This is a genomic window from Burkholderia sp. E168m15, assembly GCF_016586105.1.
In the GTDB taxonomy this organism is placed as follows: Bacteria; Pseudomonadota; Gammaproteobacteria; order Burkholderiales; family Burkholderiaceae; genus Burkholderia; species Burkholderia orbicola.
In genome coordinates this window covers 55950-112172 of record NZ_BCPO01000079.1, presented here as the reverse complement: position 1 = coordinate 112172, position 56223 = coordinate 55950, and the positions used below count along the sequence as shown (strand labels likewise).

Here is a 56223-nt window from a genome sequence, read left to right as displayed (position 1 = left end):
TCGCCTCCCCGGTTTGCGAAGAGCCGCAGTCGCGGCTCGACGGCGCGGCCGCCGCGCGCGAGGTGCCGTGCAGGCGCGGTTGACAAGGGGCGATTCGCCAAACGATAGATGCCGCCCAAACCGCTATTCCCGAATGTTTTCCCCGGTGACGGGGCGCCGCGCAAACGGCGGCTCGCGCTCGCGCTCCTGGCCGTGCCCGGCCTCGTGCCGGCCGTGTCGTATGCGCAGCTGTCGGGCGCGGCTGCGCAGCCGCAGCCGCTCGACTCGCCGTGGGATCTGCGTCTCGCGCCCCAGCTCGAGGATCATCCGCTGAAGGACGGCGCGAAGCCGGCCGCCTTCGTGATCGCCGACCATACGAGCGGCACCGCCGAGCAGGATCTCGCCGCGAAGGGCTCGGCCGAGCTGCGGCGCGGCGACGCCGTCGTGAAGGCCGACGCGATCCACTACGATCAGGATACCGACATGGCCGATGCGTACGGCCAGGTCAAGGTGATCAATGGCGGCACGTCGTTCGCCGGCCCCGAGGCGCACCTGAAGATCGAGGCGAACCAGGGCTTCATGACCGCGCCGAAGTATCACTTCAACGTGACGGGCGGCTCGGGCAGCGCGGAGCGTGTCGACATGGTCGACAACGAGCGCTCGGTGTTCGTCAACGGCACGTACACGGCGTGCCAGTGCTCGACGAACCCCGCTTGGTACATCAAGGGCAGCCGCTTCGATTTCGATACGGGCGCCGACGAAGGCACCGCGCGCAACGGCGTGCTGTTCTTCCAGGGCGTGCCGATCTTCGCGAGCCCGTGGATGACGTTCCCGCTGTCGGGCGAGCGGCGCAGCGGCCTGCTGCCGCCGACGTTCTCGATGAACTCGAGCAACGGCTTCGAGCTGTCGCTGCCGTACTACTTCAACATCGCGCCGAACCGCGACCTGACGCTCACGCCGCGCATCATCTCGCGGCGCGGCGTGATGACCGAAGCGACGTTCCGCTATCTGTCGCCGTCGTATTCGGGCACGTTTACGGCCAATTACCTGCCGGATGACCGGCTCGCGCACCGCAACCGCTACGCGATCTACTGGCAGCACCAGCAGAACTTCGGCGGCGGCTTCGGCGGCTACGTCTATTACAACAAGGTCTCGGACAACACGTATCCCGAAGACCTCGGCTCGGCGAACCAGTTCATCAACGGGACGCAGACGCTGTACCAGCAGGAAGCGGGCCTCACGTACAACAACGGCCCGTGGTCGGTGCTCGCGCGCTACCAGCACTGGCAGACGCTGCCGCCGTCGATCGCGCCGTACAGCCGCGAGCCGCAGTTGAACGTGAAGTACACGAAGTACAACGTCGGCGGGTTCGACTTCGGCGCGGAAGCCGACTATTCGCGGTTCCGCATCACGACCGCCGATGCGACCGAAGGCGACCGGATCGTCTTCAACCCGTACATCTCGTACGGCGTGTACGGCCCCGGCTACTTCGTCGTGCCGAAGGTCCAGTACCACTTCGCGTCGTACGACCTGAACTACCTGTCGTCGACCACGCCGAACAGCCCGAAGCGCTTCACCGAGTCGATCCCGACCGTGACCTTCGACACGGGCCTGATCTTCGATCGCTCGGTGCGCCTGTTCGGCCAGGACTTCATCCAGACCCTCGAGCCGCGCCTGTACTACGTGTACACGCCGTATCGCGACCAGTCGAACGCGCCGCTGTTCGACACCGCGGAATCGGACTTCGGCCTCGCGGAAATCTACCAGCCGAACACGTTCGTCGGGAACGACCGGATCGCCGATGCGAACCGGATCACGGCCGGCCTGACGTCGCGCTTCATCGATCCGCGCACCGGCGACGAGCGCGCGCGCTTCGTGATCGCGCAGCAGTACTACTTCGCCGATCAGCGCGTCACGCTGAACCCCGGGCAGGCCGCCGTGCTGGCGCGCCACTCCGACCTGATCGTCGGCGCCGCGCTGAAGCTCGGCTCGGGCTTCATGTCCGAGACGGCATTCCAGTACAACCAGAACAACAACCAGCTCGTGAAGTCGAGCGTCGGTTTCGGCTACAGCCCGGGCGAGCGCCGCGTGATCAACGTCGGCTACCGCTATACGCGTGCGAACACCACCCTCGACAACCAGCCGATCAACCAGTTCCTGGTGTCCGCGCAATGGCCGCTCACGCGCCGCCTGTATGCGATCGGCCGTTTCAACTACGACCTCGCCGGAGATCGCGTGGTCGACGGTCTGGTCGGCTTACAATACGACGCGGATTGCTGGGCGCTCGGGGTCGGGGTGCAGCGGGCCGCGAACGGCATCAATTCGTCGGGACAGCAGAACTCGTCGACGCGATTCATGATGCAGCTGACGCTCAAGGGCCTGTCGACCGTCGACAACGGCCTCGTGTCCGCATTCCGCGCCGGGGTGCCGGGCTACACGCCGTTGCCGCCGCCGCCGCCGCCGATGTCCCGCTTCAGCAACTACGAGTAACGCCGGCATGTCTGCACCGGTCAGCACGATTTCAATGGAGTTCCAGTGGCAATGAAGAAAACCCTTCGTTTCGCGGCAGTCGTGTCCAGCCTCGCCGCGTCCGCCGCGCTGCTCGTCGCCGCGCCGGCCGCGGCGCAGGCGCTCGGTTCGCAAGGTGCGCAGCTCGCCGACGAAGTCGTCGCGGTCGTCAACAACGACGTGATCACGGGCCGCGAACTCGACCAGCGCGTCGGCCTGATCGCGCGCCGGCTGCAGCAGCAGAACGCGCCGGTGCCGCCGGCCGACCAGCTGCGCGCGCAGGTGCTGAACCAGATGGTGCTCGAGCGTATCCAGGTGCAGAAGGCCAAGGACGACGGAATCCGTATCGACGACGCGACCGTGCAGGCCACGCTGCAGCGTCTCGCGCAGGCGAACGGGATGACGCTCGACCAGTACCGCGGGCGCCTCGAGGCGCAAGGCGTGCCCTGGAGCATCTTCACGAACGACGCGCGCACCGAGCTGATGCTGTCGAAGCTGCGCGAGCGCGAGGTCGACGGCAAGATCACGGTGTCGGACGCCGAGGTCGCGAACTACATCGCGAGCCAGCGCGGGCCGAACGCGTCGCAGCAGCAGGACCTGCGCTTCCAGCACATCTTCATCAAGGCGCCCACCAACGCGCCGCAGGCCGACATCGAGGCCGCGCAGAAGAAGGCCGACGCGCTGCTGCAGCAGGCGAAGTCGGGCGCCGATTTCGAGCGCCTCGCGAAGAACAACTCCGAAGCGAACGACGCGAAGAAGGGCGGCGATCTCGGCTTCAAGTCGCCGAGCGCGCTGCCGGCCGACGTCGTCGACGCCGCGTCGAAGCTGCGCCCGGGCCAGGTCAACCCGACGCTGATCCGCGTGCCGGACGGCTTCGAGATCGTGCGCCTCGTCGATCGCCGCCAGAGCCAGGGCGCGAGCGCCGCGGCGCCGAAGATCGTCCAGACGCACGTGCGCCATATCCTGCTGCGCGTCGGCGAAGGCAAGTCCGAAGGCCAGGCGCGCCAGCAACTGGTCGACATCCGCAACCAGGTCGAGGCCGGCGGCGATTTCGCGAAGTTCGCGCGCACCTATTCGCAGGACGGTTCCGCGTCGCAGGGCGGCGATCTCGGCTGGATCAGCCCGGGCGAGACCGTGCCGGAATTCGAGCGCGCGATGAACAACCTGCAGGACGGCCAGATCAGTCAGCCGATTCGTACCGAATACGGCTACCACCTGATCCAGGTGCTGAACCGCCGCGAGGCGGAAGGGTCGGTGCAGCAGCAGATGGACATCGCCCGTCAGGCGATCGGCCAGCGCAAGGCCGAGCAGGCGTATGCCGACTGGCTGCGCGAGCTGCGCGACTCGTCGTACGTGCAGTACAAGATCGGCGGCGTCGGCCCGGCGAACTGAGCGAGCATCAATGACCACGCCCGCGCTGCAGATCGCGATCACGACCGGCGAACCCGCGGGAGTCGGCCCGGAGCTGACCGTGCAGGCGCTGCGTGACGCCGCGCAGCGCTGGCCCGATGCGCATTTCACCGTGCTCGGCGATGCGGCGCTGCTCGACGCGCGGGCCGCGGCGGTCGGCGCCGACCCGGCCACGCTGGCCGGCAGCGCGCAGGTGTCGGTCGCGCATCACGCGCTGGCCGTGCCCGCGCAGGCGGGCAAGCTGGACGCGGCGAACGGCCGGTACGTGCTCGGCCTGCTCGACGCGGCGATCGACGGCGCGCTGGCGGGCCGGTACGACGCGATCGTCACCGCACCGCTGCAGAAAAGCACGATCAACGATGCGGGCGTGCCGTTCACCGGCCATACCGAATACCTGGCCGAGCGCACGCATACGCCGCGCGTCGTGATGATGCTGGCCGGCACCGGCCACCGGCCGCTGCGTGTCGCCCTCGCGACCACGCACCTGCCGCTGAAGGACGTATCGGCCGCGCTGACGATCGACGGGCTCGTCGAGACGCTCGCGATCATCGATCGTGACCTGCGGCGCGACTTCGGTCTCGCCGCACCGCGCATCCTCGTGACGGGCCTGAACCCGCACGCGGGCGAGAACGGTTATCTCGGCCGCGAGGAGATCGACGTGATCTCGCCGGCACTGGCCCGCGCGAACGCGCAACACATCGACGCGCGCGGCCCGTATCCGGCCGACACGCTGTTCCAGCCGCGCCATCTGGCCGATGCCGATTGCGTACTCGCGATGTTCCATGACCAGGGTCTGCCCGTGCTGAAGTACGCGACGTTCGGCGAGGGCATCAACGTGACGCTCGGGCTGCCGATCATCCGCACGTCGGTCGATCACGGCACCGCACTCGATCTGGCCGGCACGGGCCGCGCGGATCCGGGCAGCATGATCGCCGCGCTCGATACGGCCGTCACGATGGCGCGCCATCGCCGCGCAGCCTGACGCTGCCGGTTTACCCCATTCGTCGTATTTTTCGTTTCATTCAGTCGATGTCGAACAGCAGACAGCACCAAGGCCATTTCGCGCGCAAGCGCTTCGGGCAGAACTTCCTCGTCGATCACGGCGTGATCGACTCGATCGTCGCGACGATCGGCCCCGCGCGCGGCCAGCGGATGGTCGAGATCGGCCCGGGGCTCGGCGCGCTGACCGGGCCGCTGATCGAGCGTCTCGCGACGCCCGAGTCGCCGCTGCACGCGGTCGAACTCGACCGCGACCTGATCGGGCGCCTGCAGCAACGCTTCGGCGCGCTGCTGGAGCTGCACGCGGGCGACGCGCTCGCGTTCGACTTCCGGTCGCTCGCGGCGCCCGGCGACAAGCCGTCGCTGCGGATCGTCGGCAATCTGCCGTACAACATTTCCAGCCCGCTGCTGTTTCACCTGATGACGTTCGCCGATGCGGTCATCGACCAGCATTTCATGCTGCAGAACGAAGTCGTCGAGCGGATGGTCGCGGAGCCGGGCACGAAGGCGTTTTCGCGGCTGTCCGTGATGCTGCAGTACCGCTACGTGATGGAAAAGATGCTCGACGTGCCGCCGGAATCGTTCCAGCCGCCGCCGAAGGTCGATTCGGCGATCGTCCGGATGATTCCGTACGAGCCGCACGAACTGCCGGACGTCGATCCGGTACTGCTCGGCGAAATCGTCACGGCCGCGTTCTCGCAGCGTCGCAAGATGCTGCGCAATACGCTCGGCGACTACCGCGAGACGATCGATTTCGATGCGCTCGGCTTCGATCTCGCGCGCCGGGCGGAGGACGTGAGCGTGGCCGAATACGTCGGCGTCGCGCAGGCGCTGGCGGCGCTGCGCAAGGCCGGATGACGGACGCGCGTGGCGCGAGCCCACCCCCGGCCGTATCGAAGAGGGCTGCCCGACCGGCAGCCTTTTTTATTGCCCGCGCGTGTTGCGCCGGCCGTCACGCCCGCCGGCGCGGCGGCGCGTTGACGAGCGCGATGCCGGTCAGCACGAGCGCGGCCGCCGACATGAAGCGCCAGCCGACCGATTCGCCGAGCAGCAGCACGCCGAACGCGACGCCGAACAGCGGCGACAGGAACGTGAAGACGGACAGCCGGGACGCGCTGTAGCGCGTCAGCAGCCAGAACCACGACAGGTAGCTGACGAACGCGACGATCACCGACTGGTACGCGAGGCTCGCGAGCGCGACCGGCGTGACCTGCGCGAACGACATCTGGCCGCACAGCGCGGCGAGCGCGACCAGAACGAGCGCCGATACCGCGAGCTGGTAGAACAGCGTCTTGCTCGCGCTGGCCCGCGCGAGCGCCGTCGAGCGCACGACGACCGTCGTCGCGGCCCACATCGCGCCGCCGAGGATGCCGAGCGCGTCGCCGGCGAGCCCGGCCAGCACGGACGCGCCGGGCATGCGCGGCTTCAGGAAGCCGTCCGCGAACGCGAGCGCGATGCCGGCGAATGCAAGGCCGACGCCGGCCCATTGCGCGCGCTGCAGCCGCTCGCCCGGTGCGAACAGGTGCAGGCCGAGCGCGGTGAAGCACGGCGCCGTGTACAGGAAGATCGCCATGTGCGACGCGCTCGTCAGCGTCAGCCCGAAGAACACGCAGATGAATTCGCCGGCGAACAGCGCACCGGCCGCGAGCCCCGCACCGAACGTGCCGTCCGCCTGAAACAGCGGCGTGCCGCGCGAGCGCGCCCAGCCCCATAGCAGCAGCGCGGCGATCGCCGAGCGCAGCCCGGCCTGGAACATCGGCGCGATCGCGGCGTTCGTGCTTTTGATCGCGACCTGCTGGAAGCCCCAGATCGCGCACAGCAGCAACATCAGGCCGACGGCACGTGTATCGAGGGTGCGGCGCACGGGGGCGGCGGCAAGCGCGGTCATCGGCGCGCCTCGTGGGGCGGGCATGGCGGCAACGAGGTTAGGCGGGCGGCGCGTCCGGCGCGCTCGAATCGGCGGTTTCGCACGGCAGTGTGGCGGCAACGAAAGAGGGTGGTCGCGGTCGGGCGGCGGCTCGCATGCCCGCTTTTGGTGCGAAGTGGAAGGATGTTACCCGATCGGCGCGGTGACCGGGCGAGCTGGATCGTGCCGTTTCCGCCGCTGCACTCTTGCTCGCGCCGGTGCAGCCGACACGCTGCATCGGCTGCGCCCCCGGGCTAGGCGCCCCCGGCGAGATTCACCCGACTCCGGTAGAATTTCCGGTTCTGGAAAGTCCCCACAGGAGTACAACACATGCGTTTGCTGCATACGATGCTGCGAGTCGGCGATCTCGACCGCTCGATCAAGTTCTACACCGAATTGCTCGGCATGAAGCTGCTGCGTCGCGAGGATTATCCGGAAGGCAAGTTCACGCTCGCGTTCGTCGGCTACGAAGACGAGAGCACGGGCACCGTGATCGAGCTGACCCACAACTGGGAGACGCCGTCCTACGATCTCGGCAACGGTTTCGGCCATCTGGCGGTGGCGGTCGACGATGCGTACGCGGCCTGCGAGAAGATCAAGGCGCAAGGCGGCAAGGTCACGCGCGAGGCGGGCCCGATGAAGCACGGCACGACCGTGATCGCGTTCGTCGAGGATCCGGACGGCTACAAGATCGAGTTCATCCAGAAGAAGTAAGCGCCGGACGAACCGGGCCGCGGCATGCGCCGCGGCAGCGAAAAAGGGCGATGCGGGATAATCCGCATCGCCCTTTTCGTTGGCGCCGAAGCCGTGCGCGTCAAAGCGACGGCAGCAGCTCGGGCGGGTGATGCTTGAGCGTGTGCCGTGCTTCGCGGAACTCGGGGAAGATCGATTCGACGGTCTGCCAGAAGGCCGGGCTGTGGTTCATCTCGCGCAGGTGCGACAGCTCGTGCGCGACGACGTAGTCGATGATCGACATCGGGAAATGAATCAGCCGCCAGTTCAGGCGGATCTTGCCGTCGCTCGAGCAACTGCCCCAGCGCGTCGCGGCCGACGACAGCGCATACATCGAATACGTGACGCCGAGCTTTTCCGCGTAGACCACGAGGCGTTCGCCGAAGATGCGTTTCGCTTCGCCCTGCAGCCAGCCTTGCACGCGATCCTTGATCTGCTGCATGTCGGCCTGCACGGGCAGCGGCAGCGACAGCCGCAGCGCATCGGCGTCGAACGCGACGGCGCCCGCGCCGAGCGCGATCGTCACCGTCTTGCCGAGATACGGCAGCTGCGCGCCGTCGCGCCAGTCGATTTGCGGCAGCGCGCGCTGCTCGGTGCGCGTCTTCCACTCCGCGAGCTTCGCGAAGATCCAGCGTTGTTTCTCGGCGATCGCCGCTTCGATATCGGCGAGCGTGACCCAGCGCGGCGCGGTGATCGACAACCCGCTGCCGTCGATCGTGAAGCCGATCGTGCGGCGCGCGGAGCGCCTCAGCCGGTATTCGAGCACGCGACTGTCGAGCGCGAACGTGCGCACGCGCGAGCGATCGGGCGCCCGGCCCGGATCGAGCGGCGCGGCGGGGGCGGCTTCGGGCGGTGCCGGCGGGGCGGCAGGCGCCGACGGCGCAGCGGCCGGCCCGTCGAAGAGTGGCAGATCCATCTGGCGATGATCGAGGGCCACGACGGCAGGCCGTGGCCGCGGACGCTGTTTCATCAGTTCGCTTCTTTTTGTCGTACGCAACGGCTGCAATCCGGGGCGTCAGGCGCGCGCGGCATCGCGGGTGCCGGCGTTGCCCGCCTGACGATACGCCTCGGGATCGATGCGGCGCATTTCCGCTTCGATCCACGCTTCGACCTGCGAGTTCAATGCGTCGGGCGTCAGCCCTTCGCTCGCGATCGGCTTGCCGATCGACACCGTGACGACGCCCGGGAATTTCGTGAACGAGTTGCGCGGCCACACACGACCTGCATTGTGCGCGATCGGCACGACCGGCGTGCCGGTTTCGATCGCGAAGCGCGCGCCGCCCGTCTTGTATTTGCCCTGCTTGCCGACCGGCGTGCGCGTGCCTTCGGGGAACATGATCATCCATGCGCCTTCCGACAGGCGCTTCTTGCCCTGGCGGATCACCGACGCGAACGCGTTCTTGCCTTCCTTGCGATTGATGTTGACCATGTGCAGCAGCCCGAGCGCCCAGCCGAAGAACGGCACGTACAGCAGCTCGCGCTTGAACACATAGCACAGCGGCTTGGGCATCAGCGCCGGAAACGCGAGCGTCTCCCACGCGGACTGGTGCTTCGACAGCAGCACGGCCGGGCCGTCGGGCAGGTTCTCGAACCCTTCGATCCGGTAGCGGATGCCGTTCAGCCAGCGCACGACCCACAGCGTCGACTTGCACCAGCCGGCCGCCATCCAGTAGCGCGCGTCGGGGCGCATGAACGGGAACGCGATGAAACACGCGGTGGCGTACGGCACCGTGTACAGGATGAAGTAGATCAGCAGCAGCAGGGAGCGGACGAAGCGCATCGGCGTGAGTCTGGCGTTGGGGAGGATGCGCGCGGCAGCCGCATCACTCGTGTTCGTGTGAAAGAAAATCGAGCGCAAACGCGCGCAGATCGTCGTGGACCTTCGTGCCGTCCGGCAGATTGCCTGCGGCGAGCGTCTTCTTGCCCTTGCCGGTCAGCACGAGGTGCGGCTGGAAGCCGACCGCGACGCCGGCTTGCAGGTCGCGCAGCGAATCGCCGACGACCGGCGTGTGAGCGGGATCGATCTCGAAGCGCTCGGCGATCATCTGCATCATGCCCGGTTTCGGCTTGCGGCAGTCGCAGTGATCCTCGGCCGTGTGCGGGCAGAAGAACACCGCGTCGATGCGTGCGCCGACCGCGGCCGCCGCGCGATGCATTTTCAGGTGCATCTCGTTGAGCGCGGCCATGTCGAACAGCCCGCGACCGATGCCGGACTGGTTGGTCGCCACGACCACGCGGTAGCCCGCGTGGTTGAGCCGGGCGATCGCCTCGAAGCTGCCGGGCAGCGCGATCCATTCGTCGGGCGTCTTGATGAACGCATCCGAATCGACGTTGATCACGCCGTCCCGGTCGAGGACGACGAGCTTTCGGTTGGGGCTGGTCGGCATCGTGCGGCCCTTATGCGGCGAGCTTCGAGATGTCGGCGACGCAGTTCATCTGCTGGTGCAGCGCGGACAGCAGCGCGAGACGGTTCGCGCGCAGGGCCGGATCTTCCGCGTTGACCATCACGTCGTTGAAGAACGTGTCGACCGGCACGCGCAGCGCGGCGAGCGCCGACAGCGCGCCCGTGTACGCACGCGCCTCGAGCTGCGACTGCACGTGCGGCGTGACGGCCGCGAGCTGTTCGTGCAGCGCCTTCTCGGCGGCCTCGACGAGCAGCGTCGGCTGCACCGCGCCGTTCGCGCCGCCTTCCGACTTCTTCAGGATGTTCGAGATCCGCTTGTTCGCGGCCGCGAGTGCTTCGGCTTCCGCGAGGCGCGTGAATTCGCGTACCGCGTCGAGGCGCGCGACGAGATCGTCGATGCGCGTCGGGTTCAGGCTCAGCACCGCGTCGATTTCACCGGCCGAATAGCCGCGCTCGCGCAGCAGGCCGCGCAGGCGATCCATGAAGAACGCGAAGATGGCGTCCGTCGACTCGGCGACGCCCGGCACGCCGGCAAAGCGTGCGTGGGCCGTGTGCAACAGCGACACGAGATCGAGCGGCAACTGCTTTTCGAGCAGCAGGCGCAGCACGCCGAGCGCGTGACGGCGCAGCGCGAACGGGTCCTTCTCGCCGGTCGGCGCGAGGCCGATGCCCCAGATGCCGACGATCGTTTCGAGCTTGTCCGCGAGCGCGACGGCGGTCGACACCGGCGTGGTCGGCAGTGCGTCGCCGGAGAAGCGCGGCTGGTAGTGCTCGGCGCATGCGAGCGCGACGTCGTCGGCTTCGCCGTCGTGGCGCGCGTAGTACGTGCCCATCGTGCCCTGCAGTTCCGGGAATTCGCCGACCATGTCGGTCAGCAGATCGGCCTTCGCGAGGCGCGCGGCGCGCTTCGCGTGCGCGGTGTCGGCGCCGATCGCCGGGGCGATCTCGCCGGCCAGCGCCTCGAGGCGCTCGACGCGGGCGAGCGCCGAACCCAGCTTGTTGTGATAGACGACGTTCGCGAGCTGCGGCACGCGGTCGGCGAGCGGCTTCTTCTTGTCCTGCTCGAAGAAGAACTTTGCATCGGCGAGGCGCGGGCGCACGACGCGCTCGTTGCCTTCGATGATCTCGCCCGGCGTTTTCGTCTCGATGTTCGACACGATCAGGAAGCGCGAGCGCAGCTTGCCGGCGACGTCGGTCAGCGCGAAATACTTCTGGTTCGTCTGCATCGTGAGGATCAGGCATTCCTGCGGCACCTGCAGGAATTCGTCCTCGAAGCGGCACGGGTAGACGACCGGCCATTCGACCAGCGACGTGACTTCGTCGAGCAGCGACTCGGGCATCACGACCGTGTCGCCGTTCGCATGTTCGTTCAGCTGCGTGCGGATCGTTTCGCGGCGATCGGCGAAGTGCGCGATCACGCGGCCCTTGTCGCGCAGCGTGTCGGCATACGCGCGGGCATGCTGGATCGCGACCAGGCCGTCGGACAGGAAGCGGTGGCCGAGCGTCGTGTCGCCGGCATCGACGCCGAACGCGGTGACGGGCACGACGCGGTCGTCGTGCAGCACCGTCAGGCGATGCACCGGGCGCACGAACTTCACGTCCGAGCCGTCCGGGCGCTGGTACGTCATGAATTTCGGGATCGGCAGCTTCGCGAGCGCTTCGTCGAGCGCGGCCTGCAGGCCGTCGGCGAGCGTGGCGCCGGCCGCCGAGTAGTTGATGAAGAACGCTTCGGCCTTGCCGTCCTGCGCGCGTTCGAGATCGGCGATCGACGCATTCGGGTGGCCGAGCGCCGCGAGCTTCTTCGCGAGCGGGGCCGTCGGCTTGCCTTCGGCGTCGAGCGCGACCGACACGGGCAGGACCTTTTCGCGGACCTGTTTGTCAGGCGCGACGGCGCGCACGTTCTGCACGACGACCGCGAGGCGGCGCGGCGTGGCGTAGCGCTCGAACACGAGTTCGCCTTCGATGAGGTCGCGCGCCGCGAGGCGTTGCGCGATGCCTTCGGCGAATGCGTCGCCGAGGCGCGCGAGGGCCTTCGGCGGCAGCTCTTCGGTCAGCAGTTCGACGAGCAGGGGGGCGGGATGATTGTGCGTCATGGTTGGATTGAATCTCGTCTCGTCAGTCCTGATCGATCTTGCGTTCGACCTTGAGCGGCGGCGCCCATGCCGGCTGCGCGGCGTCCTGGGCGTCGGTGGTGAGGCCCGGCACGCCCGGCGGGTTGCCGAGCATCGGGAAGCCGAGCTTCTCGCGCGAGTCGTAGTAAGCCTGCGCGACGAGACGCGACAGTGCGCGGATGCGGCCGATGTACGCCGCCCGCTCGGTGACCGAGATCGCGCCGCGCGCGTCGAGCAGGTTGAACGTGTGGCCGGCCTTCAGCACGAGCTCGTACGCGGGCAGCGCGAGCTGCGCGTCGATCATCTTCTTCGCTTCCGCTTCGTAGCTGTTGAAGAACGTGAACAGCAGGTCGACGTTCGCGTGCTCGAAGTTGTAGGTCGACTGCTCGACCTCGTTCTGGTGGTACACGTCGCCATACGACAGGCGGCGCAGCTCGGGGCCGTTCGGGCCTTGCTCTTCCCACTCGGTCCACACGAGGTCGTACACGTTCTCGACCTTCTGCAGGTACATCGCGAGGCGCTCGAGGCCGTACGTGATCTCGCCGAGCACCGGCTTGCATTCGAGGCCGCCGACTTCCTGGAAATACGTGAACTGCGTGACTTCCATCCCGTTCAGCCACACTTCCCAGCCGAGGCCCCACGCGCCGAGCGTCGGGTTTTCCCAGTCGTCCTCGACGAAGCGCACGTCGTTCTGCTTCAAATCGAAGCCGAGCGCCTCGAGCGAGCCGAGGTACAGGTCGAGGATGTTTTCCGGCGCCGGCTTGAGCACGACCTGGTACTGGTAGTAGTGCTGCAGGCGGTTCGGGTTTTCGCCGTAGCGGCCGTCCTTCGGGCGGCGCGACGGCTGCACGTACGCGGCGCGCCACGGCTCGGGGCCGACCGCGCGCAGGAACGTGTGGACGTGCGACGTGCCCGCGCCGACTTCCATGTCGATGGGCTGGAGCAGGGCGCAACCCTGCTTGTCCCAGTAGGACTGCAGCGTCAGGATGATTTGCTGAAACGTAAGCATGAAGAGCCTTCGTGGCGCTGGCGCTCCGTTGCGGACGGCGCTCCGGGCGGGCCCGGAGGGTCGGCTCGCGCGGCGGCGCGGCTTGTTAGTGTGCTGAAACGCGTAATTTTACCGGATCGGCGACCGGATGCGGCCGGAAGGCAGATGCGGGCACCGCCGCACCGGTCCGGCGGCCTGCGCACACGTGCGCGGCGCCCATGCCGCGGCGCGTCGCGCGGGCGGTAAGATGCGCGTATTGCGGTGCGCCACGCGTGCCGCGTCACCGCTTGCCGACGCCGACTGCATGGACGACCCGAACGACATCCTGATTCCGCTGCTTCCGCCGTTTCTCGCGCTGCTCGGGCAGGCCGCCGACGCGCAGGCGCGCGGCGAGCGCGCCGCGCACGATCTGTGGCTGGCCGCTGCGGCCCATCTGCATGCGGTCGATGCCGATGCGCTGGTGCGGCTCACGACGACGCTCGTCGCGCGGCAGCGCCCGGCCGACGCGCTCGCGCTCGCCGAATGCGCGGTGCGCGTGCAGCCGGGCGCGGCCACGCACTTCAACCACGGCTACGCGCTGCAGATGGCCGGCCGTCACGCGGATGCGGTCGCGCCGTACCGCGCGGCGCTCGCGATCGATGCCGGCTGGCCGTCGCTGCGCAACAACCTCGCGATCGCGCTGCGCTTGTCGGGCGCGGATCGCGCGGAAGAAATCGCGCTGCTCGACGCGGCCGTGAAGCACGATCCGCGGGACGTGCAGGCATGGATCAACCTCGTCGTCGCGCGGATCGCGACGCACGACCTGGACGCTGCGCTCGCGTGCGCAGCGCGGCTCGCCGACCTCGCGCCCGACAACGCGCTCGCGATGAACAACGTCGCGATGGCGATGAAGGAGGCGCAGCGCTGGGACGAGGCCGAGCGCCATGCGGCGCGCGCATGCGAGCTGGCGCCCGACGATGCGTCGTTCCGTTTCAATCTCGCGATCATCCAGCTCGTGCGCGGCAACCACGCGGCCGGCTGGCGCGGCCACGAGGCGCGCTGGGACGGCGCGGGCGAGTTGCGCGGCCGCCGGCCGGCGCTGCCGGGCCCGCGCTGGCAGGGCGAGCCGCTCGCCGGCAAGACGCTGCTGGTGTGGGGCGAGCAGGGGCTCGGCGACGTGCTGCAGTTCTGCCGCTTCGTCGTGCCGCTCGCCGAGCGCGTGCATCGCGAGGGCGGCCGGCTCGCGTGGAATACGTTTCCGGCGCTCGGCACGCTGATGCAGCGCAGCCTCGGTGCGCACGCGGACGTGTTCGGCGCGGGCGGCGGCATCGATGCGTTGCCGGCATTCGATTACGAAGTGCCGCTGATCGGCCTGCCGCTGATGCTCGGCATGGAGGCGTCGACGCTCGCCGCCTCGGTGCCGTACCTGCGGGCCGAGCCGGGTGCTCGCGACGCGTGGCGCGCGCGGCTCGCCCGCGACGGCCGGCTGAAGGTCGGGCTCGTGTGGACGGGCAGTGCGGGCCACCAGCGCAATCCGTTCCGGCGCGTCGGGCTCGAGCGCTACGCCGACGCGTTTCGCGGCATCGACGGCGTCACGTTCTATTCGCTCCAGCCGGGTGCGGACACGGACGTCGCCGCCGCGCGCGCGGCCGGTTTCGCGATCGAGGACTACACGGCCGAATTGACGAGTTTCGACGATACGGCCGCGTTCATCGGCGCGCTGGATCTCGTGATCACCGTGTGCACGTCGGTCGCGCATCTGGCCGGCGCGCTCGGCGCGCGCACCTGGGTGCTGCTCGACGTGAATCCGCACTGGCCGTGGCTGCTCGAGCGCCGGGACAGCCCGTGGTATCCGACCGCGACGTTGTACCGGCAGCCGACGTTCGGCGCGTGGGCGCCGGTGATGGAGGAAGTCAGCCGCGATCTGCGGCGCATCGCCGCGCAGCCGGAGCAACTGGGCCAACTGGACTAACTGGACCAATCGGACCGGCAGGCCTGAGCGGCCGGCCGGTTCGCGGTCACGGGCCGCCGCGCGCGGCGGCGGCCCGCTGCGTCATTTCGCTGCGTCGCCGCCGTGCTGCTTCCGGCCATTGCGCCGGCGCAGCCCAGGCCCGAACGTGAAGCCGAACGCGAGCAGCACCAGCGACACCGCGAGCACGATGTTGTTGCCGCTCGTCACGTACGGCGTGAAGCCGCTCGTGCCTTCGATCCGCACGTCGAGCGAGCCGATCGTGAACGGCTTCAACTGGCCGAGCACGCGCCCGTGCGCGTCGATCGCGGCTGTCATCCCGGTGTTGGTCGAGCGCAGCATCGGCCGGCCCGTTTCGAGCGAGCGCATCCGCGCGATCTGCAGGTGCTGGTCGAGCGCGATCGTGTCGCCGAACCACGCGAGGTTCGTCACGTTGACGAGCACGCCCGGCGGCTGCGGGTTGTCGCGGATCGTCGCGGCGATTTCCTCGCCGAACAAGTCCTCGTAGCAGATATCGGCCATCACCGGCTGGTTGTGCACGAGGAACGGCTTCTGCACCGGCGCGCCGCGCGCGAAGTCGCCGAGCGGCATCTTCATCAGGTTGACGAACCACCGGAAGCCCCACGGGATGAATTCGCCGAAGGGCACGAGGTGATGCTTGTCGTAGTGATAGATGTCGCGCGAATTCGGCGTCACGCCGTACAGGCTGTTCGTGTAGTCGACGTAGTGGCCGTCCTCGGTCACCGACGCGCCGACCGCGCCGAACAGCACGGCCGAACCGGTCGTGTCGCTGAACTTGCGGATCGCGACGGCGAACGGCTCGGGCAGCTCCTGGATCATCACCGCGATCGCGGTCTCGGGCGTGACGATCAGGTCGGCCGGCTTCTCGACGATCATCTGCTGGTACATCTTGATCGCCGCGTCGATGCCTTCCTGCTCGAACTTGATGTCCTGCTTCACGTTGCCCTGCAGCAGCCGCACGGTGAGCGGGGCGTTGGCAGGCACGGTCCACGTGACCTGCGACAGCCCGACGCCGGCCGCGACCAGCGCGACGGCGATGGCGGCCGGCGCGGCGATGCGCACGCGGGCGTTGCCGCTCGGTGCGGCGGCGCCGCCGTCACGCCCCGGCGACGGGCGCGCGGCGGCGAGCGCCTGCACGACCAGCGCGGCGAACAGCGCGAGCACCCACGCGATCCCGTACACGCCGACGACCGGCGCAAAGCCCGCGAACGGGCCGTCGACCTGCGGGTAGCCGCTGCCGAGCCACGGAAAGCCGGTGAACACGGTGCCGCGCAGCCATTCGCCGAGCGCCCACGCGCTCGCGAATGCAAACGCGCCGTGCCAGGTCGGCGAGAACGGCCGCGGGTCGGGCTCGCGGCGGTGCCACGCATGGCCCGCGCAGAACGACCACAGCCCGGCCGAGAACGCCGGGTACAGCGACAGGTACAGCGAGAACAGCACGAGCGCGCCGCCCGCGAGCGGCGCGGCCATCTCGCCGTACACGTGCATGCTGATGTAGAGCCACCAGACGCCGGTGATGAAGTTGCCTAAGCCGAACGCGCCGCCGGTGAGCGCGGCGCCGCGCCAGCTCGACGTGCGCGTCAGCTGTGCGAAAAACCAGACGAATACGACGAGTTGCAGCCAACCGCCATGCGGCGTGGGCGCGAAGCTGAGCGTATTGGCCGCGCCGGCGAGCAGCGCGGCCGGATAGTGCCAGCGCGGCAGCGCGCGGCCGGGCGCCGGCGCGAGAAGGCCGCCAGCCGGGCGGGACGGGATCGGATCGTCCATGTGAAGCGGAAGAGGGCGAGCGGTTGAAGGAGGCGCGGCTGGCGCGGAGCGGTCAGTCTTCGTGCGAGGTTTCGGCGCGACGGCTGGCGAGCGGGTTGCGGCGCACCAGCAGCACATGAACCTGGCGCGCATCGCCGCGCTGGATTTCGAACACGAGGTTGCCGAGCTGCAGCTTCTCGCCGCGGTGCGGCACGCGTCCGAAATGATGGGTGATCAGCCCGCCGATCGTGTCGACTTCGTCGTCGGGGAAATCGGTGCCAAACACCTCGTTGAACTGCTCGATCTCGGTGAGCGCGCGCACGCGGTAGCGGCCGTCCGGCCCCGAGATGATGTTGCCGGCTTCCTCGTCGAAGTCGTATTCGTCCTCGATGTCGCCGACGATCTGTTCGAGCACGTCCTCGATCGTGATCAGGCCCGCGACGCCGCCGTATTCGTCGACGACGATCGCCAGGTGGTTGCGGTTCACGCGGAAGTCGTGCAGCAGCACGTTCAGGCGCTTCGATTCCGGAATGAACACGGCCGGGCGCAGCATCCCGCGCACGTCGAACTCTTCCTCGGCGTAGAAGCGCAGCAGATCCTTCGCGAGCAGCACGCCGATCACGTTGTCGCGGTTCTCCTCGAACACGGGATAGCGCGAGTGCGCCTTTTCGAGGACGAACGGGATGAAATCCTCGGGCTTGTCGGCGATGTTGATCGCGTCCATCTGCGCGCGCGGCACCATGATGTCGCGGGCGCACAGATCGGAGACCTGGAACACGCCTTCGATCATCGACAGCGAATCGGCGTCGATCAGGTTGCGTTCGTGGGCGTCCTGGAGGATTTCCAGCAGCTCGCCGCGGGATTCGGGCTCGGGCGAGATGAAGTCGGTCAGGCGCTCGAGCAGCGAGCGCTTTTCTTGCGGTTTGTCGGTTGGCTTACGACTGGGATACGAATCGTTCATGGTGGTGCGCCCGGGTCATGCCGGAGCGCGCGGTCACGGAGTAGGCAAGGATACACCAAGGGCACGACGCGACCGTGTCACCCCGGCCGCACGGCCAGGATGGGCGGCTCGCGCGGGCCCCGCTCGCGGACGGCCGCGCCGGGCGCGGCGTCGTCTTCGGGTCCATCCTATCGCAGAAAGGGTCGGCGGGGCGTGGCGGCCAAAAAACGCTGGCGGGAAGCGCGGCGCGGCCCGACGCGGGAAATCGGCCGTGACGGCGGCATTCTGCCGCAGGCGGGCGCCCGCCTCACGCGCCGCTCAGAATCGCATGCCGGCCGAGCAGCCGCCGGCGGCCGCGCCGTTGGTGGCTGCGCCGCCGCAGCCGAGTATGCCGCAGCCGGACAGTGCGACGCTCGCGGCGACGAGCAGCGCGGCGATCCTGCAACGCGACCGGCGTGACGGTTTCATCGGGTGTGTCCTCGTGCGGATGCGCGGGATGCGCTGGCTGAGCGGTGTCGCATGGTGGCGGGCCGCGCGTCGTGCGGGATCTGCGGGATCACCGGCATCGCGCCAGCAACCCTTCCAGCGCGCGGTCGGGGATGCCGCTCGCGCGCAGCGCGTCGACCGTGCGGCTCACGTAGTCGAGCGTCGTGCCGTAGCGGCCGGCCGCGCAGCCGAACACTTCCTTCACGACGGGGTCGGGCAGCTTGCCCGTATAGGTCGGTGCGTCGCGGCGCATCACGAACGCGAGCGCGTTCACGCGTTCGCCGGTCTCGAGCGAGCACGGCAGCCACGCAGGCCGGTACGAGCCCATCGGCATCTCGCGTTTCCACAATGTCTCGAGATGCGGCTGCGCGGTCGGGCCGGAGAGCCGGAATGCGATGCCCGAGCACGAGCCGCCGCGATCGAGCGCGAGCACGAGGCCCGGCCGTTCGGGGGTGCCGCGGTTCACGCGCGACCACAGGTAGAGCCCGCGGTGATAGCCGTGCACCTTGCCGCGCACGGCGGCGACGGTCGGCAGGCCGGGGTTCCAGATCAGCGAGCCATAGCCGAACAGCCAGAGATCTTGCTGGCCGTCCCAGTCGCGCATCGTATGCGCGAGCGACGCCGCGAGCTCGTCTTCCGTCAGCAGACGGCCTTCGCCGATCGACGGCGGGTAGGCGGGCGGCAGCATCGCGGCGTTACGCATCGGGCGGACGGCTTACTGGTACGGGTTCGGGAAACCCAGTTTCGCGAGGATGTCGACTTCGAGCGCTTCCATTTCGGCGGCGTCCTCGTCGCTCGTCTCGTGGTCGTAGCCCTGCGCGTGCAGCGCGCCGTGCACCAGCAGGTGCGCGTAATGGGCCGCGAGCGGCTTGCCCTGGTCGTGCGCTTCCTTCTCGACCACCGGGCAGCACAGCACGAGGTCGCCGATCACGGTGCCGTCGGGTGCCGCGTCGTACGCGAAGGTCAGCACGTTGGTCGGATAGTCCTTGTGGCGGTAGCCGGCATTCAGCGTCCGGCCTTCGTTTTCGCCGACGAAGCGCACGGTGAGCTGCGCGCTCGCGAACAGCGCCGGCTCGATCCACTCGGCGATCAGCTTGCGCTTCGGCAGCGTCTTGCGCACGTCGCTCGTGATCTCGTCGCCGTACTGCACGGACAGGTCGAGCTCCAGCGCGCGCGGCTCGTCTTCGGGGTCGTCCTCGCGCGGCGCGAATTCGGCGCCGACGTGCAGCGTCACGCTGTCGTAGTGCTCGGGCTGCAGCGCGAGCTTCGCGCGCATCGCCGGATCGTTGTGCTGCGCGACGATCGCGACGGCCGCGTCGCCCGAGCTGCCCGACAGGTCGAACATCAGGCTGCGGCCGTCCGGGAAGTCGATCCGCAGCCCTTGCGCGTTGACGGTGCGGGCTTTGCCCTTCGCGTCGAACAGCGAAAGGCGGGGGGATTCGGGCGCGGCGGACGGGGCGCGGCCGGACTTGCGGGAACGGGAGGATTTCATGACGCGTACGGCGATTGGGACGCGTTGAGGATACACCAAACGGCCGATCGCGCCCGAATTCGGACCGGCTGCGTGCGGGCGAAAAAAAAGCCCGGCGCGCCGTCTGGCGGGCCGGGCCGGGGCAGCGCGCAGGCGCCGCCGCTCAGCCGTCCTGGTGCTGCGCGTGGAATTCGTCGTACGCCTCGACGATGCGCGCGACGAGCGGATGGCGCACCACGTCCGCGCTCGTGAAGCGCGTGAGCGCGATGCCGCGCACGCCGCCGAGCACCTGCTGCGCCTCGACGAGGCCGCTCTTGTGGCCGCGCGGCAGGTCGACCTGGCTCGTGTCGCCGGTCACGACCGCCTTCGAGCCGAAGCCGATCCGCGTGAGGAACATCTTCATCTGCTCGGGCGTCGTGTTCTGCGCCTCGTCGAGGATGATGAACGCGTGGTTCAGCGTGCGGCCGCGCATGTACGCGAGCGGCGCGATCTCGATCATCTGGCGCTCGAACATCTTGGCCGTCTTGTCGAAGCCGAGCAGGTCGTACAGCGCGTCGTACAGCGGCCGCAGGTACGGGTCGACCTTCTGCGCGAGATCGCCCGGCAGGAAGCCGAGCCGCTCGCCGGCCTCGACGGCCGGGCGCGTCAGCACGATCCGCTTGACCTGGTCGCGCTCGAGCGCATCGACCGCGCACGCGACCGCGAGGTAGGTCTTGCCGGTGCCGGCCGGCCCGATGCCGAACGTCACGTCGTGCTGCAGGATCTGCTTCAGGTATTCGCGCTGGGCGGGCGTGCGGCCGCGCAGGTCGGCGCGCCGCGTATAGAGCTTCGGCCCCGGCTCTTCCTCCGGCTCGCTGGCGTCGAGCTGCGCGACGGGTTCGTCGAACGGATGATCGGGATCGCCGCGAAAGCGCACGTCGACCGTGTCCTGGCGGCCGTTGCCGGCCGTATGGCGCACTTCGACCAGCGCGAGCTGGATGTCGTCGACCGACAGCGGATCGCGCGCGCGGTTGTAGAAGTTTTCGAGCGCGGCGAGCGCGAGCTTGGCGCCGCGCCCGCGGATCGTGATCCGATGGCCGCGCCGCGCGAGCGTGACGTCGAGCGCCTGTTCGATCTGCCGCAGGTTCTCGTCGAGCGGGCCGCAGAGGTTGGCGAGGCGCGCGTTGTCATCGCGCGGGGCGGTGAATTCCAGTGCTTGGACGGTCTTCAAAGTAGCGTCGGGCTCCTGTCGGGCGTCAGTCGGTCAGTGGGTGGCCGTGCTCGCGTCGTCGCTGACGAGCACGAGCTCGCCGCGCAGCGAGTGCGGGTACGCATGGTTGATCTTCACGTCGATCATCTGGCCGATCAGGCGCGGGTGCGACGCGAGCGGCGCCGGGAAATTCACCACGCGGTTGTTCTCGGTGCGGCCCGCGAGCTCGTTCGGGTCCTTGCGCGACGGGCCCTCGACGAGGATTCGCTCGACCTTCCCCACCATCGACTGGCTGATGCGCGCGACGTTCTCCTCGATCGTCGCCTGCAGATGTTGCAGGCGTTTGAGCTTCACTTCGCGCGGCGTGTCGTCGGCGAGGTTTGCGGCCGGCGTGCCGGGGCGCGGGCTGTAGATGAACGAGAAGCTGGTGTCGTAGCCCATCTCGTGCACGAGCGCCATCATCTTGTCGAAATCGTCCTCGGTCTCGCCGGGGAAGCCGACGATCATGTCGGTCGACAGCGACAGGTCGGGGCGGATCGCGCGCAGCTTGCGGATCACCGACTTGTATTCGAGCACCGTGTAGCCGCGCTTCATCGCCATCAGGATGCGGTCGGAGCCGTGCTGGACCGGCAGGTGCAGGTGGCTCACGAGCTTCGGCACCTTCGCGTACGTGTCGATCAGGCGCTGCGTGAATTCCTTCGGGTGCGACGTCGTGTAGCGGATCCGCTCGATGCCGGGGATGTCGGCGACGTATTCGATCAGCGTCGCGAAATCGGCGATGTCGGTCGACCCGGCCGTCAGCGCGCCGCGGTAGGCGTTCACGTTCTGGCCGAGCAGCGTGACTTCGCGCACGCCCTGGTCGGCGAGGCCGGCCACTTCGGTCAGCACGTCGTCGAGCGGGCGCGACACTTCATCGCCGCGCGTGTACGGCACCACGCAGTAGCTGCAGTACTTCGAGCAGCCTTCCATGATCGACACGAACGCGCTCGGCCCCTCGACGCGCGCGGGCGGCAGATGGTCGAACTTCTCGATTTCGGGGAACGTGATGTCGACCTGCGCGCGGCCGCTCGCGCGGCGCGCGTCGATCATCTGCGGCAGGCGGTGCAGCGTTTGCGGGCCGAACACGAGGTCGACGTACGGCGCGCGCGACACGATCGACGCACCTTCCTGGCTCGCGACGCAGCCGCCGACGCCGATCAGCAGGCCCGGCTTCGCTTCCTTCAGCTCGCGCACGCGGCCGAGATCGGAGAACACCTTCTCCTGCGCCTTCTCGCGCACCGAGCACGTGTTGAACAGGATGATGTCCGCGTCTTCCGGCGTGTCGGTCTTTTCGAGGCCTTCGGCCGCATTGAGCACGTCCACCATCTTGTCCGAGTCGTACTCGTTCATCTGGCAGCCGAAGGTCTTTACGTAAACTTTCTTGGTCATGGGGATTCGCCGTTCGCAGTGGTTGACCTGGGGGCGTCGTCAAGAGTGAATCGGGACGGCCGGGTGCGGCACGCGAATCGCGCGCATCGGGCAGGAAAGGCCGTCGGGAAAGCCTTCCATTATAGCTTTTCGTGCCACGACGGGCGGCCGGCCGGTTGCGGGCGCGCGACGCCGGCTCCGGGGTTCCGACCCCCCCTAAGGAGCGGCCATCAATGGCACGCATTCAGCAGGTCGTCGAGCGCGGCTTCCTCGCGCGCGAAGCGCTCGGCGAGAAAGTCGAGCAGCACGCGCACGCGCGGCGCCATGTAGCGCTTGCTGTGATAGATCGCGTGCAGCGGCGCGTCCTGGTGGCGCCAGTCGGGCAGCAGCACGCGCAGCCGGCCCGCGCGGACGTCGTCGGCGATGTCCCACAGCGACTTCAGTGCAATGCCGTGGCCGCGCAGCGTCCATTCGCGCGTGAGGCCGCCGTCGTTGGTCTCGAACGCGGTCGACACCGGCACCGTGTGGATCTGCACTTCGTCGCCGCGCGTGAAATGCCAGGTGTTCATCGGACCGGATGCGATCGTGATCACGTTGCACGGAAAGCGGGCCAGATCGTGCGGATCGGCCGGCAGGCCATGGCGTTCGACGAACGACGGCGCCGCGCACAGCACGCGCCGGTTGGTCGCGAGCCGGCGGGCGATCAGCGCGCCGTCGGGCGGCGCGGCGAAGCGGATCGCGAGGTCGATCTCGTCCTGCCACAGGTTCGACGACGAATCGGACGCCGTCAGCGAGAACGTGACGCCCGGATGCAGCGTCGTGAATTCGTGGAGCCAGTCGAGCAGCTGGTGGCGGCCGAAATCGGACGTCGACGACAGCCGCACCTTGCCGCTCACGACGTTGCGGCCTTCCTGCAGCATCGCATCCGCGTCGTCGAGCGCCTGCAGCGCCTGGCGGCAGCAGTTCAGATACAGCTTGCCTTCGTCGGTGAGCCGCAATTGCCGCGTCGAGCGCTCGAACAGCCGCGTCGCGATCTTCGCCTCGAGTTTTGCAAGCCGCGCGCTCGCGGCGGCCGGCGTGAGGTTCAGCTTGCGCCCGGCGGCGGACAGGCTGCCCAGTTCCGCCGCCTCGACGAACAGCCGGATATCCCCCAGTCGGTCCATGCGATTTTCCAGAAATTTTTGAAAATGGTTCAAATGCCACGCCAATTATCAAATATAGGCGTCTTCGGGACAATGCGCGCACATCCCGCTTTCTTGTGCGGTGCGGCACCGAACCGGCGCCGCGGCCGCCGCCTTCCGGAGAACGTCATGCCCATTCCGCTCCTGGCGCTCGCGATCAGCGCCTTCGCCATCGGCACCACCGAATTCATCATCATGGGTCTGCTGCCCGAAGTCGCGCACGACCTCGTCGTGTCGCTGCCGTCGGCCGGCCTGCTCGTCACCGGCTACGCGCTCGGCGTCGCGGTCGGCGCGCCGCTGCTCGCGGTGCTGACGAGCCGCATGCCGCACAAGGCCGCGCTGCAGTTACTGATGGGGATCTTCATCGTCGGCAACGTGCTGTGCGCGACCGCGTCCGGCTACGCGATGCTGATGGTCGCGCGCGTCGTCACGTCGTTCGCGCACGGCTCGTTCTTCGGCATCGGCGCGGTGGTCGCCGCGTCGCTCGTGCCGGCCGACAAGCGCGCGAGCGCGATCGCGCTGATGTTCACCGGGCTCACGTTGTCGAACGTGCTCGGCGTGCCGTTCGGCACGTTCGTCGGCCAGTTGCTCGGCTGGCGCGCGTCGTTCTGGATCGTCGCCGCGCTCGGCGTGCTGGCGCTCGGCGGCGTGGCCGCGCTGGTGCCGAACCGCCACGACAGCGGGCCGGTCGGCCTCGGCCACGAAGTGCGCGTGCTGAAGGAGCCGCAGGTGTGGCTCGCGCTGCTGATGACGGTGCTCGGCTTCGGCGGCGTGTTCGTCGTATTCACCTACATCGCGCCGATCCTCGAGACCGTGTCGGGCTACTCGCCGCGCGCGGTCGCGCTGATCCTCGTGTTGTTCGGCGCGGGGCTGACGATCGGCAACACGATCGGCGGCAAGCTCGCCGACCGCGCGCTGATGCCGTCGCTGATCGCGATCCTCGTTGCGCTGATGGCCGTGATGGCCGTGTTCGCGAAGACGAGCCACCTGCCGGTCGCGGCCGCCGTGACCGTATTCGTCTGGGGGATCGCCGCGTTCGCGACGGTGCCGCCGCTGCAGGCGCGCGTGGTCGAGAAGGCCGCGAGCGCGCCGCATCTGGCGTCGACGCTGAACATCGGCGCGTTCAACGTCGGCAATGCGGGCGGCGCGTGGCTTGGCGGCCTCGCGCTGGAACATGGCTTCGCGCTCGATGCGCTGCCGTGGGTCGCGGTCGCGGTGACGTTCGCGGCGCTGGTCGTCACGTGGCTCGCGATGCGGCTCGACGCGCGCGGCCCGGCGCGCGGGGCCGCGCCGGCGGCGCAGTAAGCGGTCGCCACGACGCCTTGCGCGGCGACGCCATAGCGGCAGGAAAAGGTTCGCGAGAAACGTATTCCTCCGCGATGCTGATAACGGTGTGAAGATAACTTCGTTTGCCCGTGCCAGGCCGGGTGATAGCGTCTCGATACGCGCCAATGACCGGCGCAACCCGATTCCGGTTCCGGCTTACCCCTACGCAGGGCCGCGCAGCGGCCCGGAGGCAATGCTATGTCTTCATCCCTGGCGCTCGTGCGCGACGTGTCTTCCTTCGAGTCCGGCAATGCCGCCGACGGGCGCGGCTCCGCGTCGCTCGACGTCCTCGAGCAGGTCGTCGGCGTGAATCTCGCGCGCTTGCGCGCCGAGCGGCAACTGTCGCTCGATGCGCTCGCGCGGCTGTCCGGCGTGTCGCGCGCGATGCTCGCGCAGATCGAATCGGCGCGCAGCGTGCCGTCGATCAAGGTGCTCTGCAAGATCGCGGCGGCACTGAAGGTGTCGGTCGCCGCGTTCCTGCGGCGCCATGCGGTGAACGGCTTCGAGCATCTGGCGGCCGAGCGCGCGTCGCGCGTGGTCAGCTCGAACGGCCGTTTCTCGGCACGTGCGCTGTACCCGGAAGGCGAGCCGGCCGCGGCCGAATTCCACGAGCTGCGGATCGCACCGCTGCATACGGAGCCCGGCGCGCGCCGCGCGCCCGGCACGACGGTCAACCTGGTCGTCAGCGAAGGCACGCTCGAAGTCAGCGTGCACGACCGCCGCCAGTTGCTCGCGACCGGCGACGCGATCGTGTTCGACGCCGACCAGCCGTACAGCCTGCGCAATCCGGGCGACAGCGAAGCGCGCGCGTTCCGCGTGACAGTGAGCCCCGAGGTGCCGCCGCGCTGGCTCGTGCCCGACGCGGCGCACGCCGCCGTCAACTGATCGCGCGGGCCGCGCGGCGCGACTGCGTTCCCGGATGGTCGCGGGATCGCGGGATCGCCCGCCGGCCGTTCGGGCGATCCGGTTAGACAGGGTCGTCAGTAAGGTTTTACCGGTAGTTGGCTGCGCGTCGCGCGCGGCTGTTGTATGCTTGGCCCGCCGGTGACGGGGCGTTCCCGTCCGGCAATCAGTGCGTCTTCAGGGCGGGGCGAAATTCCCCACCGGCGGTAGGCTGGCGTAAGCCGGCGAGCCCGCGAGCGCCCGCGCATCCGCGCGGGGTCAGCAGATCTGGTCGAATGCCAGAGCCGACGGTCACAGTCCGGATGAGAGAAGATGTGCAGATAGTCATGTCCGTCAGGGCCGCTTCGCGCTGCATGCGAAGCGGGTTGTCGTTCTGTCTGTTTGCAATGCCCTGAAACGTTTTTCGCCCTAATCGTATTTGCGAGGAGCGTTTCACATGTCCTTGATGTCCGTTTCGTCGGCGCCTGCCGACGCCTTTGCCGATCTCCCCCTGCTGGATGCCGAACCGGTGCCGCCGCGCATCGCCGCCGCGCTCGACGCGATGCGTGCCGGCCGCGCGGTCGTGCTGCAGGACGACCACGACCGCGAGAACGAAGCCGATCTGATCGTCGCCGCCGAGCGCATCACGCCCGAGACGATGGCGCTGCTGATCCGCGAGTGCAGCGGCATCGTCTGCCTGTGCCTGACCGACGACACGGTGCGCGCGCTCGAACTGCCGCCGATGGTGCAGACCAACGAAAGCCGCAATGGCACCGCGTTCACCGTGTCGATCGAGGCGCGCGAAGGCGTGCATACCGGGGTGTCGGCCGCCGATCGCGTGACGACGATCCGCGCGGCGATCGCCGACGGCGCGAAGCCGCACGACATCGTGCGCCCCGGCCACGTGTTTCCGTTGCGTGCGCAACCGGGCGGCGTGCTGGCGCGCCGCGGTCATACCGAAGGCACGGTCGACCTGTCGATTCTCGCGGGCCTGAAGCCGGCCGGCGTACTGTGCGAGCTGATGAATCCGGACGGCACGATGACGCGTGGCGACGATGTCGAGCGCTTCGCGCAACGGCACGGGCTGCCGATGCTGACGATTGCGGAACTCGTCGAGTTCCGCGAGGCATTGGCGGCCGCGCGCGAACGCTGCTGCGAGCCGGCCTGAGCGAAGGAAAGGCGGGCGCGTTCGCGCGCCCGTGGCGCGGCCGGATCGATCGATCCGGCCCGAATGACGATCAGGACTGCACGTCGCCGAATTCGCCGCGCATGCCGGCTTCGACGAGCGCCGGCAGTTCGTCCATCTTGCGCATGATCCGCGTGATGCCCATCGCGCGCAGCGCGTCCGCGTAGTTGTCGGGGATGTGGCTCGCGCCGACGAACGCGATCGTCTTCATCCCGGCCGCCCGCGCGGCATTCAGCCCCGAAATGCTGTCCTCGACGACGACGCAGCGCGCCGGCTCGACGCCGAGCGTGTGTGCCGCATGCAGGTAGACGTCGGGGTAGGGCTTCGGCCGCGCGACCTGTTCGGAGCTGAACACCCGCTCGCCGAAGATCTCGGTGAGCGACGCGCGCTTCAGCGAATTGCGCACGCGCACGAGCCGGCTGTTCGACACGACGGCGGCCGGCAGCGTGACCTTCAGCAGCGCGTCGCGCACACCGCTGATCGGCGTGAGCGATTGCGCGAGCGCGATCTCGATGTTGTGCTCGATGGTCTCGATGAAGTTGGCAGGCATTTCGATGCCGAAGCGGGATTCGATGCCGGTGAGGAAGCGCGACGTCTGCTGGCCGAATGCCGACTTCGCGGCGGCTTCGAAATCGAGATTCGGGAACGTGGCGGACAGCGTGTCGAGCAGCACGCGGTCGGCGATGACTTCGCTGTCGACGAGCACGCCGTCGCAGTCGCAGATGAGGTGATCGAGCATGGTGATGAAAACGCGGGATATCGGCGACGCCGATCGATTCGCCATCATACGTGCTTTCACGCGCATGCCGTGTGACGTGGCGGCAAATTTGCCCGATGCCGCCGTGGGGTTGCGGCAGGTCGTGCCGGGGCGCCGCCGCTCGCGCAGCGGCGGCTCGCTTGCCCGGATCGCGGCCGCCGTTTGCTGCGTCACAGCTCGATCACGCGCCCCGTTTTCCACGACGTCATCGCGGCTTCGGCCAGTTCGAGCGCGGCGAGCCCGTCGTCGATCGTCGTCCTGACCGGCGTGCCGTCGCGCAGCGCGTCGACGAAGTGCGCGATCTCGGCCGCATACGCATGCCGGTAGCGTTCGAGGAAGAACGGCTCCGGCACGTCGGTCGCGATGCCGCCCGCGAGCCAGGCACTCACCTCGGTCGGCCGCACGTTGCCGGCCTGCAGCATCCCTTGGCTGCCGAGCAGTTCGAAGCGCTGGTCGTAGCCGTAGGCCGCGCGCCGCGACGTGTTGATCTGGCACAGCAATCCGCGCCGCGTGCGGATCGTCACGGCGGTCGAATCGATGTCGCCCGCGTCGCGCACGGCCGGATCGGTCAGGCAACTGCCCGTCGCGTGCAGCGTCTGCGCTTCGTCGCCGAGGATCCAGCGGAACACGTCGAAGTCGTGGATCAGCATGTCCTTGAAAATGCCGCCCGAGCTGCGGATGTAATCGGCCGGCGGCGCGCCCGGATCGCGGCTCGTGACGACCAGCATTTCCGGCGCGCCGATCTCGCCGTGCTCCACGCGTGCCTTCAGCGCCGCGAAGGTCGGGTCGAAGCGGCGCTGGAAGCCGATCATGCAGGTCACGCCGGTGCGCCGCACGACGTCCGCGCACGCACGCGAGCGCTCGACGGTGAGGTCGACCGGCTTCTCGCAGAACACCGCCTTGCCCGCGTTCGCGGCCGCGATGATGAGGTCCGCATGCGTGTCGGTGCTCGATGCGATCACGACGGCCCGCACCGACGCATCGCCGAGCGCGCGCTCGACGTCGGCGACCTGCGCGTCGTGCGTGCGGGCGAGCGCTTCCGCCGACGGCGCATGCCGGTCGATCACGTACTTCAGTTTTGCGCCCGGATGGCGCGCGAGATTCGCCGCGTGGATCTTGCCGATCCTGCCCGCGCCGAACAAAGCGAATTCGATCATTCCGTTCTCCTGTGGATTTTCTCGTCTTGCCGGTGCGCGACCGGCGTGGGTCGCGCACCGTCACGGTGGTCCGCTCAGCGATCGGCCAGTTCGCCGCGCACGTAATCGATGCTCGCCCGCAGCCGGTCTTCGATGTCGTCCGCTTCTGCGATTTCGCTCGCGAACGGCTCGAACGACAACGCGCCGCGGTAGCCGCGCGCGAGCAGCTCGCGCAGTTGCCGGACGTTGCCGAGCCGATCGGCGCCGCCGACCAGCACGCGGTGGCCGTCGCGCATCCGGTCGACCGGCAGGTCGGCGTCCTCGACGCCCGAGATGTGCACGAGGCCCGTCAGGTTCGGGAAGAAGATGTCCTCGCCGGCGAGGTGATGATGGAACGTGTCGTGCACGAGCCGGAACACCGGCTCGCCCGCCGCCGCGTAGATGCCCTTCACCGCGTCCGACTTGCGGCGCAGCGCGCATTCCTCGAAGCCGAGCGGTTCGATGAAGCCGAGCAGGCCGCGGGCTTCAAGGATCGGTTTCAGCGCCTTCAGCGCCGTGACGAGATCCGCATGGCGGGCGTCCGCGCTGCGCGTGTCGCCGTGGCTGTTGGTCGGGCACAGCACCAGCGCACGCGCGCCGCATTGCGCCGCATAGTCGGCCAGCACGGTCGCCTCGTCCGCACGCTCGGCGTTCCATTGCTCGAAGCGCTGCAGCGCGTTGATCGTCAGGATCGTCACGCCGCCGCCTTCGGTCGCCGCGCGGACCGCGGCCGCGGGCGTGCCGTCGGCGAGCTCGACGCCGTCGAGATCGTTGCGGATTTCGATCGTGTCGACGCCAAGGCGCCGGCACAGCGCGACGTAGCGGTCGAGCGGCAAGCGCGGCGCGCTCATCCGGTTCAGCGAAAAGTGGAAGGTTTGCATCGTCGTTCTGTCCTTGAGGCTGGAGTGGGGCGGGTCCGAATCAGGTGCCGGTGCGCGCGGCAAGTGCGTGCCACGTGTCGCGCAGCCAGTGCGCGCACGCGACGTTGTTGTCGAAGATCGAATAGCGCGCGCCGCCGCCGTAGTCGGGAAACGGGATGAACTCGCAGCTGATCTGCGCGAGCAGCGGCGGCCGCGCGTGAGCCTGCGTTCGCAGCAACTGGCGCAGCGCGGTTTTCCACGTGTCCAGCGCATCCGCGCGCCATTCGCCGTGATACGCGCTCGGCGCGGGCGCGACGAACGGGTACTGGATGCCGCGGCCGGGGCTGCCGTCCGCGCGGCGCATCCAGCGGTTCTCGGGGTTGTTCGGCGTCACGCTGCGCGCATGCGCATGCCGGACCCAGCCGCGCGCGATCCAGTTGGCGTAGATCGCGGCGGGCGACGCCGGGTCGAGCAGCGCGTGGCCACCGTCGGCCGATTCGCGCAGGCCCGATGCGTCGAGCTCGGCGCGGTTGCCGATCTTGAACAGCAGGTGCGAATGATCGAGCGTGACACGGAACGGCGCGCCGGCCTGCTCGACATGCCGCGCGACGCGCGCCACGCGCATGAAGTCCTCGCTCCACATGTCGACGTGCACTTCGAGGCTCGGCAGGCAGCCGACCGGCTCGCCCGATGCGTACGCACGCAGGTAGAAATCGGCGACTTCGCGGTCCGACAGCAGGTGGCCGTCCGCGTGACGCGCATGTAGCTGGCAGTTGAGCACCGTGCTGCCGAACCGCGCACCCGCCGCGACGATCTCGGCGACGTGCGCTTCGTCGCGGCCCGCGCACCAGATGCCGCCGATCACGCGGATCGGCAGCGCGTGGCGATCGACCAGCGCGAAATACGGCGACAGGTCCTCGCCGCGCGTCGGGTTCTTTTCGATGTAGTCGAACACGCCGGCAGCGGCGACCCTCCGGAAGCGCTCGGCGGGCGTGGGCGGCGGCAGCCCGTCGTGTTCGAGCACGCCGTCGAGGTTCACGCCGATGAGGATCGGTTCAGCCATCGTCTCCTGTCCGTCGTTGTCCGTGGATGGCTGATCAATGTACGGATGCGCGGCGCGGGCTGCATGACGAACGTTGACGAAAAATCGCCCATGCCGCGGTCGATTTTTTCATCGTGCGCACGCGGTGCGCCGCACGGCGGGATTCACGCCTGCAGGTATGCGCTCGTCCTCACGTTCGCCGGACAGAACACACGGAATTCGACCGGGTCGTCCGGCGGCGGCTGTTCGACGATGCCGCACGCATGCAGCACGTGCTGCAGCGCGGAAATCGCTTGTCCGTCCGGGTCCTGGTCGATCGCGAGATCCATCGCGCCGGCTTCGATGAAGGTACGGTGCTGGTCGATCATCTCGTGGCCGATCCACACCACGCGCCCGATCGCGCCGGCCTTGCGCAGCGCCGCTTCGATGCCGGCCGAACCGGCGCCGCTGTTGTAGATCGCGACCACGTCGTCGTGCGCCTGCAGCGCCTTCGACACCGCGCGGTAGCAGCGGTCGTCCTGGTCGAGCGTCTCGATCGGTTCATCGTCGCAGCGCACGGCGGCGAACGCGTCGGCGAGCTGATCGCGGCAGCCGGCCATCCGGTCGGCGTGCGCGCGGTAGCCCATCCGGCCGCCGAGCAGCAGCACGCGGCCGGGGCGTGCGGCGAGGCGGCCGATGTAGTAGCCGGCCGTGCGCCCGGCGCGATAGTTGTCGATGCCGGCGAAGTGCGCGCGGTCGATGCCGCCGATGTCGGTGACCATTGTGACGACGGTCTCGCCCCGCGCGATCGCGGCAGCCAGTGCGTCACGCACGCGGGCCGTGTCGTGCGCGGTGACGATCAGCGCCGCGCGCCGGTACGCGGGCCGTTCGATCAGCGCGGCGGCGCGTGCGTCGTCCGCGGCGGGCAGGATCGTCCGGTGCACGACCACGCGCCGGTCGAGCATCTGCAGCGAGCGCTGCAGCGCCTGCTGCAATCGTCGGAAGAACGGCGCGTCGGTGTCCGGCAGCAGCACGTCGACGTGGATCAACCCGTGCCGCGTGTCGGGCAACTGCCGCGGCACGCCGAGTTGCCGCGCGGCCGCCACCACGCGTTCGCGCGCCTGCGCGGAGACGCTGCCGCGCTCGTTCAGCACGCGGTCGACGGTCGTCGTGCTGACGCCGGCGAGCGCCGCGATCTCGTCGAAGCGCGCGGTGCGCTTGCGCCAGCGCGGCCCGGATTCACCTGCCATGGTCGTCTCCATCGTGAGGGTCGCCATCGATCGCGTGGCGTTGTCGGGAACGCTAAAGCGATGGCGAAATTTCGTCAACGTTTCGATTGAGGCGGGGCGGCCGGTCGCCTAATTTCGTTCCTGTGGCGAAGCGCTTGCCGTGCTTGCCGCGCACAAGAACCCCAGGAGACAGAAGTGGCCCAACCCGACGACCCGGCACGCGAACCCACGGCGGCGCGCCGGCAGGCATACCGAATGATCGGCGGCGCCGGCGAGCGCGCGCACGCGGCCGGGCTCGTCAACGCCGCGTGGTACCGGTGCGCGGTGCCGCGGCCGCTGATGAAGCAGCTGATGCAGCGCGGCGATGCGCGGGCGATTCGCGACACGCTGATCTGGTATGCGGCGATCGCGATCAGCGGCGCGCTCGCGTGGCTGGCGTGGCGCGCGCATTCGGCGTGGGCGATTCCCGCGTTCTTCGTGTACGGTACGCTGTACTGCAGCCCGGCCGATTCGCGCTGGCACGAATGCGGGCACGGCACCGCGTTCCGCACGCGCTGGATGAACGACGCGCTGTACCAGGTCGCGTCGTTCCAGGTGTTCCGCCGCGCGACCGCCTGGCGCTGGAGCCATGCGCGCCATCACACCGATACGCTGGTCGTCGGGCGCGATCCGGAAATCGCCGCGCCGAAGCCGACCGACTGGCTTGCGCTCGCGCTGAACGTCGTCGCGCTGAAGCACGTGGCCGGCGAGCTGCGCAAGATGATCGCGGTGTCGTTCACCGGCCGGCTCGACGACGAGGAGCGCACCTACGTGCCCGAATCGGAATGGCCGAAGGTCGTGCGCGAGTCGCGCATCCATCTCGCGATCTACGCGCTCGTGACGGGCGCGGCGGTGTACTGGCACACGCTCCTGCCGCTGCTCTACATCGGGCTGCCGAGCCTCTACGGCGCATGGCTGTACCTGTACTTCGGCCTCACGCAGCACGCGGGCATGCCGGAGAACGTGCTCGATCACCGGCGCAACTGCCGGACCGTGATGATGAATCCGGTGTTCCGCTTCTTGTACTGGAACATGAACTATCACGTCGAGCACCACATGTTCCCGATGGTGCCGTTCCATGCGCTGCCGAAGCTGCACGAAGCCGTGAAGGCCGACATGCCGCCGCCGTACCGCAGCACGCTGGCGGCCTATGCGGAGATCGTGCCGGCGCTGGTCCGGCAGACGCGCGACCCGTCCGATTACGTCGTGCGGCCGGTGCCGGATGCCGCGCGTGCCTGACCACTATCGAACCTCACAACGAAGGAGACACGCACCATGACGCAATGGATCGACACCGGCGCGCTCGACGACATCGACGACGAAGACGTCGCGCGCTTCGATCACGCTGGCCGCACGTATGCGATCTACCGGATCGACGGCGAGGTGTACGCGAGCGACGGTCTGTGCACGCACGAGCAGGTGCATCTCGCGGACGGGCTCGTGATGGATCACGTGATCGAGTGCCCGAAGCACAACGGCCGCTTCGACGTGCGCGACGGCCGGCCGCTGTCGGCGCCCGCGTGCGAGAAGCTGCGCACGTACCGCGCGAAGATCGAGGACGGCCGCATCCTGATCGAGGTATGACGCGATGACCAGCGACCGGGTGATGGCGATCGTCGGCGCAGGTCATGCCGGCGGCCGCGCGGCGCAGGTGCTGCGCGCGTCCGGCTGGCGCGGGCGTATCGTGCTGATCGGCGCGGAGCCGCATCCGCCGTACGAGCGGCCGCCGTTGTCCAAGGGCGTGCTGACGGGCGAGCGCAGCGCGGTGCAATGCCGGTTGCGCGACGCCGACGCATGGGCGGCTGATCGTATCGAGCGGATCGTCGCGACCGTCGAGCGCATCGATCCGCACGCACGCGAAGTGCGCATGTCCGGCGGACACGTGTTCGGCTACGACGCGCTGCTGCTGGCCACCGGCGGCCGTGCACGCCGTCTGGCCATTCCGGGCGCGGCGCTCGACGGCGTAGTCGCGTTGCGCACGCTCGACGATGCGGCCGTACTCGGCGCGCGGCTCGTGCCCGACGCGCGGATCGTGCTGATCGGCGGCGGTTTCATCGGCCTCGAAGTCGCGGCGTCGGCGCGTCGGCGCGGCTGCCGCGTGACCGTGCTCGATGCGGCACCGCGGTTGCTCGGCCGTGCGGTGCCGGAAGCCATCGCGACGCGCGTGCATGCGCTGCACGATGCGCAGGGCGTGGCGATTCGCCTGAACCGAAAGCCGGTTGCGATCGAGCGGACGTCGGGCGGTGCGCTGGCCGTCGTGCTCGACGACGGCGACACGCTGCTCGCCGACACGGTCGTGGCCGGTATCGGCATCGAACCGGCCGATGAACTGGCACGCGATGCGGGCCTCGCGGTCGAGCGCGGCATCGTCGTGAATGCGCAGCTCGAGACGTCGGCGCGCGGCATCTACGCGGCCGGCGACGTCGCGGTGTTTCCGAGCGCGTTATCGGGCCAGCTGGTTCGACAGGAGACCTGGCACGGCGCCGAGACGCAAGCGCACGTCGCCGCCCGCAACATGCTCGGTGCGGCCGAAGCGTATCGCGACATGCCGTGGTTCTGGTCGGATCAATACGATGCGCAGTTGCAGGTGGCCGGGGAGCCGGCGCTCGGTACGCAGTCGGTCGCACGCAGCCTTGGCGACGATGCGGAAATCCATTTCCATTTCGATGCGCTCGCGCGGCTCGTCGCGGTGAGCGGCTTCGGGCGGGCGGCGGGATTCGTGAAGGAAATGCGCGTGGCGAGGATGCTGGTCGAACGCGGGATCGACGTGACGCCGGCGGCGGTCGCGGACGTCGACGTGAAGCTGAAATCGCTGGTGACGGCCGTGAATGACCGGCAGAAGAAAGGAGGGGAGTAAAGCGCGCGGCAGCGAACGCCGCGCGCTTCGTTCAAACCGCGATCAGGCCATCGCGTGCAGGCGCAGATACAGGCCGGCTGCCGCCGCGCCGCCGAGCAGCGGGCCGACGACGGGCACCCACGCATAGCGCCAGTCGCTGTCGCGCTTGCCGGGAATCGGCAGCAGCGCATGCATGATGCGCGGCGACAGGTCGCGTGCGGGGCTCATCGCATAGCCGGTCGGGCCGCCGAGCGAGATGCCGATGCCGAGCACCAGCAGGCCGACGGGCAGCGCGTCGAGTGCGCCGAGGCCGACTTGCGGCGACGCGAGATACAGGACGCCGAGGATCAGCACGAACGTGCAGATCGCTTCGGTCAGCACGTTGTGCGTGGTGCTGCGGATCGCCGGCGCCGTGCAGAACACCGCGAGCTTCAGGTCGGCATCGGCTTCCTTCGCGAAGTGCTGGCGATACGCGAGCCACACGAGCAGCGCGCCCGCCATCCCGCCGAGCATCTGCGCGAGCACGTAGCCGCCGACTTTCGACCACGCGAACTTGCCCGCGAGCGCGAGGCTGATCGTGACGATCGGGTTCAGGTGCGCGCCGCTGAACGACGCGGTCACGTAGACCGCGACGAATACCGCCATCGCCCAGCCCATCACGATCACGATCAGGTCCGCGCCTTTGCCCTTGGTCTTTGCAAGCAGCACGTTTGCGACCGCGCCGTTGCCGAGCAGCACGAGGATCGCCGTGCCGATGAATTCTGCAATATAAGGTGACATGATTGTCTCTCGAAGTCACGGCGGACTCGCGCATCGCGCGGTCCGCCGGTGTTGTTGTATTTCGTTTGGTTTTATTCGGATTACTGGGTGTCGTCGGCCCATGCCTTCGCGGCGCGCACCGCACGCTGCCAGCCGGCCATGCGCTGCTCGACCTGCTCCTTCGGCATCGACGGTGCGAAGCGGCGATCGAGCTGCCACTGGTCGCGCACTTCGTCGAGGTTCTTCCAGTAGCCGATCGCGAGACCCGCGAGGTAGGCCGCGCCGAGCGCGGTCGTCTCGGTGATCTGCGGACGCACCGCGTCGACGCCGAGCAGGTCGGCCTGGAACTGCATCAGCAGGTCGTTCGCGCTGGCGCCGCCATCGACGCGCAACTCGCCGATGCTGATACCCGAATCGGCTTCCATCGCGGCCAGCACGTCGAGCGACTGATACGCGATCGCATCGAGCGCCGCGCGCGCGAGATGCGCGGCGCTCGTACCGCGCGTGACGCCGAACACCGAGCCGCGCGCCCGCGCGTTCCAGTGCGGCGCGCCGAGACCGGCGAACGCGGGCACGAGATACACGCCGTCGGTGTGCGGCACGCTCGCGGCGAGCGCCTCGATTTCCGCGGCCGTCTTGATGAGGCCGACGCCGTCGCGCAGCCACTGCACGACCGCGCCCGCGATGAAGATGCTGCCTTCGAGCGCGTACTGCACGTCATCGCCGATCTGCCAGGCGATCGTCGTGACGAGGTTGTTCTTCGATTCGATCGGCTTGTCGCCGGTGTTCATCATCAGGAAGCAGCCGGTGCCGTAGGTGTTCTTCACCATGCCCGACGTCGTGCACATCTGGCCGAACAGCGCCGCGTGCTGGTCGCCGGCGATGCCCGCGAGCGGGATCTTCGACGCGAACACGGTGGTCTTGGTGTGGCCGTAGATTTCCGACGATGCCTTCACTTCCGGCAGCATGCTGCGCGGGATGTCGAGCAGTTCGAGCAGCTCGCTGTCCCATTCGCGCGTATGGATGTTGAACAGCATCGTGCGCGATGCGTTCGTCACGTCGGTCACGTGCAGTTCGTGCTTCGTGAAGTTCCACACGAGCCAGCTGTCGACGGTGCCGAACGCGAGCTTGCCCTGGCGCGCCTTGTCGCGTGCACCCGGCACGTTGTCCAGAATCCAGCGGATCTTCGTCGCGGAGAAGTACGAGTCGATCGGCAGGCCGGTCTTCGCGCGCACCTTCGCTTCGAGGCCCTGCTTCTTCAGCGAGTCGCAGAAGTCGGCCGTGCGGCGATCCTGCCAGACGATCGCGTTGTAGACGGGCTGGCCCGTCTCGCGATCCCAGACGATGGTCGTTTCGCGCTGGTTCGTGATGCCGATCGCGGCGATCGACGTGCCGTTCAGGCCCGTGCGCGTGACGGCTTCCGCGGCGACGCCGGCTTGCGTCGACCAGATTTCCTGCGGGTCGTGCTCGACCCAGCCGGGTTGCGGGTAGATCTGTTCGAATTCCTTCTGGGCGATCGATACGATGTTGCCCTGGCGATCGAACAGCATCGCGCGGGAACTCGTGGTGCCCTGGTCAAGCGCGAGGATGTACTGGTCCTGCATGTCTCTCATCTCCATCCGTGGATTGGCTTAGTTGTGATGCGCGCCGCATGTGGGGCGGCGCGTCGGTGAATCAACGTCGGTCAGGCAAAACTACCATTGCAACTGCATTCGGATCACGCATGCGGCGCATGCGCGGCGGCGAACCACGCATCGACCGCGGCGGTCACCGCGTCGAGCGTGCCGGGCGCGACGTGCAGGCCGAGCTTCGAGCGGCGCCACAGTACGTCCTGCGCGCAGGTCGCCCATTCGGCATCGCGCAGGTAGCGCAGTTCGGCGTCGTGGATGCCCGGCGCGATTTCGGCGCCGAGATCGGCGAGCGACTTTGCGCCGTCGACCACGCGCTCCGCACGCGTGCCGTACGCACGTGCATAGCGGCGCGCGAGCGCGGCGGGCAGCCACGGATGGCGTTTCGCGAACGCGCTGGCGAACCCGTCGAACTTCGCGTCCGCGATGTCGCCGCCCGGCAGCGCGACGCCGGCCGTCCAGGTCTTCGCATCGCGGCCGAGCGCGCGGCACAGCATGTCGCCGGCTTCTTCCGCGAGCTTGCGGAACGTCGTGATCTTGCCGCCGAACACCGACAGCAGCGGGGCGCCCGCGCCATCGTCGAGTTCGAGGCGATAGTCGCGCGTGACGGCCGATGCGTTCGCCGCGTTCTCGTCTTCCAGCAGCGGGCGCACGCCCGAATAGGTCCAGTGCACGTCGGCCGGCGAGATCTTGCGCTTGAAGTAGCGGTTGATCGAATCGCACAGGTATTGCGTCTCGTCGCGATCGATCGCGACCTTCGCGGGATCGTTCGTGTATTCGACGTCGGTCGTGCCGATCAGCGTGAAGTCGTGCTCGTACGGAATCGCGAAGATGATCCGCTTGTCCGGATTCTGGAAGATGTACGCGTGATCGTGATCGAACAGGCGGTGCGTGATGATGTGGCTGCCCTTCACGAGCCGCACGCTATGATGCGCGCCGCGGCCGAGCGCGCCGTGCAGCACCTCGCCGACCCACGGGCCGGCCGCGTTCGCGATCGCGCGCGCATGCACGACGCGGATCGAACCGTCGGCGTGCTGCAGCCGCGCTTCCCATTCGTCGCCGCGGCGTTCGGCGGAAACGAGCTTCGTGCGCGTCAGGATCTCGGCGCCGCGCTCCTTCGCATCCATCGCGTTCAGCACGACGAGGCGCGCGTCGTCGACCCAGCCGTCGGAATACACGAAGCCGCGCTTGATCGAGTCGATCAGCGGCGCGCCGGCCGCATGGCGGCGCATGTCGATGCCGCGCGAGCCGGGCAGCAGCTCGCGTTTCGCGAGGTGATCGTAGAGGAACAGGCCGATGCGGATCAGCCAGGCCGGGCGCAGGTTCGGCATGTGCGGCATCACGAAGCGCAGCGGCCACATGATGTGCGGCGCGGCGCGCAGCAGTGTTTCGCGTTCCTGCAGCGCCTTGCGCACCAGCCCGAACTCGTTGTACTCGAGGTAACGCAGGCCGCCGTGAATCAGCTTCGTGCTGGACGACGACGTGTGCGACGCGAGGTCGTCCTGCTCGCAGAGCATGACCGACAGGCCGCGGCCGGCCGCATCGCGCGCGATCCCCGCGCCGTTGATGCCGCCGCCGACGACGAGCAGATCGTAGCGATTCGGTTGGGTCACCTGCTGTCCTTATCGTCTGTTGAAATAGGGTGAACATGAAATGTTCGAATTCGAAATTTAACGAACGAAATCGAAAAAGTAAAGTTCGAAAAAGCGGGGCCAGTAGCGCGTGACCCGATCCCGGACGATACTGGCGGAATCGACCGTTTCGCGAGGTGAATCATGCGTATTGGGATGTGGGCCGGCGTGTGCGCCGTCCTTCTGGCGGGGTGCAGCGCGGGGATGCCGCCGCTCGCCGGCAACTGGCGGGCGCCGTCGTTCGTCGACCTGCAGACGTCGTGCGGCGGCGCGGCGCGCGACTGGGGCGCGGACGCGCAGCCGGTCTACTCGACGCTGTACGACGCCTATGTGGCGAAACGGTATCGCGGGCTGACCGAAGCGAACTATTGTGCGTTCGTAAACGAACTTTCGACCCACTATGTGGCGCCTGACGCGGCGGCACGCGCCGGCTGGATCGCCTATTTCAACGGTGCGCGCGCGCAGGCCATCAGTTGGCGGGCGGCGGTCGACCCGACGCTGCGCGGCGGCTGAAGCCGGTGGCGCCGAACGGGCAGAGGGAAGGCAGGAACGACCGCGCGGCCGGATTCCGGCCGCGCGATCAGGTTCAAGTCAGGGAACAGCGGGGCTTACGAATAGCGGTACTTGATGGATCGCAGCGCGGCGTCGCCGGTCTCGGTCACGCAGTATTTGCGTCCCGAGCCGAGCCCTTCCAGGCGGACGAGCTGCTGTTCGAGCAGGATGTCCAGTTCATCCCGATCCATGTCGCGCTGGTCAGGCGCGTCCTTCACAAGCAAGAGCGTGGCGAATTCATGCGGACTCAGCATCGTTCTCTCCGTGGCAATCAGACTGCCCGCGCGGCCGGCGCATACGCCGCCGCGCGATACCCCGCGAGGGTATGGCTTGGGGGGAAAAGCTGCATTCGCCGGCCTGCGATTCGCACCGCCCTGGCACAGGCGGATCGGCGAACGGGCCGGGGAACTGGAGTCTAGTCGAGTGCGCGGGCAACGACAAATCGTGCCCCGTTAATTTTCCGTTTGACAGAAACGCACCCCACGAGCGGTCCGCGCGCGGCGCCAACTTCTTGATTTCACTTGAAGTTTCAGGTGCGGTGCAGCATCGCAACGGTCATTCCGCGACGTACACCTGCGTGCCGGCGGCGGCCACCGTGTCGGCCATTTCGGGCGGCAGCGGCTTGTCGGTGAAGAGCGCGTGCACCTGGCTCAGATGGCCCTGGCGCACCAGCGCCGGGCGGCCGACCTTCGAATGGTCGGTCACGAGGTAGACCGTGCGCGCATGCTGCATGATCGCCTCGGCGACGCGCACCTCGCGCGTGTCGAAATCGCGCAGCGTGCCGTCGGCCTCGATCGCCGACGTGCCGATGATCGCGTAGTCGACCTTGAACTGGCGGATGAAGTCGATCGCGAGCTCGCCGACGATGCCCTTGTCCCACGGTCGCACGATGCCGCCGGTGATCAGCACCTCGCAGTCGGGGTAGCCGCTCATCATCGACGCGACGTTCAGGTTGTTGGTGATCACGTGCAGCCCGTGATGCCGGTTCAGCGCGCGCGCGACTTCCTCGGTCGTTGTGCCGAGGTTGATGAACAGCGACGCCTGGTCGGGGATGTGCGACGCCGCGAGCGCCGCGATGCGCCGCTTCTCGTCGTGGAACATCCGCTGGCGTGCCGTGTACGACACGTTCTCCGAGCTGGTCGGCAGGCTCGCGCCGCCATGGTAGCGGCGCAGCAGGTTCAGGTCGGCGAGCCAGTTCACGTCGCGGCGGATCGTCTGCGGGGTCACCGCGAAGTGCGCGGCGAGATCGTCGACGGTCACGAAGCCGTCGCGCTGCACCCATTCGAGCAATTCCTGCTGACGCGCGTTGAGGGTGAGGCGGGGATCTCGGGTCATGGCTCGATGGTCGTGTCGTGAGACGGAGCGGGTATTGTAAGGGCGGTAACGGCGTTCGGCCGGCCTGCCCGCCGTCGGCGCACGCAATTCATGCGTGAATTGCATGGATTTATGTGACAAATGAATTTGCGCGATGGCGCTGATCGCGCTGCAATGGCGGATTGCCCGCTCGCGCGGGCACGTTCATTCAGCTTTCGACGAGGTGGTATCGATGAGTGGCTTCAACTGGCACAACCCGTATCCGACGACCCGCATTCCGGTGTTCGCGCGCAACGTCGTGTCGACGTCGCACCCGCTGGCCGCGCAGGCCGGGCTGCGGATGCTGTGGAAGGGCGGCAACGCGGTGGACGCGGCGCTGGCCGCCGCCGCCGCGATCACGGTCGTCGAGCCCGTGTCGTGCGGGCTCGGCGGCGATGCATTCGCGCTCGTGTGGGACGGCGAGCGGCTGTCCGGGCTGAACGCATCGGGCGTCGCGCCGGCCGCCTGGAACGTCGACTACTTCCGCAAGCGCCACGGCGAGGATGCGCGCGGCATCGCGAACAAGCCGACGCGCGGCTGGGACACCGTCACCGTGCCGGGCGTGATCGCGGGCTGGGAAGCGCTGCACGCAAAGTTCGGTTCGCTGCCGTTCGCGGATCTGCTCGAGCCGGCGATCGAGATCGCGGAGCGCGGCTATTCGGTGCCGCCGATCGTCGCGCACAAGTGGGCCGCGGCCGTTCCCGAACTGCAGGACCTGCCGGGCTTCGCCGACACCTTCATGCCGCGCGGCCGCGCGCCGCTCGTCGGCGAACGCGTGTGCCTGCCCGGTCATGCACGGACGCTGCGCACGCTCGCGAAGGACGGCGCCCGGGCGTTCTACGAAGGGGCGCTCGCCGAGCGGATCGCCGCCTTCGCGCGCGAAGGCGGCGGCGCGCTGACCGAAGCGGACCTGCGCGCGTACCGGCCGGAATGGGTCGAGCCGATCGGCAAGCGCTTCGGCCGCCACACGATTCACGAGATCCCGCCGAACGGGCAGGGCATCGCCGCGCTGATCGCGCTCGGCATCGCCGAGCATGCGGGCGTGACCGAATGGCCGGTCGACTCGGTCGATTCGCAGCATCTGCAGATCGAGGCGATGAAGCTCGCGTTCGCGGACGTCTATCGCTACGTCGCCGATCCGCGCGCGATGGAGCTCACGCCCGAACAGATGCTCGACGATGCGTATCTCGCCGAACGCGCGAAGCTGATCGATCGCGCGCGGGCCACACACTTCGCCGCCGGCCGTCCGCATTCCGGCGGCACGATCTACCTGTCGGCGGCCGACGAGCGCGGGATGATGGTGAGCTTCATCCAGTCGAACTACATGGGCTTCGGCTCGGGCCTCGTCGTCCCCGGCACGGGCATTGCGCTGCAGAACCGCGGGCACGGCTTCTCGATGGACCCGGCTTCGCCGAACGTCGTCGCGGGCGGCAAGCGACCGTTCCACACGATCATTCCGGCGTTCGTCACCGAGGAAGTCGACGGCCGTACCGAGGCCGTGATGAGCTTCGGCGTGATGGGCGGCGACATGCAGCCGCAGGGCCACCTGCAGACCATCGTCCGGATGCTCGGCTATGGCCAGCAGCCGCAGGCCGCGTGTTGCGCGCCGCGCTGGAAGGTCAACCGCGACTTCACGCTCGACGTCGAGGCGACGATGAACCGCGCGACCGTCGATGGGCTGGCCGCCCGCGGCCATACGATCAAGTCGATCGACGATCCTTACATGGATTTCGGCTCGGGGCAGTTCGTCTGGCGCCTCGATCCCGACGATCCGGAGCGCGGCTACGTGGCCGCGAGCGACAGCCGGCGCGACGGGCTGGCGGCCGGTTTCTGACGGATCGCTTCCAGCTTCCTATGCAGTTTCCCGGCATCACGGGCGGCCCGACGGCCGCCCGTTTTCATTTGGCGCGGCGCCTGCCATCGAACGCGCGCAAGCGGTTTGAAGGACTCATCTAACGAACGGCAACAGACGCCGTGGAACTGCGCCCGTCGGGTATGGTCAGTGCTCTGGAGCACGAACATCAAAGTCCGGCTAAGATGCCAAGATGGTTCGGCCGGACCGATTCACTATAAACGCAAGTAAAACGCCGCCTGCGGATCGGCTGGCGCCTGTGCCCCAGGCATGGGCCGGCCTCCGCGCGACGACTGGGAGCGCACTACCATGGACACCAAAACGACGCATGTGATGCCGTGGCGTATCGAGGACATCGACCTGAACCGGATCGATCGTCAGCGTGCGGCCGCGAACGAGGATCTGCTGCTGCTGCTGTGCGCGTCGTCGTTCATCGAGAGCGGCTCGGATCTCTATACGAGCAATCTGAGCGAATTCTTCAATGACGATCCGGAAGTCTCCGCATGGCTCAACAATGCATGGGAGCCCGAAGAATTGCAGCACGGGCGCGCGCTGAAGGCCTACATCGCGCACGTGTGGCCCGAGTTCGACTGGGATACCGCCTTCGCGAATTTCTTTGCCGAGTATTCGAAGACCTGCTCGGTCGAGGCGTTCGAGAAAACCCGCGCGCTCGAAATGGTCGCACGCTGCGTCGTCGAGACGGGCACGGCCACGCTCTATCGCGCGATCAACGAATGCTCGGACGAGCCGGTGCTGAAGGAAATCACCGACAACATCCGCACCGACGAAGTGCGTCACTACAAGCACTTCTTCAAGTTCTTCAAGAAGTACAACCAGGTCGAAGGCAACGGGCGGCTCGCGGTGCTCGGGGCCCTCGCGCGCCGCGTGATGGAAATCAAGAACGAGGATTCCGAGATCGCGCTGCGCCACGTGTTCGCGATCCGCTATCCGGATCGCGTCGGCGACAGCCAGTACAACCGCGAGCGCGCCGCGCGCATCAACTCGCTGGTGCGGCGCAACCTGTCGGCCGACATGTGCGTGAAGATGCTGCTCAAGCCGCTCGACCTGCCCGCGAAGATCCAGCCGGGCGTCCACTATCCACTCACGAAGATCACGCGGCACGTTTTCCTGCGCTGATCGCCGCGGCACGGCCCGGCGCGCGTATGCTGACGCATCCTCATCCGATCCGCGCCCGGGCCACGCCATCATGACCGATACCCATCGCCACGCGCTCGAACAATGGACGTTCGACACGTGGCCGTCCGCCGTCGTGTCGCTGTTCGACGGCACCGCACTCGAGCGTCATGCCGACCTCGCCGCGTCGCTGATCGTCGCGACCGACGACGGCCAGTTGCGCACGACGCTGCTCAGCGTCGGCGAGATCTATGCACACGATGCGCGCACGCTGCTGATCGCGCTCTGGCCTCAGTCGCGGGCGGCGCGCGCGATCGCGCAGCGGCGCACGGCCGCGTTGACGCTCGTCGCGGACGGCGCGTTCTTTCAGGCGCAACTGGAGATGGTGCCGCTCGAAGGGGACTTCGGCGGCCTGGCCGGATTCGCCGCGACGATCGCGCACGGCGATGCGCAGCGGGTCGGCTATGCGCGTCTCGCGACCGGCGTCACGTTCACGCTGGAAGGGGAGCGCGCCGCGGTGCTCGCACGCTGGCAACGCCAGATCGAGCACCTGCGGCGCGCGGCCGCGCGGCTTCAGTGACCGCGCTGGCCGCTGCGCGACGAACGGTTGCGGTTCGGATGCGCGGCGTTGCCGCTTGCCGGGCGGGCGCCGTTGCCGCCACCTGCCGGACGTCCGCCGTTGCCGGCGGCGCCGCCTTGCGTGCGCGGCTTCGCGGCCTTCTGCTGCGCTGCAGCCTTCGGTTGCCCGGCCTTCGGTTGCGCGTTGCCGTCGCGTTTCGCGGCCGGCTGGCCTGAGCCGCCGGCACGCGGCTGGCGATTGCCGCCACCACTGCCACCGCCGCGCGGTTGCTGCTGCCCGCGGCGTTGCTGGATCGGCTCCGGCTTCGCGTTCGGATCGGGTTCGAAGCCCGCGATCACTTCCTGCGGGATCTCGCGCTTGATCAGCCGCTCGATGTCGCGCAGCAACTGCTTCTCGTCGACGCACACGAGCGACACGGCTTCGCCGGTCGCGCCCGCGCGGCCCGTGCGGCCGATGCGGTGCACGTAATCCTCGGGCACGTTCGGCAGATCGAAGTTGACGACGTGCGGCAGCTGGTCGATGTCGATCCCGCGCGCGGCGATGTCGGTCGCGACGAGCACCTGCAGCGTGCTGTTCTTGAACTCGGCCAGCGCGCGCGTGCGGGCCGACTGGCTCTTGTTGCCGTGGATCGCCATCGCGCTGATGCCGTCCTTCGTCAACTGCTCGGCGAGCCGGTTCGCGCCGTGCTTGGTGCGCGTGAACACGAGCACCTGGAACCAGTTGTGTTCGCGGATCAGGTGCGTGAGCAGCTCGCGCTTGCGGTCGCGGTCGACCGGGTGGATCTTCTGCGCGACGCTCTCGGCGGTCGTGTTGCGGCGGGCGACCTCGATCAGCGCGGGCGAGTCGAGCAGGCTGTCGGCGAGCGCCTTGATTTCATCCGAGAAGGTCGCCGAGAACAGCAGGTTCTGACGCTGCGGCGGCAGCTTCGCGAGCACCCGCTTGATGTCGTGGATGAAGCCCATGTCGAGCATCCGGTCGGCTTCGTCGAGCACGAGGATGTCGAGATCCGACAGGTCGATGGTCTTCTGCTGCATGTGGTCGAGCAGGCGGCCCGGCGTCGCGACGACGATGTCGACGCCGCGCTTGAGCGCATCGATCTGCGGATTGATGCTGACGCCGCCGAACATCACGGTCGAGCGCAGCTTCAGGTACTTGCTGTACGCACGGACGCTTTCCTCGACCTGGGCGGCGAGTTCGCGCGTCGGCGTGAGGATCAGCGCGCGCACCGCGCGCTTCGCGCCACGGTGCTCGGCGTAGAACGTGTGCAGGCGTTGCAGGATCGGCAGCGTGAAGCCGGCGGTCTTGCCGGTGCCGGTTTGTGCGCCGGCGAGCAGGTCGCCGCCGCCGAGGACGGCCGGGATCGCCTGCTGCTGGATCGGAGTCGGCGACGTATAGCCGAGCTCGTTGACCGCCTTGACCAGCGGTTCGGCCAGGCCGAGAGATTCGAAAGACATAGATACCACTCTTGAGTTTTATGATCGGCGATGCAGCGCGCGGCCCGCGCGGCAAACCTGCATCGCTAAACAGCCAAAAAGCAAAAGGGCGCGGCCGCGGTTTCCCGCAGCCGCGCCCCGTTTGTGTGAGCCGCTTCTTAGTCGAGCGGCGCGGAACGCAGGTCGCTCACCTGTTGCGGCGAGATCGGCGTACCGTTGTTACCCCAAGACATCCGGATATACGTGACGACCGCCGCGACTTCCTGGTTCGACAGCGACTGCGCGAACGGCGGCATCCCATACGGACGCGGATTCTTGAACGTGCTCGGCGGGTAGCCGCCATTCAGCACCATGCGGATCGGGTTGACTGCCGATTCCATCATGATCGAGTGGTTGCCCGCGAGCGGCGGATAGGCCGGCGGCTTGCCGGCGCCGGTTTCGGCGTGACAGGTCGCGCAGTTGTCCGCGTAGATCTTCTTGCCCTGGTCGAACAGCGCGTTGCCGAACTGCTTCGACGGCTCGTACTGCATGTTCTTCGGCGCTTCAGCCTTCTGCGGGATCGACTTCAGGTACGTCGACATTGCGCGCGTATCTTCGTCGGTCATGTACTGCAGGCTGTTGTGGACCACGTCCGCCATCGGGCCGAATACCGCACCCTTCTGCGACACGCCGGCCTGCAGCAGGTCGGACAGCTCCTGCACGTGCCAGTCGCCGAGGCCGAGTTCCTTGTCGTTCGTCAGCGACGGCGCATACCAGTTCTGCAGCGGGATCAGGCCGCCGGCGAACGCCGACGAGCTTACCGGGCCGCCCATCATGTTGATCGACGTGTGGCACATCGAGCAGTGGCCGAGGCCTTCGACCAGATACGCGCCGCGGTTCCATTCGACCGACTTCGTCGGGTCCGGCTTGTATTCGCCTTCCTTGAAGAACAGCGTGCGCCAGCCGATCAGCAGGTTGCGGTTGTTGAACGGGAACTTCAGTTCGTGCGGACGGCTCGGCACCGACACCGGCGCGACCGAACGCAGGTACGCGTAGATCGCGTCCGAATCGGCGCGCGTGACCTTCGTGTAGCTCGCGAACGGGAAGCCGGGGTACAGCAGGCTGCCGTCCTTCGAGCGACCCGTGTGCATCGCGCGGTAGAAGTCGTCCGACGTCCACTTGCCGATACCGTTCTGGTCGTCCGGCGTGATGTTCGGCGTGTACATCGTGCCGAACGGCGTCGCCATCGGCAGGCCGCCCGCGAACGACTTGCCGCCGCGCACGGTGTGGCACGCGATACAGTCGCCGACGCGCGCGAGGTACTCGCCCTTCTTGATCAGCGCGGCCTGGTCGGCCGGCGTGGCCGCGACGGCAGCAGCGCCGTGCAGCGTGTCGTTGCCCGGCCACAGGACCGGCACGAGGGCGGCAGCCGCGACGATCGCGACGGCCGAGAGTGCAAACAGGGACTTGCGTTTCATTGTGTCTGTCTCCCTTGCCTTATTGCGGTTCGCTGCCGCAGGCGAGCGGAGTCTTCATCGAACGCGCCGGGGCCGGCACGGGGTTGGCGGGCGCCGGTTGCGCGGCGAGCCATGCGGTCACGGCCGTCACGTCTTCGTCGGAAAGCTTCGCGGCGATGTCGTGCATGCAGTCGGGCGCCTTCGCGTGGCGGTTGCCCGAGCGCCATGCGCCGAGCTGCGCGCTCAGGTAATCGGCGTGCAGGCCGACGAGGCCCGGGATCGCCGGCTGCATGCCGGTCAGGCCCGCGCCGTGGCAGGCCACGCAGGCGGGCAGCTTGCGGGCCGGGTCGCCCTGCGTGACGAGCTGCTTGCCGCGTGCGAGCGTCGCGGCCGGCAGCGTCGACTTCGCCGGCGTCGGGTACGGCGGACGTTCGGCCGAGAAGTGCTCGGCGATTTCGCGCAGGTAGTCGTCGTTCAGGTACGTCAGCAGATAGTTCATCGGCGGGTACTTGCGCCGGCCGTCACGGAAGTTGACGAGCTGGTTGTACAGGTACTCGGCCGGCTTGCCGGCAAGCCGCGGGAAATAGTCGTTGTCCGTGCCCTGGCCGTGGACGCCGTGACATGCGGTACAGCCGCGCACGCGCTCGGCCATGGTATCGGGTGCCTTGAGCGGCGCCTGCTGGGCGTGCGCTTGCTCCGTGGGCTTGGTCTGCGCTTGGGCAGCGCTCATAAGGCCCGCGCCGCCGATCATCAGAACGGCGAGCAGCGGACGGAAGAGGCGTCTTGAAGACACACGAGACTCCATGTTTATTCGTCGGGGACCTTGTCCGGGCTACGATCGGCTCGGCGCATGGACGGCAGGACAGCCGGGCTGCTGCGACGCGGCATTCTATCATCGATGGGTAATGACGGCTATTTGACGAAAGGACATCGGTTCCTGTCCGTTTGCGACTTGCGACAATTTGACGCGCATTGCGGTCGGGCCGTGTGAACCGGCGTGCGTTTTCACCATCGAAGACCGTACACTCGCGGGTCGCGCGGCGCCGCCTCCGCCGCAGGTCCAGTCATTTCTCCCGTTTCCGGATTCATCGATGACGTTTTCTACCGTGCCGTTGCCTTCCTCACGCTGTCCGTCCCGCTGTCCGTCCCCTCGCAGCCGCCCTGCCGGCCTGCCGCTTGCGGGAGGGTGTGCGCGATGAAGTTCGACAGCTTGTGGATCGGTCAGGTCGCACTCGCGGCGCTGATGGATGCGGCGTTCGCGATGGCGGTCGGCTCGGCGCTGCTCAAGGCGTGGCTCGGCAAGGACGGCGCGCGGCCGGTCGTCGCGCCGTCGCACCCCGCATGGCTGCGTGCGCAACATTCGCTGGTCGCGGCGGCGCTGGCGCTGGTGCTCGCCGATCTCGGCTGGCTCGTCTACGAGGCCGCGGCGATGAGCGGCGCGGGGCTTGGCGGCGCGTTCGCCGCGATTCCCGTGATGCTGATGCAGACGCACACGGGCTTCGCGTGGAGCGTCGCGTTCGCCGGCGCGGTGGTGCTCGCGTTCGTCGCGCTCGCGAAGCCGGACGGCCCGCTCGCGCATGCGGTGCTGTGGCTCGCGGTGATCGTGGTCGCGGCCGGCAAGGCCTCGCTCGGCCATGCGGCCGATAGCGGCGTGCTGTCCGCGGCGGTCGGCGTGCAGACGCTGCACCTGCTGGCCACCGCCGTATGGGGCGGCCTCGTGCTCGCGGGCGGGCTCGCGGTGCTGCCCGCGCTGGGGACGTCGGTCGCGCGCGGCGCGCTGATCCGTATCGGCCAGCACCTGTCGCGCACGTCGATCGTCGCGGTGGTGTTCGTGCTCGGCACGGGCGTGCTCAACGCGATCCGCGGGCTCGGCGGCTCGCTCGCGCCGCTCGACGGCAGCACGTGGGGGCGCGTGTTGCTGTTGAAGCTGCTGCTCGTCGCACTCGCGCTCGTGCTCGGCGGCCTCAACCGCTTCTCGGCGCTGCCGCGCCTGCGCCGCACCGCGTCGACCGAGGACGCGCACACGTTCCGCAACATCCTGCATCTCGAAGGGATGACGATGATCGGCGTGTTCGTCGCGGCGGCCGTGCTGTCGTTCAGCGTGCCAGGGTTCGCGGCGCTCGGCTGACGGCCGAACGGCGCGGCGCAGTGTAGGGCGCCGGCGCGCGCCGCGGATGCAAGAACGGCCGCCCTGCCGGGGCGGCCGTGTCGAACGCCTCGCGCGGCGCATGCCGCGCAACGCCTCTTTCTTATCTCACGCGTTCATCACCACTCGGCGACGCTGCCGTCCGCGTGACGCCACACCGGGTTGCGCCAGCGATGTCCCGTCTTCGCCATCTCGCGCACCTTCTCCTCGTTCACGTCGATGCCGAGCCCCGGGCCCTGCGGGATCGCGACGAAGCCGTCCTCGTAGCGGAACACCTCGGGGTTGCGCAGATAGTCGAGCAGGTCGTTGCCCTGGTTGTAGTGGATGCCCAGGCTCTGTTCCTGGATGAACGCGTTGTAGCTGACCGCGTCGAGCTGCAGGCACGCGGCGAGCGCGATCGGCCCGAGCGGGCAGTGCAGCGCGAGCGCGACGTCGTAGCTTTCCGCGAGCGTCGCGATCTTGCGGCACTCGGTGATGCCGCCCGCGTGCGATGCGTCCGGCTGGATGATGTCGACGTAGCCGCCCGCGAGGATGTGCTTGAAGTCCCAGCGCGAGTACAGCCGTTCGCCGAGCGCGATCGGCGTGTTGGTCTGGTTGACGATGTCGCGCAGCGCCTCGGCGTTTTCCGACAGCACCGGCTCCTCGATGAACATCAGCTTGTACGGATCGAGTTCCTTCGCGAGCACCTTCGCCATCGGCTTGTGCACGCGGCCGTGGAAGTCGACGCCGATCCCGACGTGCGGGCCGACCGCGTCGCGCACCGCCGCGACGTTCGCGATCACCTGTTCGACCTTGTCATAGGTGTCGACGATCTGCAGCTCCTCGGAGCCGTTCATCTTCACGGCCTTGAAGCCGCGCTCGACCACCGCGCGTGCATTGTTCGCGACGTCGCTCGGCCGGTCGCCGCCGATCCACGAATACACCTTGATGCGGTCGCGCACCTGGCCGCCGAGCAGCGCGTGCACCGGCACGCCGTGATGCTTGCCCTTGATGTCCCACAGCGCCTGGTCGACGCCCGCGATCGCGCTCATCATGATCGGGCCGCCGCGGTAGAAGCCTGCGCGGTACATCACCTGCCAGTGATCCTCGATCAGCAGCGGGTCGCGGCCGACGAGGTAGTCGGCCAGTTCCTGCACGGCGGCCTCGACCGTGTGCGCGCGGCCTTCGACGACCGGTTCGCCCCAGCCGATGATGCCCTCGTCGGTTTCGATCTTGAGGAACAGCCACCGGGGCGGGACGACGAACGTTTCGAGGCGGGTGATTTTCATGACGCGAGTCTCCATGATTGACCGGCGCGCCCGCGCGGGCGCGGCGCACGATCCGTGCTTTCGCGGTTATCCTAGCGTAGTCGAATAAAAAATAGTATTAATAGCATTAATGTGCAGATAGTGGGCAGTTCGCCCGACGGAGAACGATCATTCAACGCGACCTGCATGGACAGACGGCCTTCCGGCTCGCGACGGCGATCCTGCGCGGCGACTATCCGCCCGAATCGCTGCTGCCGAGGGAACCCGACCTGATGGAGATGTACGGCGTAAGCCGCACGGTGATGCGCGAGGCGCTGCGCACGCTGACGTCGAAGGGGCTGGTCGAATCGCGGCCGAAGGTCGGCACGCGCGTGCGGCCGCGCCGGGCGTGGAACCTGCTCGATGCCGACCTGCTCGACTGGTATGCGCGTGTCGCGCCGCCGCTCGCATTCGCGCTGAAGCTGCAGGAGATGCGCGAGATGATCGAGCCGCACGCGGCCGCGCTGGCCGCGCGAACCCATACGCCCGAAGCATTCGACGCGATCGACGGCGCGGTGCGCGCGATGGCCGCCGCGCGCAACGTCGACGAATGGGTGCGCGCCGATCTGCACTTTCACCTGAGCGTGCTGGAGGCCGGTGGCAACGAGCTGCTGGTGCCGCTCGGCGCGCTGATCGATCGCACGCTCGAGGCGCAACTGCAGTTGAATGCGCGCCGGGCGGACGTGTACAACGCGTCGCTTGCCGAGCATACGGCCGTCAGCGACGCGATTCGCGTGCGCGACGAGAACGGCGCTCGCCGCGCGATGGCGACGCTGCTGGCGGTGACGCGTGCCCGGATCGAGATGTCGTGACGGAAGCGGGCACGCGGCGCCGGTGCCGGCGCCGTGCCGTCAGGCGTTCGCGCAGCCGCCCGGCTTGTGGATCCGTTCCGTCGACGGCGGGTACTTCGCGAGCAGGCTCGCCGGTCGCCGCGGGCGCGCGACCAGGTCGCCGCCGCAGTTCGGGCAGCGGCCCTTCAGCACGTCGTCCGCGCAAGTCGCGCAAAACGTACATTCAAACGTACAGATGCGTGCTTCCTCCGAATCGGGCGGCAGGTCCTTGTCGCAGCATTCGCAGCCGGGGCGCAGTTCGAGCATGACGGTCTCCTGGGTCGGTGAGGGATGGCGCCGTCCGGACATTGCGGGCGACGCATGCGAGCGCTACTGTACGCGTTTGGATCGGCCCGGCCAACGGTGTCCCGCCGGGGCGCCGGCGACGTGCACGGGCTGCACCGGGAGACGACCATGCTTTATCGCGGAAGCTGTCATTGTGGAGACGTGACGTTCGAGGCGGAAGGCGACCTGCAGGGCGTGATGGCGTGCAACTGCTCGATCTGCCGGCGCAAGGGCGCGCTGATGTGGTTCGTGCCGCGCGATCACATGAAGCTGCTGACACCCGACGAGAATCTTGCCACCTACATGTTCAACAAGCACGTGATCCGGCATCGCTTCTGCAAGCGCTGCGGGATTCACGCGTTCGGCGAGGGCGTCGATCCGAAGGGCACCGCGATGGCCGCGATCAACGTGCGCTGCATCGACGGCGTCGACCTCGACGCGCTGCCCGTCACGCACTACGACGGCCGCTCGCACTGAGCGGCGCGCCGGTGCGGGTGCCTACCCGCCGCGATCAGGCGGTCAGGACGGCTGCACGGCCGCTGCATTCGCCGCAGGCGTTTCCGCCTGCGGCGCCGGCCCCGCGGTACGCGTGCCGGCGTCGGCCGGGCGTTCGATCAGCGGTGCGAGCGCCGGCGCCATCGACTTCAGCAACTGCACGGCCATCGCGCTCGTGAAGTCGTAGCGCGCCGCATACGGTTCGTGCGCGGTCGCCGTCAGCACGCCGAAGAACCGGTCGCCGATCGCGAACACGAAGGTGCCGCTGCGGTTGACCTTGCGCGACTCGATCAGCCGCGCGCCGCGCGCATAGACGTTGAAGCGCTGGTCGCCCGTCCCCGTCTTGCCGTACACGTCGAGCGTCTTGCCGTCCGGCAGCGTGAGCCCGCCCGCGAGGCGGCGCGCGGTGCCGTGGAGCACGACGTCGCGCAGCAGCGTGTGCGCCACGTTGACGATCTCCGGCGACAGCACCGGCTGCGGCTGGGCGGCCGCGCGCACGAAACGCGTTTCGTACGGCGTGCCCTTCGCGAAATCGAGTCGCGTGATCGTCTCGGTCGGCGCCTTCTGGCCACCGTTCGCGATCAGGCCGATCAGTTTCGCGAGCGCGTCGGGCTGGTCGCCCGATGCACCGATCGCGGCCGCATAGGACGGCGTCACTTCCGCGAACGGGTAGCCAAGCGCGCGCCACGACTTCGTGATCTCCGCATACGCGCGCAGCTCGACCATGCGGCGGATGCGCCGGTCCTGCGTCGCGTGGTAGCGGGTCTTGTACAGCCACGAATACGTGTAGAAACGCGTATCGCGGCTGTCGCGCTGAACCTCGGCGAGCGACGCGCCCGGGTGCGCGCGCAGGTAGTTGAGCGTCCACAGCGCGAGCGGATGGACGCTCGCGATATAGCCGCGGTCGTTGAGGTTGAAGCGGTCGATCGCGTACTTCGCGTAGAGCGCGGCGAGATCGTCGTCGGACAGCGTCGCGGCCGGCGTGCCCTTCAGTTGCGCGCGCATCTGCGCCGAGAACCACGCGAGAGACTCGTTCGGCGCGACGCTGCGCAGCACCGTCGCGAGCTTCGGCGGCGACTTGCGTACGTCGCGCAGCATCAGCGCGAGCGCGTCGTCGGGCGCCTTGCCCGCATAGCGCGTGTAGTAGCGCTTCACGTAGACCTGGCTTTCGCCGTCGACGAATTGCTGCAGGTAATGCTGGCGCTGCGCGGGATCGTTGAGCCACGACGACGACGGGCCGGCCGCCTGCAGCGTTTCATAGTGAACGATGTCGCGCATCAGCCGCACGAACACGAGGTTGACCGAGTGCTCGAACGCCGCGTGCAGCGTCAGGATGCGGCCGTTGTCCGACTTCTCGAAGTTGGAGAACACCTGCGCGCCGCCGCCCGTGTAGAACACGTCCGGGCTCGCCGAATATTTGCGCTCGACGGACGCATCGAGCATCGCCTGCAGCGAGCGGTCGCGCGTATGCGACAGATAGTCGAGCGCCCAGCGCGACAGCCCGTCGATCGGATCGGGCTTCACGCGCGCCAGCTCCGCGTTCGACAGGTTCGCATAGCGCGCATGGAGGTCGGAGACGATCTGCAGGTACGTGATCAGCGTGCGCAGCTTCGCGGTCGAGCCGAGGTTGATGCGGCCGCCGCGATTCACGTCGAACGGCTGGTTCACGCTGTCGGTCTGCACGCGCAGCATGTTCGCGCCGTTGCGGTGCTCGTACAGCGTGAAGCTGTACGTGAGGTGCGACGGGTCGTCCTTCGGCGCGAGCATCTCGAAACCGTACAGGCCGGCGGCCTGCGCACCGTCGCGCGTCGACGCCCGCGCGAGCCGCTCGGCGACCGCCTGCTGCACGCCGTTGTCGAGCGTGCTGGTGGCCTGCAGGTCGAGCTGGTCGAGCTGGTACAGGTCGCTGATGCCCAGCGCCGACAGCAGCGATGCGCGCGCGGAGGTGACGGCCTTGCGCGACACGAACGACTGCACGCGCGCGGCGGCCGGCGGCGCGCTGCGTTCGATCTGCGCGGCGAGCGCGGCATCGCGCAGCGCGGGCGAGATCATGCCGCCGTTGGACAGCAGCCGCAGGTAGCTGTCGGTCAGCTTCTGCAACGCCGGATAGCCGCGGTTGAGGAAGTACGACGGCGCGCGCTGCGCGATCAGCAGCGACAACACTTCGCGGAACGTCTTGCCTTGCTGGTCGACGTTGTCGCCGGTCGTCGGCGCGGACAGGATGCGGTTCACGTCGTTGAAGTCGCGGCCATACCACGCGGCGAGACCGTCGCCGATGCCGGTGATTTCGCCCACGTGCGGCCGCGCGGCGAGCGGCACCGAGTTCAGGTAGCGCACGACGATCGTGCGGCGCGCGAGCATCGTCTGCGGACCGTTCAGGTAGGCGCGCACCGACGCGGACGCGATCTGCCGCAGCTTTTCGGGCGGCGTCGCGGTGCGGCCCTCGGGAGAATGGCGGAATTTCTCGATCTGCGTCGCGAGCGTGCTGCCGCCCGGGCGCGCCTGATGGCGGTTGACGACGTGCAGCGCCTGGTCGGCGAGCGCGCGGCTGAAGCGCCCCCAGTCGATCGCCGGGTTGCGGTTCGGTTCGTTCCCGTCGAGCAGGTAGCGATCCTCGATGAACAGCAGCGAATCGGTGATCACGCGCGGCACCGTGTCGAAGTCCGCGTAGACGCGCTGCGGAAACACGGTCGCGAACAGCGGCGAGCCGGTCGAATCGAACAGCATCAGGCCCGTCTGGTCCTTCTCTTCATAAGGAAGGAACAGCCCGCGCTCGCCGAGCGCCAGCATCCGCTGCGAATCGCGCGCCTGCTCGCTGACGACGAAGCCGCGCGAGAGCAGCCGCTGCTGGAACGCGGGGATCATCGCGTAGCCGAAGCGCTGGTCGTACGGGCCGTTCGCGGGGAAGCGGATGTGATCGCTCGGCCCCGCCTCGACCGTATAGCCGACGTCGCGGGTGAGCTCGGACAGGTAGCGCGCCTGCAGCCGGGAGGTTTCGATCTCGGTCTGCACGAGCCGCGCGACGATCGCGAGCGCGATCAGCAGTGCGGCGAGCAAGGACCACTTGACCCACGTCCACACCGAGGCGGGACCGGTCACGCGCGGCAGGATACGATTCAGCGGCCGATTCATGGCGGCGTCTCCCTGAGGGCGCGGTTATCCGGCCGCACCCCATTAAGGATTAGTGTAGTCCTCCGCGGCGGGCTGCCAAGAGCGGTCGACTACCGAGATGCGCCGGCGCAACAGGCGTGCCCATACCCGCCGGGTGACGGGTCGACGGCCGTGGGAGCGCCTGCCGGCGCGCCGCCGCGGCCGGGTGCGGGGCGAGTGCGGCTCGAGCGGGCGACCGCGAATCGGCGTGAAAAATCGTGCGCGATGCCGTCCTGCATTCAACTGACGAAATGGTCGATCAGGTGATCGACGAAAAGTCGGGCCTTGCGCGGAAAGTGCCGGCGGCTCGGGTACGCGACGTTCATCTCGAGGGCCTCGAGCCGATAGCCGGGCAGCAGCGCGAGCAGCCGGCCGTCGTCGAGATCCGACTTGACGAGGAAGTCGGGCAGGACCGCGATGCCCATGCCGGACAGCGCCCAGTTCCGGATCAGCCCGACGTTGTTCGACGACGCGGACTTGTTCGGGCGTACGGTGATGCGCGTCTGGTCGTGATCGAACGACAGGTATTCGCCCATGAAATCGGCATGGAACGCCAGGCAGGCGTGCGACGCGAGATCCTGCGGATGCGCGGGCGTGCCGTGCCGCTCGGCATATTGCGGTGCGGCGCAGACGAGCTGCCTAAGCCGCGTGAGCGGGCGCTTCACCAGCGTGTTGTTGCTGATGTGCTGGGACAGCAGCAGCCCGACGTCGAAGCCCTCCGACACGAGATCGACGTGACGGTCCACGATCGTGACTTCCGGCACGATGGCCGGGTGGCGCATCTTGAACGCATCGATGGCCGGCGCGAGCACGTGCATCCCGAACATGACCGGCGCGGCGATTTTCAGCGATCCGATCGGTTCGTGGTGCATCGAGGCGATCGTGTCCTCCACCCGGTCGATTTCGTCGATCACGTGACGTATCTGCGCCAGATAG

At 68.4% G+C, this 56223-nt stretch carries 50 protein-coding genes and 1 riboswitch (1 of these 51 cut by a window edge); of the genes, 19 read left to right on the top strand and 31 right to left on the bottom strand.

Going from position 1 to position 56223, the window contains the following annotated elements; genetic code table 11:
- Window positions 1-108: 108 nt before the first annotated feature.
- From JMF86_RS13490 to rsmA, 4 genes are read left to right on the top strand one after another with little or no spacing between them, the layout of a single operon-like run.
- Window positions 109-2469, top strand: coding sequence for an LPS-assembly protein LptD (locus tag JMF86_RS13490; protein WP_011546173.1), 2361 nt, complete (start codon window positions 109-111; stop codon window positions 2467-2469).
- A 51-nt stretch (window positions 2470-2520) separates the two neighbouring features.
- Window positions 2521-3879, top strand: coding sequence for a peptidylprolyl isomerase (locus JMF86_RS13485; RefSeq protein WP_011546172.1), 1359 nt, complete (start codon window positions 2521-2523; stop codon window positions 3877-3879).
- Between the two features lie 10 nt (window positions 3880-3889).
- Entirely contained in the window at window positions 3890-4879 is a 990-nt protein-coding gene (pdxA, locus tag JMF86_RS13480) for a 4-hydroxythreonine-4-phosphate dehydrogenase PdxA (protein WP_011546171.1), read from the top strand.
- 47 nt (window positions 4880-4926) lie between these two features.
- Window positions 4927-5754 (top strand): 16S rRNA (adenine(1518)-N(6)/adenine(1519)-N(6))-dimethyltransferase RsmA, encoded by an 828-nt coding sequence (rsmA, locus tag JMF86_RS13475; protein WP_011546170.1) that lies wholly within the window; start codon window positions 4927-4929, stop codon window positions 5752-5754.
- A gap of 94 nt (window positions 5755-5848) precedes the next feature.
- Here rsmA and JMF86_RS13470 read toward each other — a convergent pair whose 3' ends face one another.
- On the bottom strand, window positions 5849-6784 hold the full coding sequence (locus JMF86_RS13470) for a DMT family transporter (RefSeq protein WP_011546169.1): 936 nt from the start codon (window positions 6782-6784) through the stop codon (window positions 5849-5851).
- 348 nt (window positions 6785-7132) lie between these two features.
- Between JMF86_RS13470 and gloA the strand changes: the two genes are divergently transcribed.
- Entirely contained in the window at window positions 7133-7516 is a 384-nt protein-coding gene (gloA, locus tag JMF86_RS13465; protein WP_006477863.1) for a lactoylglutathione lyase, read from the top strand.
- A 100-nt stretch (window positions 7517-7616) separates the two neighbouring features.
- Here gloA and JMF86_RS13460 read toward each other — a convergent pair whose 3' ends face one another.
- The 5 genes from JMF86_RS13460 to glyQ are packed head-to-tail and all read right to left on the bottom strand — an operon-like array spanning window position 7617 to window position 13058.
- On the bottom strand, window positions 7617-8504 hold the full coding sequence (locus JMF86_RS13460; protein ID WP_011546168.1) for a M48 family metallopeptidase: 888 nt from the start codon (window positions 8502-8504) through the stop codon (window positions 7617-7619).
- Between the two features lie 45 nt (window positions 8505-8549).
- Window positions 8550-9314 (bottom strand): 1-acyl-sn-glycerol-3-phosphate acyltransferase, encoded by a 765-nt coding sequence (locus tag JMF86_RS13455; protein WP_011546167.1) that lies wholly within the window; start codon window positions 9312-9314, stop codon window positions 8550-8552.
- Between the two features lie 43 nt (window positions 9315-9357).
- A complete protein-coding gene (gene gmhB, locus JMF86_RS13450; RefSeq protein WP_011546166.1) occupies window positions 9358-9921 on the bottom strand; it encodes a D-glycero-beta-D-manno-heptose 1,7-bisphosphate 7-phosphatase in 564 nt (187 codons plus the stop codon).
- A gap of 10 nt (window positions 9922-9931) precedes the next feature.
- Complete coding sequence (glyS, locus tag JMF86_RS13445; RefSeq protein WP_011694393.1) at window positions 9932-12031, bottom strand: glycine--tRNA ligase subunit beta; 2100 nt, start codon at window positions 12029-12031, stop codon at window positions 9932-9934.
- 22 nt (window positions 12032-12053) lie between these two features.
- Window positions 12054-13058, bottom strand: coding sequence for a glycine--tRNA ligase subunit alpha (gene glyQ / locus JMF86_RS13440; protein ID WP_006477868.1), 1005 nt, complete (start codon window positions 13056-13058; stop codon window positions 12054-12056).
- Between the two features lie 283 nt (window positions 13059-13341).
- On the opposite strand from glyQ, the gene JMF86_RS13435 reads away from it, so the two are divergent.
- On the top strand, window positions 13342-14988 hold the full coding sequence (locus JMF86_RS13435; RefSeq protein WP_041489247.1) for a hypothetical protein: 1647 nt from the start codon (window positions 13342-13344) through the stop codon (window positions 14986-14988).
- 81 nt (window positions 14989-15069) lie between these two features.
- Here the strand turns inward: JMF86_RS13435 and lnt are convergent, their stop codons facing one another.
- From lnt to JMF86_RS13395, 8 genes are all read right to left on the bottom strand, one after another.
- Complete coding sequence (gene lnt / locus JMF86_RS13430) at window positions 15070-16773, bottom strand: apolipoprotein N-acyltransferase (RefSeq protein WP_011546163.1); 1704 nt, start codon at window positions 16771-16773, stop codon at window positions 15070-15072.
- A gap of 52 nt (window positions 16774-16825) precedes the next feature.
- A complete protein-coding gene (locus JMF86_RS13425) occupies window positions 16826-17713 on the bottom strand; it encodes an HlyC/CorC family transporter (RefSeq protein ID WP_006477871.1) in 888 nt (295 codons plus the stop codon).
- Between the two features lie 297 nt (window positions 17714-18010).
- On the bottom strand, window positions 18011-18160 hold the full coding sequence (locus tag JMF86_RS13420; RefSeq protein WP_164728356.1) for a hypothetical protein: 150 nt from the start codon (window positions 18158-18160) through the stop codon (window positions 18011-18013).
- An 88-nt stretch (window positions 18161-18248) separates the two neighbouring features.
- Entirely contained in the window at window positions 18249-18881 is a 633-nt protein-coding gene (locus tag JMF86_RS13415) for a gamma-glutamylcyclotransferase (RefSeq protein ID WP_011546161.1), read from the bottom strand.
- Window positions 18882-18893: 12 nt separating this feature from the next.
- The gene (gene ybeY, locus JMF86_RS13410) at window positions 18894-19670 is read right to left on the bottom strand and encodes an rRNA maturation RNase YbeY (RefSeq protein WP_011546160.1); all 777 of its coding nucleotides are present in this window, start codon (window positions 19668-19670) and stop codon (window positions 18894-18896) included.
- 142 nt (window positions 19671-19812) lie between these two features.
- A complete protein-coding gene (locus JMF86_RS13405) occupies window positions 19813-20859 on the bottom strand; it encodes a PhoH family protein (RefSeq protein ID WP_006477874.1) in 1047 nt (348 codons plus the stop codon).
- Window positions 20860-20892: 33 nt separating this feature from the next.
- Window positions 20893-22266 (bottom strand): tRNA (N6-isopentenyl adenosine(37)-C2)-methylthiotransferase MiaB, encoded by a 1374-nt coding sequence (miaB, locus tag JMF86_RS13400; protein WP_006477875.1) that lies wholly within the window; start codon window positions 22264-22266, stop codon window positions 20893-20895.
- A 209-nt stretch (window positions 22267-22475) separates the two neighbouring features.
- The gene (locus tag JMF86_RS13395; RefSeq protein ID WP_006477876.1) at window positions 22476-23408 is read right to left on the bottom strand and encodes a LysR family transcriptional regulator; all 933 of its coding nucleotides are present in this window, start codon (window positions 23406-23408) and stop codon (window positions 22476-22478) included.
- 147 nt (window positions 23409-23555) lie between these two features.
- Here JMF86_RS13395 and JMF86_RS13390 point away from each other — a divergent pair, with 147 nt between their 5' ends.
- The 3 genes from JMF86_RS13390 (at window position 23556) to ribB (ending at window position 26802) form a co-directional block, all read left to right on the top strand.
- Window positions 23556-24731: an MFS transporter gene (locus JMF86_RS13390; RefSeq protein WP_054928047.1), complete on the top strand. Its 1176-nt coding sequence runs from the start codon at window positions 23556-23558 to the stop codon at window positions 24729-24731.
- Between the two features lie 219 nt (window positions 24732-24950).
- A complete protein-coding gene (locus JMF86_RS13385; RefSeq protein ID WP_011546157.1) occupies window positions 24951-25637 on the top strand; it encodes a helix-turn-helix domain-containing protein in 687 nt (228 codons plus the stop codon).
- Between the two features lie 187 nt (window positions 25638-25824).
- Window positions 25825-25973, top strand: a riboswitch (FMN riboswitch).
- 118 nt (window positions 25974-26091) lie between these two features.
- Window positions 26092-26802 carry a 3,4-dihydroxy-2-butanone-4-phosphate synthase gene (gene ribB / locus JMF86_RS13380; RefSeq protein ID WP_006477879.1) on the top strand — a complete coding sequence of 237 codons (711 nt, stop codon included), beginning with the start codon at window positions 26092-26094 and terminating at the stop codon, window positions 26800-26802.
- 70 nt (window positions 26803-26872) lie between these two features.
- Here the strand turns inward: ribB and JMF86_RS13375 are convergent, their stop codons facing one another.
- The 5 genes from JMF86_RS13375 to JMF86_RS13355 form a co-directional block, all read right to left on the bottom strand.
- A complete protein-coding gene (locus JMF86_RS13375) occupies window positions 26873-27559 on the bottom strand; it encodes an HAD family hydrolase (RefSeq protein ID WP_012329191.1) in 687 nt (228 codons plus the stop codon).
- 188 nt (window positions 27560-27747) lie between these two features.
- Window positions 27748-28734: an inositol 2-dehydrogenase gene (gene iolG, locus JMF86_RS13370; RefSeq protein ID WP_011546155.1), complete on the bottom strand. Its 987-nt coding sequence runs from the start codon at window positions 28732-28734 to the stop codon at window positions 27748-27750.
- A 74-nt stretch (window positions 28735-28808) separates the two neighbouring features.
- On the bottom strand, window positions 28809-29633 hold the full coding sequence (locus JMF86_RS13365) for a TIM barrel protein (protein ID WP_011546154.1): 825 nt from the start codon (window positions 29631-29633) through the stop codon (window positions 28809-28811).
- A gap of 40 nt (window positions 29634-29673) precedes the next feature.
- Window positions 29674-30675, bottom strand: a complete 1002-nt coding sequence (locus JMF86_RS13360; protein ID WP_011546153.1) for a hypothetical protein — start codon at window positions 30673-30675, stop codon at window positions 29674-29676.
- Between the two features lie 143 nt (window positions 30676-30818).
- Complete coding sequence (locus tag JMF86_RS13355) at window positions 30819-31883, bottom strand: LacI family DNA-binding transcriptional regulator (protein WP_011546152.1); 1065 nt, start codon at window positions 31881-31883, stop codon at window positions 30819-30821.
- A 174-nt stretch (window positions 31884-32057) separates the two neighbouring features.
- Between JMF86_RS13355 and JMF86_RS13350 the strand changes: the two genes are divergently transcribed.
- The 3 genes from JMF86_RS13350 to JMF86_RS13340 are packed head-to-tail and all read left to right on the top strand — an operon-like array spanning window position 32058 to window position 34758.
- A complete protein-coding gene (locus JMF86_RS13350; protein WP_011546151.1) occupies window positions 32058-33140 on the top strand; it encodes a fatty acid desaturase family protein in 1083 nt (360 codons plus the stop codon).
- Window positions 33141-33176: 36 nt separating this feature from the next.
- Window positions 33177-33485, top strand: coding sequence for a non-heme iron oxygenase ferredoxin subunit (locus tag JMF86_RS13345; protein WP_011546150.1), 309 nt, complete (start codon window positions 33177-33179; stop codon window positions 33483-33485).
- A gap of 4 nt (window positions 33486-33489) precedes the next feature.
- On the top strand, window positions 33490-34758 hold the full coding sequence (locus JMF86_RS13340) for an NAD(P)/FAD-dependent oxidoreductase (RefSeq protein WP_011546149.1): 1269 nt from the start codon (window positions 33490-33492) through the stop codon (window positions 34756-34758).
- A 42-nt stretch (window positions 34759-34800) separates the two neighbouring features.
- Here JMF86_RS13340 and JMF86_RS13335 read toward each other — a convergent pair whose 3' ends face one another.
- The 3 genes from JMF86_RS13335 to glpD form a co-directional block, all read right to left on the bottom strand.
- Window positions 34801-35517 (bottom strand): MIP/aquaporin family protein, encoded by a 717-nt coding sequence (locus tag JMF86_RS13335; RefSeq protein ID WP_011546148.1) that lies wholly within the window; start codon window positions 35515-35517, stop codon window positions 34801-34803.
- Between the two features lie 80 nt (window positions 35518-35597).
- Window positions 35598-37100, bottom strand: a complete 1503-nt coding sequence (glpK, locus tag JMF86_RS13330; protein ID WP_011546147.1) for a glycerol kinase GlpK — start codon at window positions 37098-37100, stop codon at window positions 35598-35600.
- 113 nt (window positions 37101-37213) lie between these two features.
- Entirely contained in the window at window positions 37214-38737 is a 1524-nt protein-coding gene (glpD, locus tag JMF86_RS13325; RefSeq protein ID WP_011546146.1) for a glycerol-3-phosphate dehydrogenase, read from the bottom strand.
- A 162-nt stretch (window positions 38738-38899) separates the two neighbouring features.
- Here glpD and JMF86_RS13320 point away from each other — a divergent pair, with 162 nt between their 5' ends.
- A complete protein-coding gene (locus tag JMF86_RS13320; protein WP_041489246.1) occupies window positions 38900-39268 on the top strand; it encodes a hypothetical protein in 369 nt (122 codons plus the stop codon).
- Between the two features lie 95 nt (window positions 39269-39363).
- Here JMF86_RS13320 and JMF86_RS13315 read toward each other — a convergent pair whose 3' ends face one another.
- Together JMF86_RS13315 and JMF86_RS13310 are read right to left on the bottom strand one after the other, a co-directional pair.
- Window positions 39364-39561, bottom strand: coding sequence for a hypothetical protein (locus tag JMF86_RS13315; protein WP_006477892.1), 198 nt, complete (start codon window positions 39559-39561; stop codon window positions 39364-39366).
- 301 nt (window positions 39562-39862) lie between these two features.
- Window positions 39863-40642, bottom strand: coding sequence for a DeoR/GlpR family DNA-binding transcription regulator (locus JMF86_RS13310; RefSeq protein WP_006493999.1), 780 nt, complete (start codon window positions 40640-40642; stop codon window positions 39863-39865).
- A gap of 211 nt (window positions 40643-40853) precedes the next feature.
- Between JMF86_RS13310 and JMF86_RS13305 the strand changes: the two genes are divergently transcribed.
- The 3 genes from JMF86_RS13305 (at window position 40854) to JMF86_RS13295 (ending at window position 44226) form a co-directional block, all read left to right on the top strand.
- Window positions 40854-42494, top strand: coding sequence for a gamma-glutamyltransferase family protein (locus JMF86_RS13305; RefSeq protein ID WP_011546144.1), 1641 nt, complete (start codon window positions 40854-40856; stop codon window positions 42492-42494).
- Window positions 42495-42821: 327 nt separating this feature from the next.
- The gene (locus tag JMF86_RS13300) at window positions 42822-43649 is read left to right on the top strand and encodes a ferritin-like domain-containing protein (protein WP_011546143.1); all 828 of its coding nucleotides are present in this window, start codon (window positions 42822-42824) and stop codon (window positions 43647-43649) included.
- Between the two features lie 70 nt (window positions 43650-43719).
- Entirely contained in the window at window positions 43720-44226 is a 507-nt protein-coding gene (locus tag JMF86_RS13295) for a hypothetical protein (RefSeq protein ID WP_011546142.1), read from the top strand.
- Here JMF86_RS13295 and JMF86_RS13290 read toward each other — a convergent pair.
- The 3 genes from JMF86_RS13290 to JMF86_RS13280 all read right to left on the bottom strand — a co-directional run bounded on the left by JMF86_RS13290 (window position 44220) and on the right by JMF86_RS13280 (window position 47900).
- Complete coding sequence (locus JMF86_RS13290) at window positions 44220-45680, bottom strand: DEAD/DEAH box helicase (protein ID WP_011546141.1); 1461 nt, start codon at window positions 45678-45680, stop codon at window positions 44220-44222. The two genes, JMF86_RS13295 and JMF86_RS13290, sit on opposite strands and share 7 nt — an antisense overlap.
- Window positions 45681-45817: 137 nt before the next feature.
- Complete coding sequence (locus JMF86_RS13285; protein WP_011546140.1) at window positions 45818-47116, bottom strand: cytochrome c; 1299 nt, start codon at window positions 47114-47116, stop codon at window positions 45818-45820.
- Window positions 47117-47135: 19 nt separating this feature from the next.
- Window positions 47136-47900 (bottom strand): c-type cytochrome, encoded by a 765-nt coding sequence (locus JMF86_RS13280; protein ID WP_011546139.1) that lies wholly within the window; start codon window positions 47898-47900, stop codon window positions 47136-47138.
- A 390-nt stretch (window positions 47901-48290) separates the two neighbouring features.
- On the opposite strand from JMF86_RS13280, the gene JMF86_RS13275 reads away from it, so the two are divergent.
- The gene (locus tag JMF86_RS13275) at window positions 48291-49223 is read left to right on the top strand and encodes a CopD family protein (protein ID WP_012329179.1); all 933 of its coding nucleotides are present in this window, start codon (window positions 48291-48293) and stop codon (window positions 49221-49223) included.
- A 137-nt stretch (window positions 49224-49360) separates the two neighbouring features.
- Here JMF86_RS13275 and dgoD read toward each other — a convergent pair whose 3' ends face one another.
- Window positions 49361-50509 (bottom strand): galactonate dehydratase, encoded by a 1149-nt coding sequence (gene dgoD, locus JMF86_RS13270; RefSeq protein ID WP_006483258.1) that lies wholly within the window; start codon window positions 50507-50509, stop codon window positions 49361-49363.
- Window positions 50510-50655: 146 nt separating this feature from the next.
- Between dgoD and JMF86_RS13265 the strand changes: the two genes are divergently transcribed.
- Window positions 50656-51339 (top strand): FadR/GntR family transcriptional regulator, encoded by a 684-nt coding sequence (locus JMF86_RS13265; protein ID WP_034174415.1) that lies wholly within the window; start codon window positions 50656-50658, stop codon window positions 51337-51339.
- Between the two features lie 39 nt (window positions 51340-51378).
- Here the strand turns inward: JMF86_RS13265 and JMF86_RS13260 are convergent, their stop codons facing one another.
- Complete coding sequence (locus JMF86_RS13260) at window positions 51379-51624, bottom strand: DUF1272 domain-containing protein (protein WP_011546136.1); 246 nt, start codon at window positions 51622-51624, stop codon at window positions 51379-51381.
- A 147-nt stretch (window positions 51625-51771) separates the two neighbouring features.
- On the opposite strand from JMF86_RS13260, the gene JMF86_RS13255 reads away from it, so the two are divergent.
- A complete protein-coding gene (locus JMF86_RS13255) occupies window positions 51772-52119 on the top strand; it encodes a GFA family protein (RefSeq protein ID WP_011546135.1) in 348 nt (115 codons plus the stop codon).
- A gap of 42 nt (window positions 52120-52161) precedes the next feature.
- Here JMF86_RS13255 and JMF86_RS13250 read toward each other — a convergent pair whose 3' ends face one another.
- Together JMF86_RS13250 and JMF86_RS13245 are read right to left on the bottom strand one after the other, a co-directional pair.
- Window positions 52162-55269: a transglycosylase domain-containing protein gene (locus JMF86_RS13250; protein WP_011546134.1), complete on the bottom strand. Its 3108-nt coding sequence runs from the start codon at window positions 55267-55269 to the stop codon at window positions 52162-52164.
- A 257-nt stretch (window positions 55270-55526) separates the two neighbouring features.
- A protein-coding gene (locus tag JMF86_RS13245) for a LysR family transcriptional regulator (protein WP_011546133.1) crosses the window boundary here: on the bottom strand, window positions 55527-56223 show its 3' portion. Its footprint extends 191 nt past the window's final position; 697 of the gene's 888 nt are visible here — the last part of the coding sequence; its start codon lies off the right edge, out of view; the stop codon is at window positions 55527-55529.

Coding starts and splice junctions, on each gene's coding strand:
- JMF86_RS13310 (WP_006493999.1), bottom strand. CDS start 40,642: ATGACCCGAGATCCCCGCCTCACCCTCAACGCGCGTCAGCAGGAATTG.
- JMF86_RS13490 (WP_011546173.1), top strand. CDS start 109: ATGCCGCCCAAACCGCTATTCCCGAATGTTTTCCCCGGTGACGGGGCG.
- ribB (WP_006477879.1), top strand. CDS start 26,092: ATGTCCTTGATGTCCGTTTCGTCGGCGCCTGCCGACGCCTTTGCCGAT.
- JMF86_RS13295 (WP_011546142.1), top strand. CDS start 43,720: ATGACCGATACCCATCGCCACGCGCTCGAACAATGGACGTTCGACACG.
- JMF86_RS13335 (WP_011546148.1), bottom strand. CDS start 35,517: ATGTCACCTTATATTGCAGAATTCATCGGCACGGCGATCCTCGTGCTG.
- JMF86_RS13280 (WP_011546139.1), bottom strand. CDS start 47,900: ATGGAGTCTCGTGTGTCTTCAAGACGCCTCTTCCGTCCGCTGCTCGCC.
- glyQ (WP_006477868.1), bottom strand. CDS start 13,058: ATGCTTACGTTTCAGCAAATCATCCTGACGCTGCAGTCCTACTGGGAC.
- JMF86_RS13345 (WP_011546150.1), top strand. CDS start 33,177: ATGACGCAATGGATCGACACCGGCGCGCTCGACGACATCGACGACGAA.
- JMF86_RS13340 (WP_011546149.1), top strand. CDS start 33,490: ATGACCAGCGACCGGGTGATGGCGATCGTCGGCGCAGGTCATGCCGGC.
- dgoD (WP_006483258.1), bottom strand. CDS start 50,509: ATGAAAATCACCCGCCTCGAAACGTTCGTCGTCCCGCCCCGGTGGCTG.
- rsmA (WP_011546170.1), top strand. CDS start 4,927: ATGTCGAACAGCAGACAGCACCAAGGCCATTTCGCGCGCAAGCGCTTC.
- JMF86_RS13485 (WP_011546172.1), top strand. CDS start 2,521: ATGAAGAAAACCCTTCGTTTCGCGGCAGTCGTGTCCAGCCTCGCCGCG.
- JMF86_RS13470 (WP_011546169.1), bottom strand. CDS start 6,784: ATGACCGCGCTTGCCGCCGCCCCCGTGCGCCGCACCCTCGATACACGT.
- JMF86_RS13300 (WP_011546143.1), top strand. CDS start 42,822: ATGGACACCAAAACGACGCATGTGATGCCGTGGCGTATCGAGGACATC.
- gmhB (WP_011546166.1), bottom strand. CDS start 9,921: ATGCCGACCAGCCCCAACCGAAAGCTCGTCGTCCTCGACCGGGACGGC.
- JMF86_RS13435 (WP_041489247.1), top strand. CDS start 13,342: ATGGACGACCCGAACGACATCCTGATTCCGCTGCTTCCGCCGTTTCTC.
- ybeY (WP_011546160.1), bottom strand. CDS start 19,670: ATGAAATCCTCCCGTTCCCGCAAGTCCGGCCGCGCCCCGTCCGCCGCG.
- JMF86_RS13285 (WP_011546140.1), bottom strand. CDS start 47,116: ATGAAACGCAAGTCCCTGTTTGCACTCTCGGCCGTCGCGATCGTCGCG.
- pdxA (WP_011546171.1), top strand. CDS start 3,890: ATGACCACGCCCGCGCTGCAGATCGCGATCACGACCGGCGAACCCGCG.
- JMF86_RS13320 (WP_041489246.1), top strand. CDS start 38,900: ATGCGTATTGGGATGTGGGCCGGCGTGTGCGCCGTCCTTCTGGCGGGG.
- lnt (WP_011546163.1), bottom strand. CDS start 16,773: ATGGACGATCCGATCCCGTCCCGCCCGGCTGGCGGCCTTCTCGCGCCG.
- gloA (WP_006477863.1), top strand. CDS start 7,133: ATGCGTTTGCTGCATACGATGCTGCGAGTCGGCGATCTCGACCGCTCG.
- JMF86_RS13290 (WP_011546141.1), bottom strand. CDS start 45,680: ATGTCTTTCGAATCTCTCGGCCTGGCCGAACCGCTGGTCAAGGCGGTC.
- JMF86_RS13415 (WP_011546161.1), bottom strand. CDS start 18,881: ATGCGTAACGCCGCGATGCTGCCGCCCGCCTACCCGCCGTCGATCGGC.
- JMF86_RS13425 (WP_006477871.1), bottom strand. CDS start 17,713: ATGAACGATTCGTATCCCAGTCGTAAGCCAACCGACAAACCGCAAGAA.
- glyS (WP_011694393.1), bottom strand. CDS start 12,031: ATGACGCACAATCATCCCGCCCCCCTGCTCGTCGAACTGCTGACCGAA.
- glpK (WP_011546147.1), bottom strand. CDS start 37,100: ATGCAGGACCAGTACATCCTCGCGCTTGACCAGGGCACCACGAGTTCC.
- JMF86_RS13385 (WP_011546157.1), top strand. CDS start 24,951: ATGTCTTCATCCCTGGCGCTCGTGCGCGACGTGTCTTCCTTCGAGTCC.
- JMF86_RS13355 (WP_011546152.1), bottom strand. CDS start 31,883: ATGGCAGGTGAATCCGGGCCGCGCTGGCGCAAGCGCACCGCGCGCTTC.
- iolG (WP_011546155.1), bottom strand. CDS start 28,734: ATGATCGAATTCGCTTTGTTCGGCGCGGGCAGGATCGGCAAGATCCAC.
- JMF86_RS13460 (WP_011546168.1), bottom strand. CDS start 8,504: ATGAAACAGCGTCCGCGGCCACGGCCTGCCGTCGTGGCCCTCGATCAT.
- miaB (WP_006477875.1), bottom strand. CDS start 22,266: ATGACCAAGAAAGTTTACGTAAAGACCTTCGGCTGCCAGATGAACGAG.
- JMF86_RS13275 (WP_012329179.1), top strand. CDS start 48,291: ATGAAGTTCGACAGCTTGTGGATCGGTCAGGTCGCACTCGCGGCGCTG.
- JMF86_RS13365 (WP_011546154.1), bottom strand. CDS start 29,633: ATGCAAACCTTCCACTTTTCGCTGAACCGGATGAGCGCGCCGCGCTTG.
- JMF86_RS13250 (WP_011546134.1), bottom strand. CDS start 55,269: ATGAATCGGCCGCTGAATCGTATCCTGCCGCGCGTGACCGGTCCCGCC.
- JMF86_RS13255 (WP_011546135.1), top strand. CDS start 51,772: ATGCTTTATCGCGGAAGCTGTCATTGTGGAGACGTGACGTTCGAGGCG.
- JMF86_RS13420 (WP_164728356.1), bottom strand. CDS start 18,160: ATGAAACCGTCACGCCGGTCGCGTTGCAGGATCGCCGCGCTGCTCGTC.
- JMF86_RS13305 (WP_011546144.1), top strand. CDS start 40,854: ATGAGTGGCTTCAACTGGCACAACCCGTATCCGACGACCCGCATTCCG.
- JMF86_RS13395 (WP_006477876.1), bottom strand. CDS start 23,408: ATGGACCGACTGGGGGATATCCGGCTGTTCGTCGAGGCGGCGGAACTG.
- JMF86_RS13390 (WP_054928047.1), top strand. CDS start 23,556: ATGCCCATTCCGCTCCTGGCGCTCGCGATCAGCGCCTTCGCCATCGGC.
- JMF86_RS13455 (WP_011546167.1), bottom strand. CDS start 9,314: ATGCGCTTCGTCCGCTCCCTGCTGCTGCTGATCTACTTCATCCTGTAC.
- JMF86_RS13260 (WP_011546136.1), bottom strand. CDS start 51,624: ATGCTCGAACTGCGCCCCGGCTGCGAATGCTGCGACAAGGACCTGCCG.
- JMF86_RS13375 (WP_012329191.1), bottom strand. CDS start 27,559: ATGCTCGATCACCTCATCTGCGACTGCGACGGCGTGCTCGTCGACAGC.
- JMF86_RS13315 (WP_006477892.1), bottom strand. CDS start 39,561: ATGCTGAGTCCGCATGAATTCGCCACGCTCTTGCTTGTGAAGGACGCG.
- JMF86_RS13360 (WP_011546153.1), bottom strand. CDS start 30,675: ATGGCTGAACCGATCCTCATCGGCGTGAACCTCGACGGCGTGCTCGAA.